This window comes from Halomonas sp. PA16-9, from assembly GCF_009728585.1.
GTDB lineage: Bacteria > Pseudomonadota > Gammaproteobacteria > Pseudomonadales > Halomonadaceae > Vreelandella > Vreelandella titanicae.
Window position 1 is genome coordinate 1,718,704 of the sequence record NZ_CP040451.1, and the last position, 57,671, is coordinate 1,776,374.

General features: G+C 52.2%; 45 protein-coding genes and 7 pseudogenes (2 of these 52 only partly in view). 41 read left to right on the top strand and 11 right to left on the bottom strand.

Annotated elements, in window-relative coordinates; genetic code table 11:
• From lgt to FDY98_RS08045, 21 genes and pseudogenes are all read left to right on the top strand, one after another.
• Positions 1-350: the 3' end of a prolipoprotein diacylglyceryl transferase gene (gene lgt, locus FDY98_RS07945; protein WP_155705751.1), read on the top strand. 445 nt of this gene lie to the left of the window's left edge; only the last 350 of its 795 coding nucleotides appear in the window; the start codon falls outside the window, past its left edge; its stop codon occupies positions 348-350.
• A gap of 434 nt (positions 351-784) precedes the next feature.
• Positions 785-1,557 (top strand): annotated as a pseudogene (locus FDY98_RS07950) (thymidylate synthase).
• Positions 1,554-2,111, top strand: coding sequence for a dihydrofolate reductase (locus FDY98_RS07955; RefSeq protein ID WP_027958918.1), 558 nt, complete (start codon positions 1,554-1,556; stop codon positions 2,109-2,111). The pseudogene FDY98_RS07950 and the gene FDY98_RS07955 overlap by 4 nt, the downstream one beginning before the upstream one ends.
• A gap of 20 nt (positions 2,112-2,131) precedes the next feature.
• A complete protein-coding gene (locus tag FDY98_RS07960; protein WP_101148433.1) occupies positions 2,132-2,968 on the top strand; it encodes a ProQ/FINO family protein in 837 nt (278 codons plus the stop codon).
• A 264-nt stretch (positions 2,969-3,232) separates the two neighbouring features.
• Positions 3,233-4,305 (top strand): annotated as a pseudogene (locus FDY98_RS07965) (porin).
• A gap of 236 nt (positions 4,306-4,541) precedes the next feature.
• Complete coding sequence (locus tag FDY98_RS07970) at positions 4,542-5,567, top strand: porin (RefSeq protein WP_155705752.1); 1,026 nt, start codon at positions 4,542-4,544, stop codon at positions 5,565-5,567.
• Positions 5,568-5,838: 271 nt separating this feature from the next.
• Complete coding sequence (locus FDY98_RS07975; RefSeq protein WP_141441399.1) at positions 5,839-6,246, top strand: DVU3141 family protein; 408 nt, start codon at positions 5,839-5,841, stop codon at positions 6,244-6,246.
• Positions 6,246-7,976 carry a polysaccharide biosynthesis/export family protein gene (locus FDY98_RS07980; protein WP_155705753.1) on the top strand — a complete coding sequence of 577 codons (1,731 nt, stop codon included), beginning with the start codon at positions 6,246-6,248 and terminating at the stop codon, positions 7,974-7,976. Before FDY98_RS07975 ends, FDY98_RS07980 begins: the two co-directional genes overlap by 1 nt.
• A 139-nt stretch (positions 7,977-8,115) precedes the next feature.
• Positions 8,116-8,928, top strand: a complete 813-nt coding sequence (locus FDY98_RS07985; RefSeq protein ID WP_155705754.1) for an ABC transporter permease — start codon at positions 8,116-8,118, stop codon at positions 8,926-8,928.
• A gap of 3 nt (positions 8,929-8,931) precedes the next feature.
• Positions 8,932-10,031: pseudogene (locus FDY98_RS07990) on the top strand (chain-length determining protein).
• A gap of 177 nt (positions 10,032-10,208) precedes the next feature.
• Complete coding sequence (locus FDY98_RS07995; RefSeq protein ID WP_027958926.1) at positions 10,209-10,400, top strand: DUF2283 domain-containing protein; 192 nt, start codon at positions 10,209-10,211, stop codon at positions 10,398-10,400.
• Between the two features lie 387 nt (positions 10,401-10,787).
• Positions 10,788-12,220, top strand: a pseudogene (locus FDY98_RS29390) (MBL fold metallo-hydrolase RNA specificity domain-containing protein).
• 137 nt (positions 12,221-12,357) lie between these two features.
• The gene (locus FDY98_RS08005; RefSeq protein WP_155705755.1) at positions 12,358-13,248 is read left to right on the top strand and encodes an ABC transporter ATP-binding protein; all 891 of its coding nucleotides are present in this window, start codon (positions 12,358-12,360) and stop codon (positions 13,246-13,248) included.
• A gap of 29 nt (positions 13,249-13,277) precedes the next feature.
• Complete coding sequence (locus FDY98_RS08010; protein ID WP_155705756.1) at positions 13,278-14,519, top strand: dTDP-glucose 4,6-dehydratase; 1,242 nt, start codon at positions 13,278-13,280, stop codon at positions 14,517-14,519.
• 43 nt (positions 14,520-14,562) lie between these two features.
• A complete protein-coding gene (locus tag FDY98_RS08015; protein ID WP_022524126.1) occupies positions 14,563-14,916 on the top strand; it encodes a four helix bundle protein in 354 nt (117 codons plus the stop codon).
• Positions 14,913-15,869: a dTDP-4-dehydrorhamnose reductase gene (rfbD, locus tag FDY98_RS08020; RefSeq protein ID WP_155705757.1), complete on the top strand. Its 957-nt coding sequence runs from the start codon at positions 14,913-14,915 to the stop codon at positions 15,867-15,869. The genes FDY98_RS08015 and rfbD overlap by 4 nt, the downstream gene beginning before the upstream one ends.
• A gap of 89 nt (positions 15,870-15,958) precedes the next feature.
• Positions 15,959-16,872 (top strand): annotated as a pseudogene (rfbA, locus tag FDY98_RS08025) (glucose-1-phosphate thymidylyltransferase RfbA).
• A 68-nt stretch (positions 16,873-16,940) separates the two neighbouring features.
• Positions 16,941-17,489, top strand: a complete 549-nt coding sequence (gene rfbC, locus FDY98_RS08030) for a dTDP-4-dehydrorhamnose 3,5-epimerase (RefSeq protein WP_155705758.1) — start codon at positions 16,941-16,943, stop codon at positions 17,487-17,489.
• A 41-nt stretch (positions 17,490-17,530) separates the two neighbouring features.
• Positions 17,531-21,562, top strand: a complete 4,032-nt coding sequence (locus tag FDY98_RS08035) for a glycosyltransferase (protein ID WP_155705759.1) — start codon at positions 17,531-17,533, stop codon at positions 21,560-21,562.
• 1 nt (position 21,563) lies between these two features.
• Complete coding sequence (locus tag FDY98_RS08040) at positions 21,564-24,134, top strand: sulfotransferase family 2 domain-containing protein (RefSeq protein WP_155705760.1); 2,571 nt, start codon at positions 21,564-21,566, stop codon at positions 24,132-24,134.
• The gene (locus FDY98_RS08045) at positions 24,131-24,964 is read left to right on the top strand and encodes an NAD-binding protein (RefSeq protein WP_155705761.1); all 834 of its coding nucleotides are present in this window, start codon (positions 24,131-24,133) and stop codon (positions 24,962-24,964) included. The genes FDY98_RS08040 and FDY98_RS08045 overlap by 4 nt, the downstream gene beginning before the upstream one ends.
• 80 nt (positions 24,965-25,044) lie before the next feature.
• Here FDY98_RS08045 and ltrA read toward each other — a convergent pair whose 3' ends face one another.
• Entirely contained in the window at positions 25,045-26,322 is a 1,278-nt protein-coding gene (ltrA, locus tag FDY98_RS08050) for a group II intron reverse transcriptase/maturase (RefSeq protein WP_196518201.1), read from the bottom strand.
• Positions 26,323-27,158: 836 nt separating this feature from the next.
• Between ltrA and FDY98_RS08055 the strand changes: the two genes are divergently transcribed.
• The 12 genes from FDY98_RS08055 to pgm all read left to right on the top strand — a co-directional run bounded on the left by FDY98_RS08055 (position 27,159) and on the right by pgm (position 36,870).
• Positions 27,159-27,545, top strand: a complete 387-nt coding sequence (locus tag FDY98_RS08055) for an NAD-dependent epimerase/dehydratase family protein (RefSeq protein ID WP_155705763.1) — start codon at positions 27,159-27,161, stop codon at positions 27,543-27,545.
• Positions 27,497-27,934, top strand: coding sequence for a hypothetical protein (locus tag FDY98_RS08060; RefSeq protein WP_155705764.1), 438 nt, complete (start codon positions 27,497-27,499; stop codon positions 27,932-27,934). The genes FDY98_RS08055 and FDY98_RS08060 overlap by 49 nt, the downstream gene beginning before the upstream one ends.
• Positions 27,927-28,730 carry a sugar phosphate isomerase/epimerase family protein gene (locus tag FDY98_RS08065; protein ID WP_155705765.1) on the top strand — a complete coding sequence of 268 codons (804 nt, stop codon included), beginning with the start codon at positions 27,927-27,929 and terminating at the stop codon, positions 28,728-28,730. The genes FDY98_RS08060 and FDY98_RS08065 overlap by 8 nt, the downstream gene beginning before the upstream one ends.
• Positions 28,731-29,097: 367 nt before the next feature.
• Positions 29,098-30,042, top strand: coding sequence for a sulfotransferase family 2 domain-containing protein (locus tag FDY98_RS08070; RefSeq protein ID WP_155705766.1), 945 nt, complete (start codon positions 29,098-29,100; stop codon positions 30,040-30,042).
• A gap of 70 nt (positions 30,043-30,112) precedes the next feature.
• Positions 30,113-30,487, top strand: a complete 375-nt coding sequence (locus tag FDY98_RS08075) for a hypothetical protein (protein ID WP_155705767.1) — start codon at positions 30,113-30,115, stop codon at positions 30,485-30,487.
• A complete protein-coding gene (locus FDY98_RS08080; RefSeq protein WP_155705768.1) occupies positions 30,484-31,446 on the top strand; it encodes a glycosyltransferase family 2 protein in 963 nt (320 codons plus the stop codon). The genes FDY98_RS08075 and FDY98_RS08080 overlap by 4 nt, the downstream gene beginning before the upstream one ends.
• A complete protein-coding gene (locus FDY98_RS08085) occupies positions 31,431-32,360 on the top strand; it encodes a glycosyltransferase family 2 protein (protein WP_340146834.1) in 930 nt (309 codons plus the stop codon). Before FDY98_RS08080 ends, FDY98_RS08085 begins: the two co-directional genes overlap by 16 nt.
• Before the next feature lie 566 nt (positions 32,361-32,926).
• Positions 32,927-33,298 (top strand): hypothetical protein, encoded by a 372-nt coding sequence (locus FDY98_RS08090; protein WP_155705770.1) that lies wholly within the window; start codon positions 32,927-32,929, stop codon positions 33,296-33,298.
• A gap of 29 nt (positions 33,299-33,327) precedes the next feature.
• Positions 33,328-33,648, top strand: coding sequence for a phosphotransferase (locus tag FDY98_RS08095; RefSeq protein ID WP_196518203.1), 321 nt, complete (start codon positions 33,328-33,330; stop codon positions 33,646-33,648).
• 652 nt (positions 33,649-34,300) lie between these two features.
• On the top strand, positions 34,301-34,957 hold the full coding sequence (locus FDY98_RS27430; protein WP_340146835.1) for a hypothetical protein: 657 nt from the start codon (positions 34,301-34,303) through the stop codon (positions 34,955-34,957).
• A 38-nt stretch (positions 34,958-34,995) separates the two neighbouring features.
• Positions 34,996-35,253, top strand: coding sequence for a glycosyltransferase (locus FDY98_RS27435; protein ID WP_340146836.1), 258 nt, complete (start codon positions 34,996-34,998; stop codon positions 35,251-35,253).
• Positions 35,254-35,274: 21 nt separating this feature from the next.
• Positions 35,275-36,870, top strand: coding sequence for a phosphoglucomutase (alpha-D-glucose-1,6-bisphosphate-dependent) (pgm, locus tag FDY98_RS08105; protein WP_027958945.1), 1,596 nt, complete (start codon positions 35,275-35,277; stop codon positions 36,868-36,870).
• Between the two features lie 451 nt (positions 36,871-37,321).
• On the opposite strand, the gene FDY98_RS08110 is transcribed toward pgm, so the two are convergent.
• Entirely contained in the window at positions 37,322-39,049 is a 1,728-nt protein-coding gene (locus FDY98_RS08110; RefSeq protein WP_027958946.1) for an SLC13 family permease, read from the bottom strand.
• 184 nt (positions 39,050-39,233) lie between these two features.
• Here FDY98_RS08110 and FDY98_RS08115 point away from each other — a divergent pair, with 184 nt between their 5' ends.
• From FDY98_RS08115 to FDY98_RS08150, 8 genes are all read left to right on the top strand, one after another.
• Positions 39,234-39,662 (top strand): helix-turn-helix domain-containing protein, encoded by a 429-nt coding sequence (locus FDY98_RS08115; protein ID WP_155705772.1) that lies wholly within the window; start codon positions 39,234-39,236, stop codon positions 39,660-39,662.
• Between the two features lie 125 nt (positions 39,663-39,787).
• Positions 39,788-39,973, top strand: coding sequence for a hypothetical protein (locus FDY98_RS08120; RefSeq protein WP_155705773.1), 186 nt, complete (start codon positions 39,788-39,790; stop codon positions 39,971-39,973).
• Positions 39,974-40,173: 200 nt separating this feature from the next.
• On the top strand, positions 40,174-41,076 hold the full coding sequence (gene cysD / locus FDY98_RS08125; RefSeq protein WP_027958948.1) for a sulfate adenylyltransferase subunit CysD: 903 nt from the start codon (positions 40,174-40,176) through the stop codon (positions 41,074-41,076).
• Complete coding sequence (gene cysN / locus FDY98_RS08130) at positions 41,076-42,980, top strand: sulfate adenylyltransferase subunit CysN (RefSeq protein ID WP_027958949.1); 1,905 nt, start codon at positions 41,076-41,078, stop codon at positions 42,978-42,980. Before cysD ends, cysN begins: the two co-directional genes overlap by 1 nt.
• Before the next feature lie 136 nt (positions 42,981-43,116).
• Positions 43,117-43,890, top strand: a complete 774-nt coding sequence (cysQ, locus tag FDY98_RS08135; RefSeq protein WP_027958950.1) for a 3'(2'),5'-bisphosphate nucleotidase CysQ — start codon at positions 43,117-43,119, stop codon at positions 43,888-43,890.
• Between the two features lie 164 nt (positions 43,891-44,054).
• Positions 44,055-44,351 carry a hypothetical protein gene (locus FDY98_RS08140; protein WP_155705774.1) on the top strand — a complete coding sequence of 99 codons (297 nt, stop codon included), beginning with the start codon at positions 44,055-44,057 and terminating at the stop codon, positions 44,349-44,351.
• Between the two features lie 182 nt (positions 44,352-44,533).
• The gene (locus FDY98_RS29395; protein WP_350340067.1) at positions 44,534-44,686 is read left to right on the top strand and encodes a DUF4160 domain-containing protein; all 153 of its coding nucleotides are present in this window, start codon (positions 44,534-44,536) and stop codon (positions 44,684-44,686) included.
• Positions 44,667-44,906 (top strand): DUF2442 domain-containing protein, encoded by a 240-nt coding sequence (locus FDY98_RS08150; protein ID WP_022524100.1) that lies wholly within the window; start codon positions 44,667-44,669, stop codon positions 44,904-44,906. Before FDY98_RS29395 ends, FDY98_RS08150 begins: the two co-directional genes overlap by 20 nt.
• Positions 44,907-45,002: 96 nt before the next feature.
• Here FDY98_RS08150 and FDY98_RS08155 read toward each other — a convergent pair whose 3' ends face one another.
• From FDY98_RS08155 to FDY98_RS27460, 9 genes and pseudogenes are all read right to left on the bottom strand, one after another.
• Positions 45,003-45,641 (bottom strand): REP-associated tyrosine transposase, encoded by a 639-nt coding sequence (locus FDY98_RS08155; protein WP_340146400.1) that lies wholly within the window; start codon positions 45,639-45,641, stop codon positions 45,003-45,005.
• Positions 45,642-45,712: 71 nt separating this feature from the next.
• Positions 45,713-46,233, bottom strand: a pseudogene (gene rfaH / locus FDY98_RS08160) (transcription/translation regulatory transformer protein RfaH).
• 35 nt (positions 46,234-46,268) lie between these two features.
• Entirely contained in the window at positions 46,269-47,591 is a 1,323-nt protein-coding gene (locus tag FDY98_RS08165; protein ID WP_101148394.1) for an aminotransferase class I/II-fold pyridoxal phosphate-dependent enzyme, read from the bottom strand.
• Positions 47,588-55,044 (bottom strand): annotated as a pseudogene (locus FDY98_RS08170) (type I polyketide synthase). The gene FDY98_RS08165 and the pseudogene FDY98_RS08170 overlap by 4 nt, the downstream one beginning before the upstream one ends.
• Positions 55,041-55,829, bottom strand: coding sequence for an LTA synthase family protein (locus tag FDY98_RS27445; protein WP_340146403.1), 789 nt, complete (start codon positions 55,827-55,829; stop codon positions 55,041-55,043). Before FDY98_RS27445 ends, FDY98_RS08170 begins: the two are co-directional and overlap by 4 nt.
• A complete protein-coding gene (locus tag FDY98_RS27450) occupies positions 55,805-56,650 on the bottom strand; it encodes a hypothetical protein (protein WP_340146404.1) in 846 nt (281 codons plus the stop codon). Before FDY98_RS27450 ends, FDY98_RS27445 begins: the two co-directional genes overlap by 25 nt.
• On the bottom strand, positions 56,643-56,849 hold the full coding sequence (locus FDY98_RS27455; RefSeq protein WP_340146405.1) for a hypothetical protein: 207 nt from the start codon (positions 56,847-56,849) through the stop codon (positions 56,643-56,645). Before FDY98_RS27455 ends, FDY98_RS27450 begins: the two co-directional genes overlap by 8 nt.
• Positions 56,794-57,435, bottom strand: a complete 642-nt coding sequence (locus FDY98_RS08180) for an SDR family NAD(P)-dependent oxidoreductase (protein ID WP_340146406.1) — start codon at positions 57,433-57,435, stop codon at positions 56,794-56,796. The genes FDY98_RS27455 and FDY98_RS08180 overlap by 56 nt, the downstream gene beginning before the upstream one ends.
• A 32-nt stretch (positions 57,436-57,467) precedes the next feature.
• Positions 57,468-57,671: the end of a capsular polysaccharide export protein, LipB/KpsS family gene (locus FDY98_RS27460; protein ID WP_340146868.1), read on the bottom strand. It continues 453 nt past the right edge of the window; only the last 204 of its 657 coding nucleotides appear in the window; its start codon lies beyond the right edge, outside the window; it ends in the stop codon at positions 57,468-57,470.

Sequence of the window (57,671 nt, forward strand, 5' to 3'; positions counted from 1 at the left end):
GCATGACCTCGCTTCCTTGGGGCATGCCGTTTCCCGGCATGGGGCCTGAGCCGCGTCATCCATCAGCGCTCTACGAGGCGCTGTTAGAAGGCGTCGTGCTGTTCGCCATTCTGTGGTGGGTCTCCGCCAAGCCGACTTCACGAGGCTTTTTATCCGGGCTGTTTTTAGTCTGCTACGGCGTGTTCCGCTTTATGGTCGAATTTGTCCGCATGCCCGACGCCCACATCGGCTTTATCGCCTTCGGCTGGGTCACCATGGGCATGCTGCTCTCGCTTCCCATGATCGCGCTGGGCCTCGTCATCATCGCCTGGTCACGCTCCCAGCCTGTGGACGTAAAACTTTCAAACTAAAGCACCGCGGTGCTGTTAATTGGGCGCCAAGCGCTACAGGAGTTTGCTTCCACACAGTCGTGTGCATGCGTGATTTAGTAGCGCGTGGTAAGCCCCAGGCGCACCCGCGAAAGCATCGCGAAGCGGTGCCGGGGTTTGGTTATATGCCACTGGGCGTCGTCCCGACGCCTCCCGCGGGTGCCTCGTTTGCTCGTTCCTCGCAGACTCGTTACCACGCGCTACGGTATGTGCACGCACCTGACTTTGGTGGTTTTCGTTGCGCGTCCGCGGAAGCAGCGCGAAGCGGTGCCGGGGTTGGGCGAATAACGTTAACGGGGCGGCACCGCTAGACCGGGCAGCTATGGGCGCCTAGAATAAACCGCTACATCGCCTGTTAATTTGGAAATTCTGTGACTGCACCAACGCCCGCGCTTGAGCAACCCTATTTAGACTTGATGCAAACCGTTTTGGAGCATGGCGTTGACCGCCATGACCGTACAGGCGTCGGCACGCGCTCCGTGTTTGGCCATCAAATGCGCTTTGATTTATCGCGTGGTTTTCCACTACTGACCACCAAAAAACTCCATCTGCGCTCGATTATTCACGAACTCCTGTGGTTCCTGAAAGGCGACACCAACATCGCCTACCTAAAAGAGAACGGCGTGCGGATTTGGGACGAGTGGGCGGATGAAAACGGCGATTTAGGCCCCGTTTACGGCTACCAGTGGCGCAGCTGGCCCGACCCAAAAGGTGGCAGCGTTGACCAAATTGCCAAGGTGCTCGGTCAAATTCGCACGACACCCCAATCCCGCCGCCTGATTGTTTCTGCATGGAACCCAGCCCAGGTCGATGAAATGCAGCTACCTCCGTGCCACTGCCTGTTCCAGTTCTATGTGGCCAATGGCAAGCTGTCGTGCCAGCTCTATCAGCGCAGCGCCGACATTTTCCTCGGCGTGCCGTTTAATATCGCCAGCTACGCTTTACTACTGACCATGGTCGCCCAGGTGACCGGCCTGCAGCCGGTGAATTTATCCACACCCTAGGCGATGCGCACCTGTACAGTAACCACCTTGAACAGGCCAAAGAGCAGCTATCGCGTACGCCTAAAGCGGCGCCTAAGCTGGTGCTCAATCCAGAGGTAGACGACTTGTTCGCATTCCGTTTTGAAGATATTCACATTGACGCTTACGAGGCGCACCCGCACATCAAGGCCGAGGTAGCGGTATGAGCCAGCGAAACGATACGAGTAATCAAAACGGCGCTTTCGACTCTCTGGTGCCGGTGGCAATGATCGTTGCCATGGCTAAAAATCGTGTGATCGGCGTAGACGGCAAGTTGCCCTGGTACCTGCCCGAAGATTTAAAGTTCTTCAAACGCATTACCCAGGCAAAACCGCTGGTCATGGGGCGTAAAACCTACGCTTCCATTGGCAAGCCGCTGCCTAATCGGCTTAATGTCGTTGTCACCCGCAACGCCGAGTTTTCCCACGAAGGCGTACGCGTGTGCCACGACTTGCCCGCAGCGCTAGAGTTAGCCGACCAGCACGCCACCATAGAAGCGGCGGAAGAGATCATGGTAATGGGGGGCGGAGAAATTTACCGCCAAGCGCTTCCCTTTGCACAGCGGCTTTACATAACGGAAGTGGACATAGAGGTAGAAGGCGATGCAACGTTTCCTGACTTCGACCCCAGCGAGTGGCAAGAAGTACAGCGCGTAGCAGGGCAGCCAGCAGAAGGGCAGCCAAGTTATGATTTCGTCGTTTACGAGCGCATCGCCGACTAAAAAGGGCAAAGGAGAAGGCTATGGCCGCCAGCTTAATGAATATATTAGATGATTTAGAAGCGCGTCTTGAACGCACACAAGCTGAGCTACATGCCCTGCGTGAAGAAAACCAGCGGCTAAAACAGCAATTGGCGTTGAAAGAAACCCAATCGCAAAGCGTGCCAAGCTCCGAAGCCACGACTAAAATAGATAATGAAAGACATAGCGAAGAAGCTGTCGATGCAAAAGTTCTCGACCCAAAAGCGCCTAAAACGCCACCATCCAGCGAAGTAGTGCCAGATGAGGTCAAGCCAGAAGAAGCCGAGCCAGTCGAGGCTAAGCCAAAAGAAACAGGGCCAGAACAAAAAGCTGAATCATCAGCTACCGCTGAAACGGCCAAAGCACCTTCACCGCATGCCTTGCTGAATCAATGGTACGAGCGCTACCCCAAGGCGTTTTTTAAAGGCCACACAAAACCCTTAAAAGTTGGTATTCATCAACAGCTTGCAGAGCGCGAAGAGTGGCCTAATAAGCTAATTCGTCGAGCCTTAGCCAACTACGTGAACCTCCCGCGCTATATAAAAGCAGTGCGCGAGGGTGCCGAACGGGTAGATTTGGATGGCCAACCCGCAGGTAAGGTCGATAAAGAAGCGGCGCGACACGCAGCAGAAAAACGCGGTGAGAAGAAAGAAGGAGGGCAGCCCAAAAAAGCGCAACCTAAACCATCGCCTGCCGCTAAAAACACCCGTCAAGAAAAACCGAAACAGCCTGATTTAGCGCAGGATGCAGAACCGAAGGCAGAAAAAGGCGAGCCGCGTAAGTCGCTTAGCTTGGAAGACAAATTGTTAGATTTACAGCAGAAATTCAAAGGCCGCTGAGACCGGGCCCAGCAGCAGGGGTTCCATAAAAAAGCACAAATAGTAAGAAAACACTGTTTTTTTCTATTGCGTTCCCTGGAGTCCCGGTATAGAGTTTGTTCTGCGAGCATTGGACTATAACAAGGCTTAGTTGAGGACATGCCGCATACCACCGGGAAAAAACCGGCGGATGGCAAAAGAGCATGGCCCGCAAAGCCAACTGCCAACTTATTAAGAGTTGAGCAGCAACGATCGAAACAGTATACGAGTTAAGGAACTTACATCATGAAAAAGACACTTTTAGCGACTGCTATCGTTGGCGCCCTGGGTGCCTCTGCTGCAGCACAAGCAGCTACCGTTTATGACCAGGATGGCACCCGACTGGACGTCTATGGCCGTATCGCCATGGGTGTTGCTGGTGGCGGCCCTGAGTACAACGGTGACGGCGAAAAAATCAACAACGACGCTGAGTTCGTAGATGTTTACTCACGTCTTGGTCTGCGCATGAGCCACGAAGTTTCACGTGACCTGACTGCTTTCGGTCGTGTTGAGTGGCGTTTCGACGGTGACGAGCGTACCGGCCCTAGCGGTAATGGCAACAGCGGTTTCAAAGAAGTTCGTCAGAGCTACATCGGCTTGCAAAGCGACCAGTTCGGTACTTTCCAAGCAGGTAATTTCGACAGCTTCTACAATCAGTTCGTTTCTCTGCCGTTCGATTGGGAAATTGATCGCGGTTTAGAGTTTGCTGGTCACCCGAAGCAGTCGCGTGGCGACTCTATCGGTTACTACACGCCTGACCTGAGCGGCTTCACTGCATTCTTGCAACTGAAACACTATAGCGAGCGCGGCCTGACTGAAGCGGAAGAAACTTCTGAAGGTGACGTAATCGCGCCGCAAGGTGGTGTTCGTTACGCACAAGGCCCTGTAACTGTTGGTCTGGGTTTTGTTGATGACGTTGCACGTGGCGGCGGTAACGCTGAAATGTTGTACGGTCTGATCGGTTCTTACGATATCACTGACCAGTTCTCTGCTCTCGCTTGGGTTACGAAACTCGCGACGATAACAACCTTCGTGGTGGTGGTTACGACACAGTTGGCCTAGGTGGTACTTTCACCACTGGTCCTTGGGCGTTTGCTGCTGACATCTACGATGTAGATCCTGACAACGGCGACAGCCGCACTTCTTGGGCCCTGGGTTCTTACTATAACGTTTCCAGCAACTTTGATGTGTTCCTAGAGCTGCAGCAAGCTGACCAACCGTCTATCGACGTTTCCATCGGCGGTGGCAGTGGCGTCGATGTTGAGCGCGCTGATGGCGACGACATGTACTGGCTAACAGGCGCTCGTTACCACTTCTAAGCCTGGTTTAAACACTACGCTTAAAAGGTAACTGCCTAGCAGAACCAAATAGAACCGGCCTCTTTAGAGGCCGGTTTTTTTTGCATTTTTGCCAATAATATTTATTAATACAAATAAGAACTGTTTTCCTTTAAGGTCGGCTTGATATTGTATAACATTGTTTCGCTGCATATAGCTGAGAATAGCTGAATAGCTAAAGCAGTGAACAAGATTAGCGTATCAAGGGATTATTTCTAATGCAGAAGAAGCAGTTAGCGGTGGTTGTAGCAAGTCTGTTAAGTATCTCCTCGGTTCAAGCCACAACACTTTATGATCAGGACGGCACGAAGCTGGATATTTACGGCCGTATTGCCATGGGTATTGCGGGCGGTGGCCCTGAGTTTAATAGCGCTGGCAATAAAGTGGATGACGGCGCGGAATTTATTGATGTCTACTCCCGCCTAGGGTTTCGAATGAGTCATGCGGTTACTTCAGACCTAACGGCATTAGGACACTTGGAGTGGCGGTTTACTGGCGATGAGCGCAACACGGATCAAGGGTTCAACGAAATACGACAAAGCTACATCGGTTTATCAAGTAAGCAGTATGGCACGTTGCTGGCAGGTAATTTTAATAGCATGTATGCCCAGTTTGTCTCGCTGCCGTTTGATGTTTATCAAGACCGGGGATTACTGTTTAAATCATCGGGTTTGCAGTCTTGGGGTGATTCAATTGCTTACTACACGCCTGAGCTGAACGGCTTCACTTCTTTTCTCCAGGTTAAGCACTACAGCGAGCGAGGGTTAACGGCTTCAGAGCAGAGTAGTGAAGGTGAGGTTGTTGCCGCACAAGGTGGTATTCGCTATCAGCAAGGCCCATTCAAAGTTGGGTTTGGTGCAGTGGAAAACGTAGTGCGTGGTGGTGGCAGTGGAAATGGTGAAACGCTGTATGGCCTTATTGGGGCATACTCGCTATCTGATCAGCTATCAATGCGCTTAGGTGTTGAAACTCAAGACAACAGCGATATCTACGGCAAAGGGTTCGAAACGGTCGGCCTAGGTGGTACCTACTCCACAGGGCCCTGGGCTTTTACCGCAGATTACTACAATGTAGACCGTGACGAAGGCGAGGAGAGTAACGCCTGGGCGGCAGGTGCTTACTATAAAGTCACCAGTGCATTTGACGTGTTCGTAGAGCTAGCCGATGGTGATGCGCCAAGCATGCGCAAAGAAAACACGGCAGACAGGACATATTGGCTGACAGGCGCACGTTATCACTTCTAACGGCGTTTCAAGAGCTTGTTTATATCAAAACGGTCACAAAATGTGGCCGTTTTATTTGGGTTTTCAACGACCGCAATTTTTACACGAAGAATGAATAAGCTGTACAGGCATTGTCCATGTAGAGCCGCTGGCGGTATTCCCCTACAATGGGGCGCTGGCAAAAACGCTTTGCGCTTATGCCACCCACTTTCATCCACCCAGAGAAGTAGGGCAAGGGAATACGCCCGTTATAATCCCTGGGCGGTAGCGTGCCTTTTATTTGGAAATAATGATGTCGACACCTCAACGTTTACCCGTGATGCGAACTCGTATGCTGTTGGCGGTGCTTAGTGCTGCCATTTTAAGCGGCTGCGCTTCTTATCCGGCGAGCAACACGCAGCAAGAAGCGCAATATGTATTGAATAACGACCCGGCCACCTTGCTGCAAGACGACAACCTCAATGGCTTTTTAACACAGGCGCCCGCAGGTGCCGTGATTAATGCTCCAGACAGCCCATGGGGTAATAATGTCGAGATTGTGGCTGACGCCGCCTACCTTGCCGCCAGTGGGCGCGAGTGTCGCAAGCTAAGAGTAGTAGCCGTCGACTCCAATAACGCGCGTTCTGCACTCGTCTGCAAAACATCCAATGGTTGGGTTAATCAACGCGTTGTGGCACAAACAACACAGGGGCGCAATTAATGAAAGTGACCACACTGCTTGACCGCGCTACGCTAAATCGCTCGCTAGCCGTCGCTTCCATAGCGCTTGCCAGCGTTTTTGTAGTGCCCAACACATGGGCGCAGGCGCTAAGCCTTTCCGACAGCATTGTACCTGAGCAGGCTAACCAACAAGGCAGCCTGCAGCAGCAAGAAGTCAACGATACACCCCGAGCCAATTGGAATAGCGGCACATATGGCCCGGTGTCGGCCACTCCACAAGATCCAGACGCGCTACCGCCGTTTGGCGCCAACTTATTCAGCGGCGGGTTTCGCGGTGCGATGGGCGATGGCCTCAACCCTGACTACCGCATCAAACCGGGCGACCAAGTCACCGTTCGTGCCTGGGGCGCGGTTGAGTTTGACCGAGTGTTACCTGTAGACGCACAAGGCAATATCTTCATTCCCGGTTCTGGTCCGCTTAACGTAGAAGGACAAAGCAGTCAGGAAGTGGATGGCAGCGTGCGCCAAGCCATTACCTCGGTATACCCAGATAACGTCCAGGTCTATACCAACCTGCAAGGTGTACAGCCCGTAGCCGTCTACGTCACAGGCTATGTTGAAAACCCCGGCCGTTACGCGGGCACACCCAACGACTCTCTGCTCTATTTTCTAGATCAGTCCGGCGGCATAGATCAAGACCTGGGCAGTTATCGCCAAATTCGTGTAATGCGCGACGGTCGCAATGTCGCCACCGTCGACCTCTATGACTTCTTGATCAACGGCAATATACCCCGCCCGCAATTTCAAGATGGCGACACCATCGTAGTCGAAGAGCGTGGCCCCGCAATTGCGGTAGGTGGAGATGTTCACCGTGAATACCGTTATGAAATGACAGGCACAAGTTTGAGTGGCGCTGAGCTGGTAAATCTAGCGCGGTTAAGAAGCGGTGTTTCACACGTTTTGCTACGTGGTGACCGTGAAGAAGGACCTATTGCTCAATACTTCCCCATTGATATGTTTGCCGGTCAAACGATCCGCAGCGGCGACGAAGTGCTGTTCAGCTCAGATAAGCGCAGTGAAACCATCGTTGTGGAAGTAGAAGGCAGCTATTACGGCCCTTCACGGTACGCTTTGCGGGATGCTCGCTTAAGTGAATTATTAGACGCCATCGCCGTGCCAGAAAACATGACCGCCGTGGAAAGCATCTCAATACAGCGTGAAAGTGTTAAAAAGCAGCAAGCGCAGTCCCTTGAAGAGAGCCTACGCCGCCTAGAGACCACCTACCTAGGCGCACCCTCCAGCACCAATGAAGAAGCACAGATTCGTGTACAAGAAGCGGAGCTGATTCAAGACTTCATCGCCCGTGCCAGCGAGTTAGAGCCCAGCGGCCGTTTAGTCGTCGCTTACGATGGGCGCATTTCCGATATTCGCCTGCAGGATGGCGACGTGGTCACTATTCCAGAAGTGAGTGACTCCATGCTAATCAGCGGTGAAGTACTTGTGCCCCAAGCCGCTGTTTATCGCCCAGGCATGAGCGTGATCGATTACATTGAAGGCGCTGGCGGCTTCACCGACCGCGCAGATGAAGATCATATTCTTGTGGTTCGTCAGAATGGTGCTGTCGAGAACGCCCGTAACGTGAATCTGCGTCCCGGCGACGAAATCCTCGTTATGCCCGCGGCACCCACGCACAACCTTCAGCTAGCCTCCACGATAACGCAGATCCTCTACCAGATTGCCGTAGCAACCAGAGTAGCGGTTGATCTGTAATAGGAGAAGGGTGAGGAGTTAGGGGTTTGGAGTGAAGAGTAAGGAGTGAGGGTGAAGAAAGTCCCTCTCACACCTCACAATTTACACCTCACCCCTTACACCTCACCCCTTACACCTCACTTATTCAAGAAGTAGCCCTATGGATAACGTAAACAGTGGCCCACGGCGGAGCACACGTACACCATGGCAAGTCACGCGCAGCGTGTGGTACGCCATGTTCATGCGCGAAGCCATTTCGCGCACCATGTCAGACCGCATGGGCTGGTTTTGGATGATCTTCGAACCAGTCGCTCTTATCTCTATTATGGTAGGGATTCGTAGTTTTATTAGCGGAGATCAACTGATATCTAATGCTCCTTTTATTCCATGGATGATTACCGGGATGATGGGTTTTTTTTTAGTACGTGAAGGCATGATGCGTGGAATGGGGGCAGTGGAAGGTAACAAAGCTCTGTTTGCCTATCGCCAAGTTCATCCTATCGACCCGGTGTTAGTACGTATTTTTCTTGAAGGCATGCTTCGCAGTTTTATCTTCCTGATTTTTATTGTTGGCGGTTTAATGCTTGGACTGGACCTGTATCCAGATAACGCCATCCGAGCGATGTTAGGGTGGCTATCTTTATGGTGTTTGGGTATTGGGTTGGGGTTAGTAACCTCTGTAGTTTCTTCACTAGTACCGGAAGCAGGAAAAGTAATTAGTATGCTCTCTTTGCCACTAATGATTATTTCAGGTGTTTTTTTTCCACTTAATGCTATGCCGCATTGGCTTCTTGAATACTTAATGCTTAACCCTATACCTAATGGTCTTGAAACGTTGCGCTTGGGATTCTTTGACAAGTACCAAGTCGTAACGGGCACCAGCATGCTCTATTTCTGGCTATTTACACTCACCTTAATCGCCCTGGGGCTGTTGATGCACCTGCGCTTTATTGATCGTTTGAAGGCACAATAAACTATGCAACGTTCTTTTCGTCATTTTGTAAAAACATCGCCACACTGGGCCGTGGCGATAATCGCGATTGCTTTAGTCTCGTTTTATTGGTTTGTATGGGCGGAGGAACGCTATGTATCCGCGCAACCGTAGTGTTAGAAAGCCCCCAGGTCGCTACGCCGGAATTTAGCCTATCGTCAATTATGGGCAGCGGTGGAGGTGGTAATACTCACGATTTATTACTGCTGCGTGAGCACTTACTCTCAGTCGATATGCTGCGCTTGATAGATGAGCAACTCAATTTTCGTGAACACTATGCCGAGCATGGAGATATCTTCGCCAAGCTGCATAACCGCGATGCCCCCATTGAAGATCTGCACCAATATTACCTGCGCCGGGTAGAGGTAGAGCTGGATGAGTACGCAGGTGTATTGAATATTCGTGTACAAGCATATACGCCTGAGTTTGCTCATGACGTGGCCACGCTGCTACTTGAAGCAGGTGAAGACCATATGAATGAAATGGGGCACCGTCTAGCAGATGAGCAGGTGAAATTTTTAGAACAGCAAATGGTTCGACTTGAAGAGCGCTTCGAAGAGACCCGGGCCAAGCTGCTTGAATTCCAAAACGAATATGGTTTGGTTTCACCAACCGCAACGGTGGAAAATATTAACCAAGTGGTGGCAACACTTGAGGCTGATCTAGCCCGCCTGCAAGCGCAGCGCAGTGCACTAGCCAGCTTCCAAAGCTCCCAGTCTTCTGAACTGCGCCAAGTCGAGCGTAATATCACCGCATTACGCGACCAAATTATTGAGCAGCGTGATCGAATCGCCCAAGCTTCAGGCGACTCGCTCAACAGTGTTTCAGCGCAATATGAAACACTAGAACTGCAGGCACAGTTCGCCCAGGAAACCTACTCAAGTGCACTGGCGGCGTTAGAAAACACCCGCTTGGAAGCTGCCCGCCAGCTCAAGCAGGTAAGCATACTGCAAAGCCCGCTATTCCCGGAGTACCCCACAGAACCCAACCGGCTCTACAACAGCAGCGTATTCGCCATCATCACCATCTTCCTCGCCTTTATCTTCAGCATGCTGATGATGATCATCAAAGATCACCGCGATTAAGGTTGGGTGAGGGGTGAGGGGTGAGGGGTGAATCGTGAGGGTGAGGCACCCGTGAATCGCGTCGGAACGACGCCCAGTGGCACGTAACTCAAACCCCGGCAACGCCCCGCGCTGTTCCCGTAGCTATCTTAGAAAACAAACTCGTTGTCAAAACTGTCATGCGTGGGAGGATAAGTAATGCGTACAACCTACGATGAAGCGGATGACATTCTAGTTCTGCACCTTTCAGATAAACGTACGGTTAAAGAAGTTTCTCAAGACTGGAATACGCATATTAGTTACGCGGAAGATGGCACAATTACTGAAATTGTCATCCTTGACGCTTCTAAGCAGGGGGCATGGCCGCTCTTAAAGAGCCAAGCAGCGTAACCCAACCCCCGGCACCGCTCCGCGCTGCTCTCGCGGGTGCGCCTTAGGCTTACCACGCGCTACTAAATCACGCATGCATAGAACATGGTGGAAGCACGCCCAACGGCACATAACCAACCCCGGCACCGCTCCGCGCTGCTCCCGCGGGTGCGCCTGAGGCTTACCACGCGCTACTAAATCACGCATGCACAGAACATGGTGGAAGCACATACCGTAGCGCGTGGTAACGAGAAAGCGAGTTCAGCGAGCGTTCGTGGGCACCCGCGAAAGGCGTCGGAACGACGCCCAAGGGCACATAACCAACCCCAGCACCGCCCCACACTGCGACCGCGGGTTCGCTGAAGCCAAACGCCTCACACCTCACAATTCACCACTAACGGTTTACCAATGCTCGACATCATTCACCACGGCGGGGCCACTGGGGTAACGGGCAGCTGTCACCAACTGCTACTCAATCGTCACGAATCGCTACTGGTGGATTGTGGACTCTTCCAAGGGGAAGACGCCGCGGAAGACAGCTTCGAGCAGCTACAAATTGAATTCGATATCAGCACCGTTAAGGCGCTCATAATTACCCACGTACATATTGACCACGTGGGTAGGCTGCCTTACCTACTGGCGGCGGGCTTTACCGGCCCGATTATCTGCTCGATCCCCACGGCCAAGCTGCTACCCCTGGTGATTGAAGACGCGCTAAAAATTGGCTTCACCCGCAATGCCCAACTGATCGAGCGCTTTCAAGCGCAGCTCGAAAAGCAAATCGTGAGCGTGCCCTACGGCAAATGGCACAACATAGGCAGGGTAAGCGAAGTAAGCGGCCACACCGGCGCTAGCGCAAGCACGACTGAAAACGCAGGGATAGGTGAAGGCACAGGCACCACACGGTAAAACTAAAACGGGCAGGGCACATTCTAGGTTCCAGCTACGTTGAAGTGAGCTACCAGGATGCTGAGACCGGTGAAAAGAGCGCATCGTATTCTCCGGCGATTTAGGCGCCCCATACGCACCGCTACTACCTGCACCTAAATCCCCCTACGGCTGCGACCAACTGGTACTCGAAAGCACCTATGCAACCGCCAACACCCAGACCGCCGCCAGCGCCGCGCCACCCTAAAAGCCGCCGTAGAGCAAGCACTCGCTAACGGTGGCACGGTGATGGTGCCTGCGTTCAGTATTGGCCGCACCCAAGAGCTGCTCTACGAGCTAGAAACCATTATTCATCAAGCACGCTCACCCCAGTGGCAGTCACTGGAAATCATAGTCGACTCACCGCTAGCCGCCCGTTTTACAAAGGTTTATCGCGAGCTAAAACCCTACTGGGATAAAGAAGCTCAAGGGCGCCTGCGCAGTGGCCGCCATCCACTCAACTTCGCCAATATCTACACCGTGGATAGCCACACAGAGCACGAGCAAACCGTTGAATATCTGGCCAAAACAGGCCGCCCAGCGCTAGTGATTGCCGCCAGCGGTATGTGTGCAGGCGGGCGAATCATGAACTACCTAAAAGCCATGCTCGGCGATGAACGCCACCAAGTGTTGTTTGTGGCTATCAAGGTGCAGGCACCCCCGGGCGGGATATACAGCAATACGGCCCCCAGGGCGGCTGGGTATCTATCGACGGTGAACGCTTTGATATAAAGGCAGGCGTAACCTCCATCAGCGGCTATTCAGCCCACGCCGACCAAAAAGACCTGCTCAACTTCGTAAAACGCATGCGCCGCTGGCCCCACACCATCCGCCTGGTACATGGCGAACAAACCGCCCGCGCAGCGCTCAAAGTTGAACTCGAAAGCCTCTATAAACGCAAGGCAGAAGTGTAACGATAAGGAGTTAGTTGATAGCAGTGAGGTGTTCCCCCTCACAAGCGAAGCGCTAACCCCTTACCCTTCACAAAAAAACCAATGATCGAAATCAAAATCTCTACAAACGCTACCACAACCACCACGGCAGCGATTGGGTGCTTAAAGACATCAATCTGACGATCCCCAAAGGAGTGAGCGTCGGGTTGATTGGTGCCAACGGTGCGGGTAAATCCACGCTGCTGCGTTTAATTGCCGGTATGGATAGTCCTGAGCGCGGCGAAGTGATTCGCCACAGCCGGGTTTCATGGCCCGTAGGGTTAGCGGGGGGCATGCAAAATAATATGACAGGGCGGCAAAACGTTAAATTTGTCGCTAGGGTGCAAGGCTCCTCACCCCAGGAAGTACAGCGTGTAATTCAATTTGTAGAAGAGTTCGCTGAGATTGGGGAAGCGTTTGATGAACCGGTGCGCACATACTCTTCCGGTATGCGTTCGCGTATATCTTTTGGACTATCCCTCGCCTTTGATTTTGATATTTATATCTCCGACGAAGCGACGGCGGTGGGTGACAGAGCTTTCAAAGAAAAAGCTAAAGCTTTATTCCAGTCTAAAGTAGGTGAAGCCTCGCTGATTATGGTTTCCCACTCGGAAGGTATCTTAAAAGATTTATGTTCCGCTGGCCTGTACCTGAATGAAGGCACCGCGCATTGGTACGATAATATCAAGGATGCAATTAAGGCCTACCACGACGATATAGATAAACATAAAACTGTTTCAACGGTGGAGGAAGTTAAGCAACCGGAGCCAGTGTCGAAGATTGACCCCAACTTGCCTCAAGACATAGCTGGTGCTGAAAAACATCTTCAGCAATGCCGCGTTAAATTAAAAGAAGCAAAACGATCTCTCGATGTCGCCAAAACAGAAAAACTGTTACCGCTATATCTAGACCAAATAGCGAAAGATATACCGAAAAGAGAACGCCAAGTCGCACATGCGATCCAGCATTTAGAGGCACTAAAGCAAGCCTCCCCGCATGTGGAAATGTAAAAAATGATGAAACGAAAGGCTTAACAGTGATGAAGCAGAAAACATTTTTAATTACCGGTGGAGCCGGGTTTATCGGTTCAGCGGTAGTACGTGAGCTTATTCAAAACTCAGCTCACCATGTGGTGAACGTAGACAAGCTGACCTACGCAGGCAATTTAGAATCCCTGGCAAATGTTGAAACAAGCGAGCGCTACACTTTTGCTCAGGCCGATATTTGCGATGCAACTGCCATGCAGCATCTGTTCGAACAGCACCAGCCTGATGTAGTAATGCACCTAGCAGCAGAGAGCCATGTTGACCGTTCTATTGACGGCCCGGCAGAGTTTATCCAAACCAATGTAGTTGGTACCGCTGTACTCCTAGAAGCCGCCCGTAGTTACTGGAAAGAGCTGCAGCAGAAAGATACCGCCAAAGCCGAAGCGTTTCGTTTTCACCATATCTCCACCGATGAAGTGTATGGCGACTTGGCTGAATGTGAGGAGTCAGGAGTAAGGAGTGAGGAGGAAAACTCACCCCTCACAAGCGCGCAGCGCGCTCACGCCTCACTTTTTACAGAAACTACACCTTACGCGCCCAGCTCGCCTTATTCGGCGAGTAAAGCCAGTTCTGATCACTTAGTGCGCGCCTGGCAGCGTACTTATGGCATGCCTACGCTGGTGACCAACTGCTCGAATAACTATGGCCCGTTTCACTTTCCTGAAAAACTCATCCCGTTGATGATTCTCAACGCGCTAGCCGGTAAGCCGCTTCCCGTGTACGGCAATGGGCAGCAGATCCGCGACTGGCTGTATGTAGAAGACCACGCCCGCGCATTGATCAAAGTAGCCACAGAAGGGCAGGTAGGCGAGACCTACAACATCGGCGGCCACAATGAGCAAACGAACCTGCACGTGGTGGAAACCATCTGTGAGATTCTGGATGAATTAGCGCCGAGTGAGGCGTTAGGCGTGAGGAGTGAGGGGGCAGAAGTGAGGAGTGAGGAGTTAGGAGTGAGGGAACCCTCCTCACCCCTCACAAGCCCGCAGGGCGCTCACCCTTTTCAAGCGAAGCGCTCTCACAAAGATTTAATTACCTTCGTCACCGATCGCCCCGGTCATGACGTCCGCTATGCCATCGACGCCAGCAAAATCGAACGCGAGCTAGGCTGGGTACCAGAAGAAACCTTTGAAACCGGCCTGCGCAAAACCGTGCAGTGGTACCTCGCCAACGAAACCTGGTGGAAACGCGTACAAGACGGCAGCTACCAAGGCCAACGCCTAGGGAATGTATAGTAAGGGGTAAGCGCTTCGCTGGTGAGGAGTGAGGTAAATAGACATGAGGAAGCATCAGCAACTGCGGGTATGGCAAGAAGCGATGGATCTCGTTGTCGCTATTTACTCAATGACCTCATCCTTTCCCTCAGTTGAGCGATATGGGTTAGCTAGCCAAATGCAACGTGCTGCTGTATCTGTGCCAAGCAATATAGCCGAAGGAGCGGCGCGTGGTAGTAAACCCGACTTTTTAAGATTTTTGCACATTGCACGTGGTTCGCTCAGTGAACTTGAAACTCAGTGCCAAATTGCCCAACGCTTAGGGTATATGGATGATATTTCAGCACTGGAACTAGCGATCAACTCTGTATTTTCACAGCTAGGCGGACTGATCAAGCATTTAAAGGCTTCACTATGACATCTGAACACGCACACCTCACACCTCACGCTTCACCCCTCACTATTTTCATCACTGGATCAAACGGCCAAGTCGGCTTTGAACTCCAGCGCCAATTTGCCCTGTTCGGCAATATCCTGGCACCAACACGCCAAGAGCTCGACCTAACCAACGCTCAAGCGGTGGATGACTATCTGGCAGAGCACAAGCCAAGCCTCATCCTCAACGCCGCCGCTTACACAGCGGTCGATAAAGCCGAAAGCGAACCAGAGCAAGCCAAACGCCTCAATGCCGAGCTGCCAGCACAGTTAGCTGAGTATGCTGCCAAGCACACCATTGCGCTGGTGCACTACTCCACCGACTACGTCTACCCAGGTGATGGTGAAACACCCTGGCAGGAAGATAGCCCCACAGAGCCGCACAGTGTATACGGCCAGACCAAGCTGGAAGGCGACCAGGCGGTTACCCAAAGTGGCTGCCAGCACCTGATTTTCCGTACCAGTTGGGTATACGCTGCACGCGGCAACAACTTTATGAAAACCATGCTACGCCTGGGCCGTGAGCGCGACGCACTTAGCATCGTCAACGACCAAATAGGCGCGCCCACACCAGCCCGCCTAATCGCCCAAGCCACCGCACTAGCGTTCACGCCTCACCCCTCACGCTTCGCCCCTAACGCTTCACCCCTCACCCCTCACATAACATCAGGCATCTACCACCTGGCGCCAAGAGGGGAAACTAGCTGGCACGGGTTCGCATGCGAAATTTTTGAGCAGGCACGCAAAGCAGGAGAAACGCTTGCTATTAAGCCGCAAGGCGCAGCGGGCATTCCCACCGCTGAGTATCCAACGCCTGCACAACGCCCTTTAAACTCACGAATGAACCTGAGTAAACTTGAAGCTGCCCTTGGTGTCACACTACCGACTTGGCAAAACCAGCTAGCGCTAACGTTGAAAGAGTTCTGTGAGGAGTGAGGAGTAAATGGCGTTCAGTTCTGACTTGTTAAACCGGTTTACACCTCACACCTCTCATCTTCCAATTATATATTCACGGATGACTGACTATGAACACCTCACATCTCACACCTAACTCTTCACAAAGAAAGGGCATTATTCTTGCCGGAGGATCTGGCACCCGTTTACACCCCATCACGCGTGGTGTCTCAAAACAGCTACTGCCTGTCTATGACAAGCCGATGATCTATTACCCGGTTTCTGTCTTAATGCTGGCCGGTATTCGAGAGATCCTAATCATCTCGACGCCTGAAGACCTGCCGCAGTATAAAAGCTTGCTAGGTAATGGCGACGACTTTGGTGTTCAGTTTGAATACGCCGAACAGCCAAGCCCTGACGGCCTGGCACAAGCCTTTATTATTGGCGAAGAGTTCATTGGTGACAGCCCCGTTTGCCTTGTGTTGGGCGACAATATTTACCATGGTCAGCACTTTTCCGAGCAGTTGAAACGTGCCAGTGCACACACCACAGGGGCCAGTGTATTTGGCTACCTTGTTAAAGACCCAGAGCGTTTTGGAGTTGTAGAGTTTGATGAGAGTGGCAAAGCCATCTCTATCGAAGAGAAGCCTAAGAAGCCAAAATCGGCTTATGCGGTCACAGGGCTCTATTTTTACGACAATGACGTTGTCGAAATTGCTAAACAGGTCGAGCCTTCCGAGCGTGGCGAGCTGGAAATCACCAGTGTGAATAATGCTTACCTGGAGCGCGGCGATTTGCGCGTAGAGCGTTTAGGCCGTGGTTTTGCCTGGCTTGATACCGGCACTCACGACAGCCTTCTAGAAGCCAGTCAATACGTACAAACCATAGAGCACCGCCAAGGCTGAAGATCGCCTGCTTGGAAGAGATTGCCTGGCAGCACGGTTGGATCAGCGATGAGCGCCTGAGTGAGCTAGCCAAGCCGCTAGCCAAGACTCAATACGGTCAGTACCTTCAACGCCTTTTAAATATGAAGAGTAAAACGTGAAGCGGAAGGTGACTTGCTCTTCGCTTTTAATGTCTTACACCTAACTCTTCACCTTTCACGAGCTACCTATGCAATACGAAAAACTCGCCATTCCCGATGTAGTTCTGCTCACCCCAAAAGTCTTTGGCGATGAGCGTGGCTTCTTTATGGAAACCTTTCGTCAAAGCGAATTTGAGCAGCACTGTGGTAACTACCAATTCGTTCAGGACAACCACAGCAAGTCAGCCCACGGTATTTTGCGCGGGCTGCACTACCAATATAAGCAGCCCCAGGGCAAGCTAGTGCGCGTAACACAAGGTGAGGTATTTGATGTTGCGGTCGATATGCGCGTCAGCTCACCGACCTACGGCCAGTGGGTAGGTGCCCGATTGAGTGCTGAAAATAAACAAATGCTATGGGTACCGCCCGGTTTTGCTCATGGTTTTTATGTCATAAGTAATGAAGCTGAATTCCAGTATAAATGCACCGATTACTATGCGCCTGGCGATGAAATATCCATTCTCTGGAGTGATGACACGCTAGCGATAGAGTGGCCCCTGGTAGAGGAAAAAGCGCCGCTGCTTTCAGAGAAAGACGCCGAAGGAATGGCATTTGAACAGGCACCGACTTTCTCTTAATGCAGAGTGTTGCCACGGTTTTCAATAAGTAATATTTATCAGTGCTGCTTAATATTGTGCTGACAAGGATACTAGGTATGAATAAAACCTCATTGTTTCCTAGCCAAAGTGAACAAGGGGAAGGAGAGGATCGCCAGCACGATAGTTCCTCTGCGACCAGAACAGTGCCTAAAGAGATACTGCTAAGAGAAGAATATTATAGAAACGCCTACCCGGATTTAGCCTCTCTAAGTGATGAAAGGCTTCTAAGCCACTGGTTAAAAAATGGCTATTCCGAAGGCCGCTACGGAAGCGAGGCACATAAAGCGGAATACGTGAATGGTGTAAAGCTGGATATCGACTTTTACCGTCAACAGTACCCTGATGTTGCTGAACTTGATGATGAACATCTTCTCCGCCACTGGTATACCCAAGGCTACCTTGAAGGACGCCACGCGAATCAGGCCCATCAAGCTGAACGCGAACGAGGTCTAATACTGGATATAGCTTTTTACCGGAAGGCTTATCCAGACGTAGCAGAACTACCTGACCAAGAGGCTATTAAACATTGGTACCTACACGGCTACCAAGAGGGCCGCAGTGCCTCGCAAGCACACCATGCCGAACTCCATCAAGGGATTGAGCTCGACATTGATTATTATCGCCATAACTACTCTGATATGGCTGCGCTAGACGCAAGCGAAGCGCGACGCCACTGGTACCGCCACGGCTACCTAGAAGGCCGCTGCGCCTCACCAGCACACGCTGAACTAATAGCGCACGGGTTAGAGGTGGATGTTGATTTCTATCGTGGTACCTACGAAGACGTTGCCTCGTTAAGTGATATCGAAGCTCGCCAACATTGGTTTCGCCAAGGTTTTGCGGAAGGACGCTTTGTTTCAGAAGCGCACCGTTCTCTTACTAACCAGCAAGGGGTAGATGCGAGAGAACCCAAAAAAGTCTACGAAGTTGATTTGGATCTCTATTTATTACTCTACCCAGACTTGGTTAGTAACGGTATTAACACACTTGACCAGGCAGAAGACCACTTTCAAAATCATGGTAAACGTGAAGGTCGGGTCGCTAATCTTCAGCAATGGGCCACCAAACAGAAAATTCCCGCTAGTGCGATCCCAGAAGACTTTTCACTTCAGGCTATTCAACAGCGCAGTGAAAAGAGAGGAGTCGAGTTCGAATACAGCGACATCCTAGAGCTTCTGCTGGGTAATAAAGCTGCGCGTGCCATGCTAGGTGAAACAGAAGAAGATACTTATCGAGCCTACTGTCAGCTTGCTGAGTACTATGTCGGAAGTGACAAGCATGAAGCTGCCAGACAACTTTTGTTTTCAGCTTTAGCGTTTCAGAAGGGGGGTAAAGCCTTTCAGCTATTGGGAGACAACTACCTAAGGGAAGCTCATTACAGTACCGCGCTAGCTTACTACCAACAGGCGGTGCACTACAGCGATGCCAGCCACTGGGTCTACGCCAGCATGGCCACCTGCTTAGCAGCCCTGCAGAGAGATGAAGAGGCTGTAGCGCTAATACATCAAGCGATTACATTAGAGCCTAAACTTACCCAACAGCATGATAAGTTAGACGATATAGCAGAAAGTTATTGGAATGGTATTCAGGGTAAGTTGATGGCCTGTATTGATGCAGGTGAGCGTGAGCGCCTACGCAAGCTAACTAACGAATATGCTCATAAACTATACAATGCTTATTTCAGTGCCTATAGCGATGTTGTAGCCGCCACTGATCTTGCGGAAAGCCCACTAGCGCTATTGCCCGAGCTGGGCAACATTAACCAGCAAAAAATATTAATTGTGGGCGATTTTCATATTCCTCAGTGCGTGCGCTATCGAATTGATCAAAAAGTAGAGCAGTTGGAAAAAGTTGGTAAAACGGTCACCACGCTAGATTGGCAAGACATTGCACAACATTTCAATACCATCGCACTACACGACATCGTTATTTTTTACCGTGTACCAGCGCTACCTCGTGTTATCAAAGCCATTGCTCAGGTGAACGCTGCAGGTAAACTGAGTTTTTACGAAATTGATGACCTGCTGTTTGAGCCTATTTATCCGCCTGCCATTGATTCTTATGGTGGCTATGTCTCACTTGAAACTTATCGTGGGCTCACTCATGGTATGGCGCTGTTCAATAGCGCTGCCCGCTTATGTCGTTATGGTATTGCATCTTCTGAGCCGCTGCGTGAAAAATTAGCAGCGCTGGTCCAATCTAAACAGTGTTTATTGCACCGTAATGGGTTGGATCATCTTAATCAGTTTCGGCAGCAAGCGAGCAGAGATAAAGCCACTATCGATATTTTCTACGGTAGCGGCACACAGGCCCATAATAGCGACTTTATGGAGCTGGCGCTGCCAGCGTTAGAGCGGGTACTCAAAGAGCAGCCCCAGGCCCGGCTAGTGGTTGTAGGGTATTTGCGGTTACCCAAATCATTTCGTGAGCGTTTTGCCAGCCAGCTAGCGCAGTTGCCCCCCGTTAAAAGCGTGCAAGGCTATTGGTCGTTGTTAGAGCAAGCAGACATTAATATTGCGGTGCTGCAAGACGACGTGATCAATGATTGTAAAAGTGAGCTTAAATGGTTTGAAGCGGCCTGTTTTGGTATTCCTTCCATTGTCAGTGGCACCGCTAATTATCTTGATGTAATCAATCATGGCGAAGATGCTTATATCGCAGATACAGAAGAAGAGTGGTATGCCGCACTCAATGAGCTGATTGGTAGTGTTGAACAGCGCCAGCGGGTCGGGCAAGCCGCTATGCAGCGCGTGGAAGAAGAGTACAGTCTAAGCGCTTTGGGCACTCAGCTGGTTACCCAGTTTGAAGCTCTGTTGTCTAACGCTTCACCGGTGAATGGCGAAGCCAAAAACGTGATAACCAGCGTTAAGCGCAAAAAAGTCGCTTTGGTGAACGTCTTTTTCCCACCGCAAGCCGTCGGGGGAGCGACCCGCGTAGTGGCGGACAACTTCTCAGCTCTGCAAGCACATCACAGTGATGATATTGAACTATGCGTGTTTACGGGGGATGCCGATAGTCGATCATCTCATGAACTTTCCGTCTATCAGCACAAGGGAGTAAGGGTTTACAGGGCGACCACTCTATGGAATGTTGATATGGATTGGCACCCGAAAGATGAAGAGATGTATCGGCTATTTAGCGAATTTCTAGCGCTAGAACAGCCTGATATTATCCACTTTCACTGTGTGCAGCGGTTAACGGCTTCTGTGCTAGAAGCCGCCAAAGACGCCGATATACCGTATATTGTTACGGCACACGATGCCTGGTGGATCTCTGACTTCCAGTTCCTAGTTGACCATAATGATAGAGTCTACCCCGAAGGGCACCCGGACCCCTTCGCGCCGATTGCGCTACCGCCCACTATATCCCTGGCGGACTCAGTAACTCGGCGCAGAGACCTAAAAGACTTGCTCCACCATGCCAAAAAAGTGCTGACCGTCTCGAATGCTTTTGCCGAGATTTACCGCAAAAATGGTGTGCCCCAAATAGAAGTTATCCCCAACGGGATTTCGGATGATATGCCCTGGGCGCCCAAAGACACCTCATATACCCCTAATGTGGTTTGTGGCCATGTGGGTGGCATGGCCGCACACAAAGGGTACTATTTGCTTAAGCAGGCAGTTATGGAGACTCAACCCGAAAACCTCGAATTCATCGTGGTCGATCACTCCAAAGAGGAAGGCTACTGTGTAAAACGGAAATGGGGTAGAGTGCCGGTCACCTTTATTGGCAGAGTTAGCCAAGATCAGGTAGTGGAGCTATACCGTAAAATGGATGTGTTATTCGCACCTTCCCTATGGCCAGAAAGTTTTGGCTTAGTAACCCGTGAAGCAGCAGCGTGTGGTTGCTGGATAGTGGCAAGTAACCTGGGTGGTATAGGTGAAGGTGCTTTAGATAGCCTTCACAACTTTGTAACTCCGCCTACTATCGAAAATATCAGCTTAATATTGAAGAAGCTATGCAAACAAAGAGATATTTATAAAGAACTAAATAATACTACATTTTTAGAAAAGTCAACAGCTACTGTTGGAAGGATTAAGGAGTTATATTAATATGAATGTTAAGCCATCTTTTAAGAAATATAATAAAAATTACGAAAACTATGAAAGTGATATAATATCGCATATTGATAAAAATCCGAGTGATACTAATGCTAAAGCTGATTTGCTCAGATATTATGCACGAACTCGAAATCATGCAGATTTTGAAAGCTATTCTGCAAAAATAAAAGAATTAGATAATTACCATATTCAATCCCAAATCGCTCGTTATGAAATATTTTCTAAGCGTGACGTCCAATCTGCAAAGTCATATTTAGAAAGTTGTATAAGGCTAAACCCCAACTCACCAATGTGGATTTATTATTTTTTAGACAAGCGTTTTAATTACTACGAAAAACTTTGCGAAGGCCTGCTGTATACTGCAATACCCAAAAACGGATCGACTTCTTTAAAGAATTTTATATTAGATAAAGTATACTCTAAACCAGATGAAAATCCCCATTCCCAGTTCGGAAACCCTTTTTTTGAAAGCCATCACTTTTCTATTGAAGAGAAAAAGAGATCTCAAAAGGTTATAGTTATACGAGATCCAATTTCCAGAATTAAGTCTTATTATAATAAAAATATAGTAGAAGAAAGGAGCCTTAATTTTGAGCTTGGTCTGGATGATGATGTTGAAGAGTTTTTTGATTTGCCCTTGATCCCTAGCTTTGAAATTTTTCTTAATAAGCTGTGGGATTACTGTCTAGTCTTTAATGATGTCCTACATCATATATTACCTCAGTCTGCCTACGTTAAAGATTTGAAGGAATATGATGTTATTGTCGATGTCAGATCATTAAATATAATGGTTCAAAAGGTTTCAGATTTTTTAGACTTGGATTTTAAAGGATCTGCACCTCATAAAATGGTTCTTTCTAATAAAAATAAAGAGGAAGTCAGTGTTGGTGAAGACTTTTTGTTCAGTATTTATATGAATGATTATAGTTTATTGCGAAATTACTATTCTTCAGTAAAAAATAATTTCAGTGATAATGATGTGCTCTCATTTAACCCCAAAAAGGAAATGATAAATTTTGGTATTCCTAAACTTCCGGCCTCACAGATAAAAGATGTCGTTCAAGATTTTTTTTCATTAAAAAATTCTTCTTTAATAGAGATTGATAATATTAAAAAAATGGGAAAGTCTCATTGTGAAAAATTAATTAGCGAATTTGATGAGTCGGTTGAAAAAATAAATTGCCATATAAATATAAACGATTTAAATGAGGTTGTTAGTGTCGATGATTTTTCATTAGCTGTTATTAATAAAATTAAAAAAGGAATTGTTAATGTTCAAGATGAAATGCTTAAGACTAATAAATTAACTGTCGATATGCCGAGTGTTTCATTGGAGTCAAGTAAGTCAATAATATTAACTCCTCATATTTTTGCTTTGCCTTTTATTTACGAAAATGACATTTATTTTGTTTTTTTTGCAGGTTTTCATTCTCAAATTGTAGCAACTTTTAATTTGAACAGAATGAAATATGTTTCATTTATATACCAGATTGATCAAAAGCCTCCTGTTGACCGGGTTTTACCCTCAAATACGTCGATTAAACACCTTGTAAGCAATATGTTAGAGTTTAATTATGAGCTGTATTCTTATTTAAATAAAGCTACTGTAGGTCGTGGAGTATTGTTGGCAGCTCAGCATATGGGGCATAGCCTCTGGAATGATCTTACGGGTATTCAACGAATTGAAGATAATAAACTTATTAGGCTCATTCGCTCTTTTGTTATTTTAAAAGGTGCAGATCCTTATAATGTATTGGAAAATAAATTTAATATTAGAAAAGATCTGGGGTTAGTTAGATATTCTTATTTGCAGTGGAAAGAACAAATAGCTAACTGTTATTATAATAATCTTTTTTGGATACGTATTACTGATAATTTTGTAACAAATAAGCTTGCAGGTAAGATGTTAGATCAAGAGATAGAGAAAAGTAGCCTAGAGCTAAACGAAGTAACTGTTACTTTTGGCTTAAGAATGGAAAATAGAACGTGGGAGAACCAAAAAGATGGCTGGATTGCCTTAATTAAACATTTAGCTAAAAAATTTGATAAAATAACGGTAATTATAGATGGTCATAATGTATCTAAATATAGTGGGACACTGAGAAGTGCTGGTGAAAAAGAAGAACACTCAATTGTTGATAAAGAGAAGGAATTGGTCAGTTATCTTAGCAATCAAGATTATAGTGCAGATGTTAAAATTATTAGTTGCATTGAGTCGACGCTTACGGAAAATTTAAAAGCTATAAATAAATCTGATTTTTTTATAGCTCCCTGGGGTGCAGGTTTGGCTAAAATGAGATGGGTATGTAACCTGCCCGGCATTGTGCTTACCAGTAACTGGAATTTAAAGTCCCGTCCTGATTTGAGAATTTATGATAGCTTAGAGTATCGTGAAGATGCAGTTGAGTCTGTGTTTTTAGATACTAATTATATATATGACATCGGCAATGAGTCTTCGTTAGTTAAATCTGATTTGGCGCAAAAAAATAACTTTAAAGTTGATATAGATGGCTTACTTTTAGCGGTTGATCAACTGATTGAAAAAATAAGGGGTCCGATGTGAGTTTTAGTTTCGGTGTTATTGGCGCTGGCTATTACGGTTGCCATATAGCTTCAAGTTTTAAGGCTTTGGGTTTTGATGTTACTATTTTTGATAGTGAAAATACTTTGCTATCGAAGGCTAGTGGAAATAATCAGTTTCGCTTACACCAAGGCTTTCACTATGCGAGAAATTACAGAACTCGTGTTCAGTCTCGAGATGGCTACATGCGCTTTATTGAACGCTATCCGACACTAAGTGATCCAATAAAAACTAACTTGTATGCAGTCCCAAATGAAGATTCACTTGTTGATTTTTTAACTTATCGATTAATTATGACTTCATCTGGCATAGAGTTTAGTGAGGTCAAAGCTGAACTATATAACTTGAGTTCTTGTTCAGGCGTAATATTAACTGATGAGCGTGTTTTGCGTACGGACAAAGCCAGAGAGTTGTTTAGTATGCGTTTAAAAAATAATTTAAGGATGGGTGTAACAGTTACCTCTTTGGAAGAAGTAGGGAAAAAGATTTTTATAAATGGCGCACCTTTTGATTACGTAATTGATGCTACATGGGGAGCATTTTCAAAAATAGAATATCCTGTCTTTTATGAGCCTACATTGCTTCTTTATTATCGTTCTAATTTGCGCTCTTATGCTCTAACTATGGTTGATGGGGATCTTTGTTCAATTTACCCAACTGATAAAGAAGATATTTTTACTTTGTCTAGTGTAAGTCACACGCCACTTGGTAAATTTAAAACCATGGTAGAAGCAAGTTCATATTTAGAAGGTGTAACAACAGAAATGGTTGAGAAAAAACGGTCATGTATGGAGAACCAAGTGGTCGGGTAGACCGGGCGATTGCTCGTCCCGGCCCCCTCAGATCCGGACGTGCGCGATTGACGCATCCGGCTCCTCAACCATCAGTTTCGCTACCAGGTAAAACGGTGAATGATCCTGGCGCACGGTAACGGGAGAATCGACAGCAGCTGCGCTGCCTTTTCCCACGAGAACCATCCCTTCTGCGAGCGCCTCCGGAGCCACTTGATCCAGATACGCCGGACCGCGTTGACGAAGCGCTGCAGAGCTTCGATGTTGTTCGTGATCCCGTAGTACGCGTAATGCCCAGTGACCTTCCGACAGAGTTGACGGTGCTGTTCTCGCAGCGGCCGGTGACGGTTGGCTCGGCACCATAGCGAGATTCGCTTGAGGCCGCGCTTGTACCGATCCTTGGCCGTTTTCTGCTTGATGATCAGGCGACCGCGTCTGGACCTGCCCCAGTAGAAGGTGAAGCCCAGGAAGTCGAAGGTCTCGGCACGCCGCTCCCGATGCGGTCGGAACCGCACCAGCCGAGTCTTGGTCGGGTGCAGAGTGAGGCCGAAGCGCGCGAAGCGCTTGGGTAGCACTTCCAGCACCTTGCGGGCATCGGCTTCATTGCTGAATGCCAGGATGGCGTCATCGGCGAACCTCACCGAGAACGCTCGTCCTCGCAGACGCGGCTTGACGTCCTTCTCAAACCACTCGTCCAGCACATAGTGGAGGTAGACATTCGCCAACAAGGGGGAAATCACCCCGCCCTGCGGGCTACCGATCTCTCCCTTCTGCCACTGCCCGGCCTCCAATACCCCGGCCTTGAGCCACTTGCCGATCAGGCGGAGGATCACCCCGTCCTTCACTCGTTGCTGCAGAAACGCTCGCAGGTGCTGATGGTCGATCGTGTCGAAGAAGGCCCTGATGTCCAGGTCGATGACCCAGGCGCCTCCCATCGACATCAGACTGTTCCTCACCGTCTCGACAGCCTGGTGTGCCGAGCGTCCCGGCCGGAAGCCGTACGAGCCGTCCAGAAAGTCATGCTCGTAGAGCGGCTCCAGCAGGGCCACCACGGCACGCTGCAGGACCTTGTCTTCGAAGGTGGGGATACCGATCGGCCGTGTGGTGCGCCCATCTCCCTTGGGGATATGGACACGCCGTACCGGCGGCGCTCGGTAGCGGCCGCTCTTGGCCGCTTCCAGCAGTCGCTGGACGTTGGCCTCGAAGCCGCGCGCGAAGTCGTCCGCCGTCTGGCCATCGATCCCGACGGCGCCATCCCGGCGCGTCATCAGGTAGGCCGTCTTCAGCCACTGGGCGTCAATGTAGTGCGCCAGTGACGTGAAGGCACGCTGCGGGAAGCGCTCTGCCAGCGCTGCTATCCGCACTTGTTTCGTGGACATGACCTCAGGTTCCTGTGCACCTGTCATGTTGCCCTCGTGCAGTTCTGATGATTGGTCGCCCCTTCCCTCCAACGGGTCCCGTCGAGTCGGTTCCCCGCCTTCTTCGGTACTATGAGCAACTCCGACTCCCGCCCTTCCCTCCGGCTGGCTCCTTATGGTCGCCTGGCCGTACCCCCTAAGTGCCTGCTGTTTGCTTCCGCTACCGTCAGGCACCACAGCACCGGACCGGGAGCTTTCGAGACAGGCAGCCCCGCGCCTGATTCATTACCTCTCAGGGGAGAAAGGCGGGCCTCCCAGGTTCCTGGGAAACCCCTGTGTGGACATGCCCTGCTCTTCGACCCCGGCGGCCCTTCCCTGCCAAGCCGTACGGCAGGATCATGTTGCCTTCCATCAATTGAAGGATGTCGGCGACCACAAAGATCAACATTTCGAGGCTCAATCACACGGCCTATCCACTCGCTGTGTACGCTTCGCAGTGGCGGTTACCCGACACCACGCAACACTCGCTACCGGCTGGTGGCTAGCCTTGGCCGGGTGGGACTTGCACCCACTGGGTTTCAATTCATCCTTTCCACCTCCTCGGTTTCCCGGATGACCAGGCTTTGCCTGGCGCACTCAAAGTATATGCCAGATTTCTGTGAAAAATTTGAATACATTGGCCCCCAGTTTTCAGTTAAAACAAAAATCATGGGGGCTACAGACGATCGATCTTGTTATGTTAGTAAACTAGGTAGGAAGTTTGTAGTTATGTCAGGAAAAATTGATACTATTTTTTATGCAGCTGAATCTATTTTATCTATGATTGAGGCTGAAAACGAAATGGAGGTAAATCGAATATGAAGACAGCTCTGATAGGTTATACTGGGTTTGTTGGGTCAAATATTTATAGACAAAAAAGTTTTGATGAGCTTTATAACTCTAAAAATATTGATCAAGTTGTTGACAGGTCTTTTGATTTAGTAGTATGTGCTGGCGTGCCAGCAGTAAAATGGTGGGCGAATCAAAATCCATGTGAAGATTTATCTACAATCAAAAGATTGGCTGAGACATATAAAAGGATTAAAGCTAAAAGATTTGTTCTAATTTCTACTGTCGATGTATATCCAGTTCCACGCAATGTGGATGAGTCAAGTAAGATTGAAGTAGATGAAATTAGCCCATACGGCAAAATCGCTTGTGGCTTGAAAGAGAGCTTGAAGGAGTGTTTGAAAATTATCATGTAGTTCGCTTGCCTGGTCTTTTTGGTGTTGGTCTGAAAAAAAATATACTTTTCGATTTGTTATGTGAAAATATTCTAGAAAAAATAAACTTAAAGTCTTCATTTCAATGGTATCCACTGTCAAGAGTTTGGCAGGATATCGAAACTATTATTTCTAATAATTTACCATTGGTTAATTTAGCAGTTGAGCCCATTTCGAATTTCAAAATCAAAGAGCAATTTTTTAACGATTTAAATGTAGGGTGTGAACCATTGCCAGAAGTTCACTACGACATGCATACAAGTTTTTCAGGCAAGTTTAAAAGCCAACATAATAACTATTTATTAACCGCTGATGAGGTTTTAAATGAGCTGTCTGTCTGGTTAGAAAAGCCGGAGGTGAAATGTGAGTAATTTGGCAGTTTCAAATATCGCTTGGTCAGGTGATCATGCGCAATTTTTCTCATTACTGTCCGAAAATGGCGTAAAAGGTGTAGAAGTTGCTCCTGGTAAAATAGTTGGAGGATGGGAAAATTTGACACTGAAAGAAATGCTTAAATATAGGCACTTGTGTGAGAATTTCGGTTTATTAATACCATCTTTTCAGGCTTTTTTATTTGGTAAGCCTGACTTGCAACTTTTGAGTAGCGAAGCCACCTTTAAATATATGCGTGAGCATATTTCTTTTGTTTCAGAATTAGCCGCAGTAGCTGGGGCTAGAATATTAGTTTATGGCGCTCCGAGAAGTCGTCAATTACTTGGTTATAGCCCAGAGGAAGCTAGATTAGTTGCTTTAGACAGACTTCGCATTCTTGCTGAGATTTGTTGGGAAAATTGTGTCAGCATAGCACTAGAAGCTGTGCCAGAGACTTACGATGGTGAGTTCATAACCACACCCAATGAAAGCTCTTCTATTGTTAGAGAAGTTTCTCATCCAGGTCTTGTTATGCATTTTGATACAGGGTGTACAAGCTTAGCTAATTTGGACGTAAAAACTGAAATTTTAGAAAATAAAGATCTGATTAAGCATTTTCATATTAGTGAGCCGGGGCTAGCTGGCTTTAGCACTCCTCAGAACTACCATCAAGGAGCATCAGAAGCTTTGAAAATGTCTAATTACTGTGGTTGGACATGTATCGAAATGCGTGAGTTAAGTCGGCCGGCTGAAGAGTTGGATATAGCATTAAAGTTTGTTACTAATATTTATTGATGTTTTTATTTGTAGGATCTTGGTTTTAAACCTTAAGCTTTTGGTGTCGACATTTAACATTGTTGGGCTCTGAGTTACAATACAAGCTTGCTTGAAATACATTCTTGACTGGGCAGTCGCGGACTCTGGTTCTTTCATGTATCCAAGCGCCATTATTTTAATCAAAGTTTCTTTGGTTTGAGTGTTTGTAAAAAAATATGAGAGCTCATGGTGAATAAGGTATTATTAGATGGGTGTGTTTGTCATGGAATTTTTAGCTTGGTTTGAGGTCTTGTAATGATAGAAGTACTTGGTTCGTGTAATTAGTTATCTCTAGATCCGCCACCAATGGCAGTTTAAACATTTTTTATCTATTCAAGGTGAGTGAATGTCTCCTCTTTATTTTGTTCATATACCTAAAACTGCAGGCACAAGCTTTCGTAAAGCGTGTGAAGATTATTTTGGAGAAAAAGAGGTTGTTTACGATTACTATCCTGATATCGAGGAAACCTCTTCTTTGATAAAAGAGAGTATTTATCGGAATGATGATTTTTTTGGTTTTGATGTCCGCTTTCATTTGGAGAGGAAAAAGTTTTTAAGTGGGCATGTCGCTGCCAACAAATATGTATGTTTATTCGGTGTGGCTAATACAGTTGCTTTTTTTCGCGATCCCGTTCAGCGCATAGTTTCCGAGTATAATCACTTTGTGCGTCACAATAACTACCAAAAGGATCTGAATACTTTCTACCATCTAAAGCATGCGATTAACCGACAATCGCGTATGATGACACAAGTTCCACTTGAGGCCTTGGGGTTTATTGGCTTAACTGAAACCTATAATCAAAGTTTGTTAGAAATTAATGATCGTTACGGATTGAAAATCAAACAGGTACAGCTTAATCAAGGACGCAGTAGCCAAGATATAGGCTACGATTTAGATGATGAAACGCTATCTGAAATTAGGAATTTAAACGAGGACGATATCCGATTGTACCATCGAGCAGAGGCTCTTGCTCAACAACGTACTCAGCTATTTGAAGAGGGCAAGCCTTATACTCATGCAGCATTGCAAGATAGCAAACCTGGTATGGTGCGTGGTTGGGCCTGGTATGCTGATACGGAAGAACCTGTAGAAGTCGCCATTTATGTGAATGGCCATGAGGAGGCGCGAGTCTTTGCGAAAGATATACGCCCCGGCATGCTCCAGTTATCAATGCCGCGCAAGGGGTATGTGGGCTTTCACCATAAGTTCTCTAAACCATTAGAAGCGAACGACAACGTCGAGTGCAGGGTAGCAAGTACTGGTCAGGTCATCGGCCGCTACACGGTTTAGTCGTGTATGTTGGTGAAGGAAGATTTTTCTGTGCATGGCTTACGTTTAATTACACATGGATAAAGGTCGAGTGAACTTGTTTGTACGAAATTTACGCGTTAGGCCAAAAAGTGGTCTGCGCCCTTTGGTCGGTGAAGAGGGCGGTAGTTTTGAGTGGCTAGCATCTGATATCGACCCTCAGTTTGAGCAAACTGAGGCGTTGCCGCTTCCCGGTTGGCAAATGCTTGAGGCGGATATTACCCATAACCAACCCAGCGCAGCGATTAAGTTATATTTTGATTTAGGCAACGGTTTTGAAGAAGAGTCGAGTGTTTACTTACCTTTAAAACTTGGCCGTATCACAAAGCGCCTTTTTTGGATGCCCCGGGGCGTTAAGGCAATTCGCTTGACCCGCTGGAGTCAGAAGGCCTCTTCACTATCCGTCATCTGCGGTTTGTATGGTTGACCCCTTGGTTTGCCCATGACCGTTTGGCGCAACGCTTGGCGCGCATGCATCACCGTTGGCGGGGGCGGGAGAAAAGCGAGGTAGTTCCCTCTTTAAAGCAGCTTTCGCAAGAGCAGGGTGTCCATTGGCGTACCCTTGCCATGGCTGAATATAACGCCACCTTTGAACGCATGACCACTGGCAAGAGTTACCCAGAATGGTTGAGCAACCAGGTGTTGCCAAGCAGGGAAGAGGTTCAGCAATTTTTATCACAGGCGGAATACCAACCGCTTATTTCGGTTGTTGTTCCTGTTTATAACCCTACTCCCGAGCTATTGAGTGCTTGTATTGATTCAGTCGTAGCGCAGTCGTATCCCCATTGGCAGCTTTGCTTGGCAGATGATGCCTCTACCGACCCGCGGGTGCAGGAGGTTTTAAGCACCTATGCCGAGTCAGACCCTCGCATTGAAGTGGTGATTCGCGAGCGCAACGGCCATATTTGTGCAGCCAGTAACAATGCGCTGGAAATGGCTGAGGGTGAATTTACCGCGCTGCTCGACCACGACGACACTCTCAATGAGGATGCCTTGTATCAAGTGGTCGTTGCGCTGCAGGACAAACCTAATGCGGCGCTGCTATATAGCGATGAAGACAAGCTAAATGAGCGCGGTGAGCGATTTGATCCTCACTTTAAGCCTGCCTGGAATCCTGATTTGTTACTCGGGCAAAACTATATTTCCCATTTGGGTGTATATCGTACTGAATTGGTGCGTCAGGTGGGGGGCTTTCGTGAGGGGTATGAGGGCAGCCAGGATCACGACTTGGTGCTCCGGGTAACGGCGGAAATCTCCGCTGACCGTATTGTTCATATTCCCAAGGTGCTTTATCACTGGCGCGCTACGAAAGGCTCCACGGCGATGAACAGTACCCAAAAGACTATACCGCCGAAGCGGGGCTCAAGGCAGTGGCTAGCCATGTAGAGAAGCATCACCGCGGTGCCGTTGCGGAACATGGTCATTACCATTACCCCAACACGTATCGCGTATGCTGGCCCATTCCTGCCACTCCGCCGTTGGTGAGCTTATTGATTCCTACCCGGGATCGGGTAGAGATTTTAAAGCCTTGCGTTGATGCGATTTTAGACCGTACGGACTACCAAAATTTTGAATTGCTGATTCTGGATAATGGCAGCACGTGTTCTGACACTTTGGCGTATATGGATGCGGTGGCTAAACGTGATGAGAGGGTGCGTGTACTGCCCTGGTCAGAGCCGTTCAATTACTCCGCTATCAATAATTTTGGTGCCCAGCACGCGAAAGGCGAAATTATTGGGTTAGTGAATAACGATATTGAGCCGATCAATCCTGAGTGGTTGACGGAGATGGTTAGCCAGGTATGCCGCCCTGAGATCGGCTGCGTGGGGGCTAAGCTGTATTACCCCAATGATACGATCCAACACGCTGGTGTGATTTTGGGGATTGGTGGCGTTGCTGGCCACGCGCACAAATATTTTACCCGTAACGCGAGTGGCTATTTCACGCGTTTGCATTTGGTTCAGAATATGTCGGCGGTTACCGCTGCCTGTTTGTTGGTGCGTAAATCGGTCTTTGAGCAGGTGAAGGGGCTAAATGAAAACGAGCTGACCGTTGCCTTTAACGATGTCGATTTTTGTTTGAAGGTGCGGGAAGCGGGTTACCGTAACCTATGGACGCCCTATGCTGAGCTTTACCACCATGAGTCTATTTCTCGTGGTGCGGATGATAATTCGAAGAAACGTTCGCGTGCATCCAAAGAAGTGACGTATATGCGTGCTACATGGGGCAAGCGATTAGATTGCGACCCTGCTTACAACCCCAACCTTACGCTCGTCCATGAAGATTTTTCGTTGCGTTAATCGCTTGAATATCTAGATACAAAACTGAAGGTGACCATGCAGCGGGGGTTATCAGAAACCGGGCTACACCCGAGAACAATCTTTACCGGATATTGAATAATACGTTTATGTTGAAAGTAATAAAAACCGACGGTATCTGGTTTTATAGATCGGGTGAGTGAGGGGGTAATTAGTGGTTGGAGCCTAGCGCCTTACGTAACTGTTTTGGTAAATGGCCGAGAGCGCTGCCGACTGTTTTGTGACCGCCAACGAGCGGATGTGAAAAAGGCAGGGCATTCGTTGAGCGACAATGTGGGGTTTCGTGGCCAGTTGGCGCTGGAGCATGGGGATATCGTCAGGATTGTAACGGACAAAGGCGTGTCATTGCGGAATAGCCCATGGCTCTATAAGCACCCCGAGCAAAGCGATTGGTTACCTATGGCTATTCCCATCACCACGCAGAGTACAAAGCACTTGCTAGGCTTCCTGATCAGCTGTCGGTAGAGCGATTTAAACCATTGTTTGGATTGTCTGCTGAGCGACAAATGGCTGGCGCTGTGCTTAACGTTGCTAACCAGGCGCCTGTCATGGCGCGTTTTGATGTGGAGCCGACGGCTCATTCAAACGTGAAGCAGCTTTATGACAAGGTGATAACGCCTAGCCGGATAGCCGCGCCACCTTTATTGGACGCGATCTCTCAAGACAAGCATGTGATACAGATATTTGCTTTTCAGCCAGGCACTACACTGGATAAGATGGGCAGCGGTTGGGAATCTTGGGTGCCCTTAGTCATGGCGCAACTTCTTACGCTTCAGCAAGCTGGTGAAGCTAGGCGCAGCGCTTTAAAGCGCCGTTCCAGTCGTTTTAAAAGCTTATTGCATAGATTATTCCCATCGGTGTTCTTTCAGGCATTACGAGGTGGGGGTAGTAAGCTTGAATTGTCCTTTTTTATCTTTTGATGCGGGTTACCGCACGCTTGCCACGTGTCTTGTCACATGGGGATCTGCATCGTAATAACGTACTCATTGACACTCAGCGTCGGCAGGTAGCGCTTGTCGACTGGGATCGATGGGCGTATTTGCCGTTAGGATTTGATGCTGCGCTTTTGTTGCGGGGGCTACCCTGGGGTGAAGTAGAACCGTTGGCTGTAAAAAGAGTGGATCAACAGTTGGGTACCTTGGTGTTCACCTATTTGTTCCAGTGTTTGGACGTCGCTCACTTTATGCGTTCGGAAGAAGCCGCCTTGCTGCGCGCTCGTATCTACACGTTATATCAACAGGTCAAACTGCGCTCTGATACAAGCCAATAATCCTGCCACTGCGCGCAGCGGTGCCTGGGCTGGTTTGTGCAGGTGGAGTTGGTTGAGTGCCACGGGGCGTCGTTCCGACGCCTCCCGCGGGTGCCTCGAAACGCTCGCTGAGCTCGCTTTCTCGTTACCACGCGCTACGGGTACAATCACTCGATTTCGGTGGTGTGATTACATGCCACGACCATGTGCATAACGTGCACATGGCCTTGGCATTCCGCTTTCATGTGCACGCGAGATTTAGTAGCGCGTGGTAAGCGAAGCGCACCCGCGGAAGCAGCGCGTAGCGGTGCCGGGGTTGGTTCGTGTCAGCGGAGTTGGTTCCGTGCCACGGGCGTTGTTCCGACGCCATTCGCGGGTGCCTCGTTTGCTCGTTCCTCGCAGACTCGTTACCACGCGCTACGGTATGTGCACGCACCTGATTTCGTGGTTTTCGTAGCGCGTGGTGAGCGAAGCGCAACCGCGACCCGGAGTGAAAGCATCGTGCAGCGGCACTGATAAAGCTTTTGAAGCAAGGAGCAGAACCATCGGTAAAAGGGATGTATTGTGAGTAGCCACGTTGGGTGGGTTGTTCTTAGCGATGGGGCGCGGCCTACCGAGGATATTTATTTCTTGGCGTCTGCAGCGCCTGAATTACGCCTGCAGGGAATCGCGGTTGAGCGCGGTAGCTGTTTCACGCTCCTTTGGGGCTAGCCGGTTGCATGGTCGTGCTCTGCTTAAACGCTATGCAGGCGCCAACCTGCTGCTTTGCCGCTCGCTGCCGCTGGGTTGGCTGCGGTGGTTGGAACGCCATCGTAACGCCTTTGGCTATATCGCTTATTTGATTGATGATGATATTACGGCGGCTGCCAATGACTCCGCGTTGCCCGCCTCCTACCGTAAGCGAATGGCGCGTATTGCTACATACCAGCCTCGGCTGCTGGCGCTGGTTGATGAAGTGGTGGCTTCTAGTGAGCAACTGGCCCGCTGCTTTTTTAGCGAGCACGACAATGTTCAAGTGCTTACGCCGCCTCTTATTGCTCCGCTACCTTCACTTGAGCATTTCTCACTACCACCAACTGCCGCCGTTAACTGGAGAATCGGCTTTTACGGCACGCGAGCGCATTTAACAGATCTCGTGCACATTGCTCCTGCCATACAGCAAATTCAGTCTCAGCGTATGGATACCCAGGTGGAGATTATGCTGGGGCCACACACGCCAGAAAGCCTCGTTGCACTGCCTCGCGTAAATGCGCCTTCTCCTTTACCCTGGGAGACGTTTAAGGTTTATCAGCGAGAGCACCACTGCCATATAGGTTTGGCCCCGCTGTAGAAAGCCCGTTCAATCGTGGCAAATCATTGATAAAGTTTTTGGATATTACCGCCATGGGGGGGGTGGGCATTTATTCAAATCGCTACCCCTATACTGAGGTGGTGCATCATGGTGAAAACGGTTTGCTTGTTAATGATACGCCCATCGAATGGCGAAGCGCTTTAGAGCACTTATTAGAAAACCCCGAAGCCGCTGCACGGATGGCTAAACAAGCTGCTATTGATGCAAAAAAGGTAGGTGGCGTAGAGGCCGCCGTGCAGTTCTGGCTACAACGCAGCGATGCTTTGTCGCAGTAATATGAGCAGGGAGAGGGAACCATGGAGTCTATTGTTAACGCTTTTTATCAAGAACAGCCTAATGCCAATGTTGTGGGCGAGCGGGTTTCGTTTGGTACATCTGGCCATCGTGGCAGAGCGACCGAGCGCACTTTCAATGCATCTCATATCTTCGCGATTACCCAGGCGGTTGTCGATTACCGCCTTGAAGCGGGCTATAAAGGCCCGCTGTTTTTAGGTTTTGATACCCATGCGCTTTCTCGCCCTGCCTGGGAGTGTGCACTGCAGGTGTTGGCTGCCAACAAGGTGCCGGTATTTGTCGAGAAAGATCACGGCTTCACCGCTACGCCGCTCATCAGCCACGCTATTTTGCAGCACAATTGCCCTGAAGGTCAGGCTGCGCCTGGTGCGGCACTGGCAGATGGTTTAATCATTACTCCTTCGCATAATCCTCCCGAAGACGGCGGCATTAAATACAACCCGCATCATGGCGGCCCAGCGGATACCGACGCTACCGGTTGGATTGAGTTGCGTGCAAATGCTTACCTGCTGCGGCAATTAGAAGATGTGCCTCTTGTTCCGGTTGAAGAGGCGATTGCCCATGCACAAGAGTACGATTACACGGCGCATTACGTGTCTCAGCTGGGCGACGTGATTGATATTGCCGCTATTCAGAAGGCGAACCTGAGGTTGGGTGCTGATCCAATGGGAGGTACCGCGCTGCCGGTATGGCAGGCGGTCGCGGCGCACTATAGCTTGAACCTGGATGTGGTAAACACCGCAGTTGATCCTGAATTTGCGTTTATGCCACCGGATCACGACGGCAAAATCCGCATGGATTGCTCTAGCGCCGCCGCAATGGCTAATCTGTTGGAAATTAAAGACCGCTTCGATATTGCCTTTGGCAACGACCCAGATGCCGACCGCCACGGCATTGTTGATGCCAACGGCCTAATGAACCCGAACCATTTTTTAGCGGTGTGCATTGATTACCTGATGACCCACCGCCCGGAGTGGGCCGCTTCGCTAAAAGTGGGTAAAACGCTAGTGTCGTCTTCCATGATTGACCGGGTCGTCGCCTCACATCAACGCGAGCTTTATGAAGTGCCGGTGGGCTTTAAGTGGTTTGTCGATGGCCTGCATGAAGGCTGGTTGGCCTTTGGCGGTGAAGAGAGCGCCGGCGCCAGCTTGCTGACCCGCGACGGTAAGGCGTGGTCCACCGATAAAGATGGCATTGTGCTGTGTTTGCTGGCGGCTGAAATTATGGCAGTGACCGGAAAAACACCCAGCGAATATTACCGCACGCTCACCGAGCGCTTCGGCGAGCCTTTCTATAAGCGCGTGGATACCGCTTGTTCACCTGAAGAGAAGGCGGCGTTTAAAAACCTGAGCGCTGAGAGCGTCACCGAGAAAACCCTGGCAGGCGATGAAATCACCGCTGTGCTGGTCGCGGCGCCCGGCAATGCTGCCGCTATCGGAGGCATTAAAGTCACCACCGACAACGGTTGGTTTGCTGCTCGGCCAAGTGGCACTGAATCGCTTTATAAGGTGTATGCCGAGAGTTTCAAAGGCGCCCAGCATCTGGATGAACTGATCGAAAATGCCAAGGCGTTATTGGCAGGGGTGTTGAAGGGGTAGAGACCCGCGGTGGTGGTTGGGCTTTGTGCCGCTGGGCGTCGTTCCGACGCCTCCCGCGGGTGCCTCAAAACGCTCGCTGAACTCGCTTTCTCGTTACCACGCGCTACGGGGGCACTCACTCGATTTCGGTGGCGTGATTACGTGCCACGGCCATGTGCATAACGTGCACGCGCCCTTGGAATCCCGGCCTTCATGTGCCTGCGAGATTTAGTAGCGCGTGGTAAGCGAAGCGCACCCGCGAAAGCATCGCGCAGCGGTGCCGGGGTTTGGCTCGTGCAGGCAATATTTTGGGTGCCACAGGGCGTCGTCTCGACGCCTCCCGCGGGTGCCTTCGAACGCTCGCTACCGCGCGTTACAAGACCTATACTCCTGACGATTCACGATTCACGATTCACGATTCACGATTCACGATTCACGATTCACGATTCACGATTCACGATTCACCCAAATCTCAAAACGGAAACACCCACGGCGTAATCAGCAATACCGCCGCTGAGTAGGTGACGCTAACCGGCAAACCGATCTTCAGGAAGTCCGTGATGCGGTAGCGGCCGGGTGAATACACCATTAGGTGGGTTTGGTAGCCAAACGGGATTAGAAAGCAGGCGCTGGCGCCGTACGCTACGGCCATCACAAACGGCAGTGGGTCGGCACCAAAGGCGTGGGCGGTGCTCCAGGCCACCGGAAAGGCCAGCGCGGCAGCGGCGTTGTTGGTCACGGTTTCTGTGAGTAGCAGCGTTAGTAGATAACAACCCACAAATGCGGCATAGATACCGTAGCCGCTGAACAGCCCCTGCATACCGCTGGCTAACAAGCCCGCCGCGCCTGAGTTTTCCAGCGCTTGGGCAATCGCCAACGCCGACCCAATAATCAGCCATAGCTCAAACGGGAAACGGCGGCGCAGTTCCGCCAGGCTGATCACTTTCATTAGCAGTAGCCCGCCCAGCAGTATCAGCAGCCCGTGGAACAGTGGCAGCAGATTAGCGGTAGCCAAGGCAATTACTGCTGCAAAGCCGCCCACGGTGAATAGGCTCTCTCTGTTACTCAATTGCGGCCTGGTGAAACTGCCGCTGAGTAAGTGAAAGTTGCGGTCTAGGTTGCGGTGTTGCCGGAAATCAGCGCTGACCGCTAACAGCAAGCAGTCCCCCACGCGAAGTGGGATTTTCCCCAACTGCCCCTCCAAACGTTTTTCTCCTCGCCGTATACCCACCACCCCCGCACTGAACATGCTGCGAAAATCCACATCCTGCAGGGTTTTGCCTGAAAGCTCGGATTCGTGGGAAATCACCACCTCTACCAAATTCGTCGCTAATAGATTGTCGGCCTGATGGCCAAATAGCTGCAGCCCTGGAAAACGCTGCAGTGCTTGCACCTTGCCGACTTCTCCCGTGAACACCAGCGTGTCATTGGCCAGGAGTTGTTCGTCCGGTGCCACGGGGCTAATTAGCCGTCCGTGGCGCTCTATTTCCAGTAAGTAGAGCCCCTCCAAGCTACGCAGGCCGTTCTCTTCGATGGTTTTGCCGATCATGGGCGAGTCGGACTCTAGGTCTGCCGCTAAAAAGTAGGAGAGCTTTTCATTGGTGTTTTCCAGTTGGTGGTGTGGCAGGGCATTGGCGCGCCACATTAGAACGCACAGAGTCACCAGCGCCACAGGGATGCCCACCAGGCTGAATTGGAACATGCCCAACTCGCTGCCACTGGCGCTCAAGTTAAACGAGTTCACCACCAGGTTGGTGGAAGTGCCCACTAGCGTAGTAATACCGCCCAAGATGGAGGCGTAAGAGAGCGGGATTAATAACCGGGATGGCGCGATACGCTGCTGACGCGAAATAGCCCCGAGAAAGGCGGCCACCACCGCGGTGTTATTCAAAAAAGCGGAAAGTACCGCCGTACTACCCATTAAGCGTGCGGTAGCAAGCCGCGGGTGACCCTTTAATAAGTGACGCGATAACCAGTCCAGCAGCGGCGAACGTTCAAGCGCCAGTGATACCAGCAGCAAGAGCAGAAGCGTGGCGAGTGCAGGGTTGGTGTATTGAGTAAGCAGGGTCGCGGTATCGACAAACCCGAGTAGCAAAAAAATGGCGGCTAAGGTAACAAACGCAATGGCGGGTTTTACCCGCCCGCTAATTAACAGCGCTAATAAAATAGCGATAGAAAACAGAACGGCCCAGGGGGTCATGGTGGGTCCTTAAAAGCGGTAACTTCATGGTTCACTTGCTGGATTTTACGCAGGCTTTTATGATGGTGTCTAATGATTGCCAATTTTTGATCTGATAATTATTGAAAATTATATTTAATACAGGTGGTTAGCGATAATTTTGAGCATTAAAAATTTATCGCCTGAAGCACTCAATGAGCGCCGCATGCAAGCCGTAAAGCTACGCTTGGATGGGGTCACGGTTGCGTTGGTAAGCCAACAAACCGGGCTTTCTTCCCCGACCGTTTCGGCGGCCTGGAAGGCGTTTCGTGAAGGTGGCTGGGCGGCAGTGCCGGTACGCCCCCGCGGTCGTTTAAAAGGGCAGGCCAATGTGCTTGATGCCGCTATTCAACAACGGTTGTGGGAGGCGCTTTATGCCTCGCCCCCCGCTGAACAGCCAGGCTGGAGCAGCGCTGACCTTGTGGCTTTTTTACGCGATGAGCATGGCGTTGAGTTGACCCAGCGCGGCATTGAACACTGGTGGGAAAGCCAAGGTTTGAAGCATGAACCCTGGCCGTTAAGCGCACTGGCTAAGCAGCGCTCGCAGCGGGGCCGGTGGTATCGGCAGCCGTTGCGCCGCGGTTTGACAGGTTAGAAGAGGCTAGCCAGCGTTGGCAGGGCGGTGTGCGCCGGGTAGCGCATCCACAGCGTCCGGTTTATCAGCTCTATTTTCACGGCCCCCGTGGCCGGTTGTGGATGCGTTGTTTTAAGTGCCCACCCGTGGCAGATGATTATCTGGCCGCGATGCAGGCGCTCATTGGCAAGAGTGAAGAAAGCAACAGGCCAGTCGCCTTGGTATTTCATGGCGCTTGGTTGTCAGCCAGCCCGCAAGTAATGGCTTGGCTGGCGCAACAAACGATGTTTTGGTTAGTGCCGGTGCCTGCCGATATGGGCTTGGCTTCCTAGGCCCTGTCTGAAAACTGGCTGCGCTCGACCATACGGCGTCAAAAATCGGCTCAAAGTACTCATTTACACTACGTAAACTCCGTCTTTTCGCCGATTTTTGCCTTGTCTGGTCTTCGCTAGCCGACTTTTCAGACAGAGCCTAGCACTTGAAAGCAAACTTTTTCACGCTATGTTTTTTCACACAATTGTTGGGACAGATGATGACATCACTCACCCATTTACAGCGACTGGAAGCGGAAAGCATTCAGATCATGCGCGAAGTGGTTGCCGAGACTGAAAACCCGGTAATGCTTTATTCCGTTGGCAAAGACTCGGCGGTCATGCTGCACTTGGCCCGTAAAGCCTTTGCACCTTCGCCGCCGCCGTTCCCGCTGCTGCACGTTGATACTCGCTGGAAGTTCCGGGCCATGTATGAATTCCGCGACAATATGGCGGAAGAGATTGGTATGGATCTGCTGGTGCATATCAACCCGGAAGGTGTCGAGAAGGACATCAATCCGTTTACCCACGGCTCGGCGATTCATACCGACATAATGAAGACCGAAGGCTTGAAGCAGGCGCTGGATAAGTACGGCTTTGATGCGGCTTTCGGCGGTGCCCGGCGCGATGAGGAAAAGTCTCGCGCCAAGGAACGTATTTTTTCGTTCCGTACCGCACAGCACCGCTGGGATCCTAAAAATCAGCGCCCGGAGTTATGGAAGCTCTATAACACCCGTAAGAATGGCAAAGAGTCGATTCGCGTCTTTCCGATCTCCAACTGGACCGAACTGGATATATGGCAGTACATCTATCTGCAGAATATCCCCATTGTGCCGCTGTACTATGCGGCTGAGCGGCCGGTGGTGGAGCGCGATGGCGCGTTGATTATGGTCGATGACGAGCGCATGCCGTTAGAGCCGGGTGAAGTGCCGATGATGCGTAAAGTACGTTTTCGCACATTGGGCTGCTATCCGCTCACCGGTGCGGTTGAGTCAGAAGCGGATACCTTGCCTGCCATTATTCAAGAAATGCTGTTGACCAAAACATCGGAACGCCAGGGCCGGGTGATTGATAGCGATAGCGCGGCATCCATGGAGAAGAAGAAGCAAGAGGGGTATTTTTAATGTCTCACTCATCTGACCTGATTGCTGGCGATATCGAAGGCTACCTGAAAGCCCATGAGCACAAAGGCTTGTTGCGCTTTATTACTTGCGGCAGCGTGGACGACGGCAAAAGTACCCTGATTGGCCGACTGTTGTTTGAGTCCAAGTTGCTGTTTGAAGATCAACTGGCGGCCATTGAAGCGGACTCGAAAAAATACGGCACCCAGGGCGGCGAGATGGATTTTGCGCTGCTGGTGGATGGCCTGGCCGCCGAGCGCGAGCAGGGCATTACCATTGACGTGGCCTACCGTTTCTTCTCTACCGAAAAGCGCAAGTTCATCGTAGCGGATACCCCTGGGCACGAGCAGTACACTCGCAATATGGTCACAGGGGCTTCTACTGCCGACGCGGCTATTCTGATGGTCGACGCACGCCACGGCATTTTGACGCAAACCCGCCGCCATAGCTTTTTGATGTCGTTAATGGGCATGCGCCATGTGGTGGTGGCCATTAACAAGATGGATTTGGTCGACTATTCCAAAGCGCGTTTTGATCAGATCGTTGAAGAGTACCGTGCTTTCGCCAAACAGTTGGGGCTGGAGAACATCACCTTCATTCCCATGTCGGCGCTGAAGGGCGACAACGTCATCGAGCACAGCGCTAAAATGCCGTGGTACCACGGTACGACGCTGCTGGGTTACCTGGAAACCGTCGAGCTGGATGCGGAGCACCTTCAACGCTCTCCTTTCCGCATGCCCGTGCAGTGGGTCAATCGGCCCAACCTGGATTTCCGCGGTTTTACCGGTATGGTGGCTAGCGGTGTGGTTCGCCCAGGTGATCAAATCCGCGTTCAGCCTTCTGGCAAAACCAGCACTGTTTCGCGGATTTATACCCTGGATGGTGATCTGGAAGAGGCGGTTGCCGGGCAATCCATCACGCTGTTGCTGGAAGACGAAATTGATATTTCTCGTGGCGATGTGATTTCCGGCGTAGATGAGCCAGCCCACACTGCCGATCAGTTTGAAACCACCCTGGTGTGGATGCACGAAGCGCCGCTGTTGCCGGGCCGCCCTTACTTGATGAAGCTGGGCACCCAGACGGTGTCCGCGACCGTGACGGATATCAAGTATCAGGTCAATGTGAATACCCTGGAACACACGGCGAGCAAGCAGCTTGATCTGAACGGTATTGGTATTTGTACCCTAAGCCTAAACCGTGCCGTTGCCTTTGATGCCTATAAAGACAACCACGATACCGGCGGCTTTATCCTCATCGACCGTATGACTAACAATACGGTTGGCGCAGGCATGCTGCACTTTGCCTTACGGCGTAGCCAGAATATTCATATGCAGCATGTGGATATTGATAAGCAGGCACGTGCGTTGGCAAAAGCTCAGAAGCCCGCCGTGCTGTGGTTCACCGGGCTTTCCGGGGCGGGTAAATCGACCATTGCTAACCTGGTAGAGAAAAAACTCTTTGCCCATGGACAGCATACTTATCTGCTGGATGGAGATAACGTGCGCCATGGCTTGAATCGTGATTTAGGCTTTACCGATGCCGACCGTGTTGAAAACGTGCGCCGGGTAGCGGAAACCGCCAAGCTGATGGTGGATGCCGGGCTGATTGTGATGTCGGCGTTTATCTCGCCTTTCCGCAGCGAGCGCCAGTTGGCGCGGGATCTGTTGGAAGCGGGTGAGTTCATCGAAATTTTTGTCGATGCTCCGCTGGATGTCGTCGAGGCGCGTGATCCGAAAGGCCTCTACAAGAAGGCTCGCCGTGGAGAGCTGAAAAACTTCACGGGGATTGATTCCGCTTATGAAGCGCCTGAGGCGCCGGATGTTCATCTGAAAACATCCGAAATGGACGCGGAAGCAGCGGCCGACGCCGTGATCGCAGCCTTGCGCGAACGCGGAATGATTAGTTGATTTGAATGCGCTAGCTGTCAGGTGGTGGCGAGGTTGGCCACTGCTTGGCAGCTTTTTTATGCAAAGGCTGTGTCTTAAAGACTAAATCTTTAAGGGCTAAGTCTTTAAGGACAAAGTCTTATAGAGGGATTAGATTATGGCGCTTATTGATCAAGCACTGCTGGATGCCGTTGAAGGCATAGCTCGCGAAGCTGGCGACGCCATTATGAGTGTTTACGCCCGCGAATTCAGCGTGGAAGAGAAGGAAGATAAAAGCCCGTTAACAGAGGCTGATAAAGCGGCGCACAACGTTATTATGCGCGGTTTACAGGCGCTGCCGGTGCAGATCCCGATCCTTTCTGAAGAGGACATCGAGGGCTTTTCCGGTGCTGATGCTGAGGGCCGCTATTGGCTAGTCGACCCGCTGGATGGCACCAAAGAGTTCATCAAGCGTAACGGTGAGTTCACCGTCAATATTGCCCTGATTGAAAACGGTAAGCCGGTGCTTGGCGTAGTGACCGCGCCTGCGCTTGAGGTTGGTTACGTGGCCGCGCGGGGGTTGGGCGCGTTTAAGGTTGAAGCCGATGGTAGTCGTAAGGCCATTTCCGTGGCAGGCAAGCCTAAAGAGGGCGTAACGTGGCGCGTGGTGGGTAGTCGTTCGCACCCCAGCCCTGATTTGGCCGCTTGGTTGGAACAGTTGGGTGAGCACACCATGCTGCCCATGGGGAGTTCGTTAAAGTTGTGCATCATTGCCGAAGGTTTCGCCGATGCCTACCCACGCTTGGGCCCCACCTGTTTATGGGATACCGGCGCCGCTCATGCGGTAGTGCTCGAAGCAGGCGGCCGGGTAGAAACCCTGGAAGGCACTGCACTTAGCTACGCCAACCCCAGCGAAAAGCTCAACCCCTATTTTGTGGTGTGGGGGCATTAAGCCAAGGCGCTACCGATCTAAGTTTTGACATCAAGGTTGGTTGGGTGCCAATGGGCGTCGTTCCGCCGCCATCCGCGGGTGCACTCATTCGATTTCGGTGGTGTGATTACATGCACATGGCCATGGAATCCCCACTTCCATATGCCTGCGAGATTTAGTAGCGCGTGGTAAGCGAAGCGCACCCGCGGAAGCAGCGCGCAGCGGTGCCGGGGTTGGCCTGTGTAGGCGATGATGGTTCGGTGCCATTGGGCGTCGTCCCGACGCCTCCCGCGGGTGCCTCGAAACGCTCGCTGAACTCGCTTTCTCGTTACCACGCGCTACGGGTGCAATCACTCGATTCCGGTGGCATCCCCACTTTCATGTGCACGCGAGATTTAGTAGCGCGTGGTAAGCGAAGCGCACCCGCGGGAGCAGCGCGAAGCGGTGCCGGGGTTGGTGAGATGGTGATGTTGAAGCAATAATGTAGTTGGCTGTGAATGTGTTGGAGAGCCGTATTCGCTTAGGCTTATAAGTGACGATGTGCAAGGGGGTTGGTATGCTTCTAGCATCACTGCAAGAGATAATGAAGTGCCAACTCTACTTAATGAAAAAGGTTTCAAATTTTTTCTATGCAAATGAGCATCCTCCGCCACATGTGCATGTGATGAAGGCAGGAGGCTGGGCTAAAATTGAGACTGAGACGAGTGTGGTAATTTATTCGTCACTAAAGAAGCAAGAGCTCAAGGAGTGTCTTGAGCTAGTAAGTTTGCATAGACAGGAATTTTTGGAGGTGTGGAATGACTGGTTTATCAGGTAAAGAAGTCCATTTTGACGACCATTATCTTCATGTCGAATTGAGTGATGGGCGGCGCATTTCAACGCCTATGAGCTGGTATCCAGAACTTGAGCAGGCCTCTGTGAAGGTCTTGCGGCATTACCTGTTTATTTGTGACGCCACCGGTATTGAATGGCCGGATATTGATTACCACTTGAGCATTGCTGCAATGCTGGAAACTCACTCTCAAAAGGTAGCGTAGAGCGAAGCGGTGCCGGGGTTGGCCCATGTAGGAAGGGGGCGTCGTCCCGCCGCCACCCGCGGGTGCCTCGAAACGCTCGCTGAGCTCGCTTTCTCGTTACCACGCGCTACGACAATCACTCGATTCCGGTGGAATCCTCACCTCAATGTGCATGCGAGATTTAGTAGCGCGTGGTAAGCGAAGCGCACCCGCGGATGCATCGCGGAGCGGTGCCGGGGTTTTCGCCATCATTCCCAATCCATGTCGGCGACGTTGGGGGCTTGTTGGGTGCCCCAGTCGGGGGTGTACCAGCCTTTTTGTACGCATTGTTGAAAGCTTGACCATTCCCAGTCGCGGGTGCTCTAGACCAGCCGTGTTTGACGGGGTTGTAATGGATGTAATCCATATGGCGTTGCCAGTCGTTTTCGTCGCGAATGACGTGTTCCCAGAAGCCGCGCTGCCAGCGTTATGGGTGCCGGGCGGGAAGAAGAATTCCTGTGAGGCGTATTTTTTGATATCCCGCCAGCGTGAGGAGTAGTCCGCGTCGCCTTCAGGCAGTCTCCAGAGGCAGTGGAGGTGGTCGGGGAGAAGTACGAACGCATCCATTACGAAGGGGCGCTCTTCTCGAACTGTGCGGAAGGCACGACCAAGGGCTTCAATATTGAGACGATCCGCCAACAGGGGTTGTCGTGCGTAGGTGACGACTGTAAAAAAGTAGCAGCCGCCAGGAACATGCGCGCGTCGATAGGTTGCCACCCGTGCCTCCATGCAAAATAATTGGCTTATAAAGGCCCATTGTAGCGCATCGTTATTAGCGGTGGGGCAGCCTACGACTTGCTTAGGGTGTCTAGCGGTACTTCCAAATACTGTGGCCGATTGAGCACGTTGAGCAGGACGATGGCGCGCTCTTCGCCTTTAAGGCGGGTGAAGATGGCTTCCAGGTCTTTGAAGGGGCCGTCGGTGATGGTGACTTTCTCGCCAGCGCTGAAGTAGGTGTGAATCCCTTCCTTGCTGTGCGGCTGAGCGCGTAGGGTCTCGACAAGCTGTGAGGGCACGGCGACGGGCCTGTCACCGAAGGTCAGCAGGCGTAGCACCCGCGAGTAGAGCGAATCGGACGCCAGTTGCTGACCAACTGATCCAAACAGATAAACAGGTAGTAGGGGAAGAGCGGCTCGGTCACCGTGGTGAGCTTTCCCTGGCGCTTGCGTTGGCTCTTCAGGACAGGATGAAACACCTCATAACCTTGGTTGGCGAGGTGTTCGGCAGCGCGAAATGATTCGCCCCCTTTGCACTGAATAACGTACCAGGCGGGCGTTGCTGCGCCCTCCTGGTCATTGTAAACATCCATACCATCATCCTTGCGTCTGGAAAAGCGTTACAAAATTATGGCAGTAGCGCGGTGAGTGCATCAAGCGTTTGGTCAATGTGCGCCTGGGTATGCTCACAGGAGAGAAAGAAGCGCAGCCGTGCGCTTTTTTCGGGTACCGCTGGGTGCAGAATCGGCTGTACGTTGATGTGCTGTTCTAACAATGCGTTAGAAAGCCGGGCAGCCGCTGCGGAGCTGCCAATAATCACCGGTACGACTGCGGCACCGATGCTTTTGCCGGTATCCAAGCCGCGGGCAGTGGCCTGTTCAAGAAAGTAGCGCGAAATAGTATGCAGGCGCTGAACCCGTTCGGGTTCTTGCTGCATCAGCTGCAGCGCGGCTAGTGAGGGGGCGGCGACTTGGGCGGGCATGCCCACGCTGTAGAGAAAACCGGGGGCCAGGTAGCGTAGTGTTTCCACCAGCGGCTTGCTGCCTGCGATATAGCCGCCGCAGCCTGCCATGGTTTTGCTCATGGTGCCCATCCAGATATCCACGTCGCGCGGGTCGATATCAAAATACTCGCGCAGCCCCAGGCCGGTGTCGCCCATGACCCCAAAGGAGTGGGCTTCATCGACCATCAGCCAGGCTTGATAGCGTTGCTTCAGTTCGATAAAACGCGGCAGCTCAGGGATGTCGCCATCCATGCTGTAGAGCCCTTCGATCACTACCAGAACGCGTTCGAACTGATGCCGATGCCGGGCCAACAGGGCTTCCAGCGCGGCGGGGTCGTTATGGCTAAACGACATGCGCTTGGCGCCGGAAAGCTGCGTGCCAACCAACGAGCTGTTATGGATGTACTCGTCGTGGAGCACTAAATCTTTAGGGCCCAGCAGGTGGCCCAGTGTGGAGACGTTAGTGGCGTGACCGCTCACAAACACCACCGCATCTTCAACGTTGTAGGCAGTGGCGAGGGCCTGTTCCAGCTCTTGGTGGATAGGCCGTTCGCCGGAGACCACGCGGCTGGCGGAGACCGAAGTGCCGTAGCGCGCCACGGCATCGCAGGCGGCCTGATTGATGCGCGGGTCGCCTGAAAAGCCGAGGTAGTTATAGCTGGCAAAGTTGATGCAGGTCTGCCCATTGATCACGCTGGTCGCCCCGGCGGTGCCTTCGTGGACCTTGAAGAATGGGTCGACCAGGCCCAACTGATCGGCGGCCTGGCGCATCATGGCGATTTGCTGATAGCCGGGCTGGGCATCAAAGCGCGTGAAGCGCTCGGGCACCGTGCGTTGCTCTCCGCCTTGCCCATTGGAAGAGGGCGTGGCGCTGGCAGCACGCGGCGTAGTACGCCGGCGTGCTTGTTCCAACAATTGCTGTTTCAGTTCAGAGCGCTTAGCGGTCATGGAGTCTCAGTCGCGGGTGATGAGGAAGCGGACGCAGGCTCAGTGGTGAGCCCTTCAGGGCCTAAATCTTCAGTGCCATGTTGTGCGGCCAGTGAGGCTATCGCATCTTGCGGAGCGTCTTCAACATCGTCGTGCTGATGCATTTTCTGAATCAGCACGCCCGCCAGTTTGTCGAGTGTCGATGCTTCACTGAGCACCATCACTGACACCTGAACGCCCAAGCGGTTCTCGATAGCGGTCATTAGCTCAACGCCCATCAGAGAGTCGAAGCCCATATCGTAGACCGAGCGGTGAATATCGAGCTTCTCTTCATCAATCAGCAGAATGCTGGCCAGCTCGGCGCGCAGTAGATCGGTGACCGTGCTGTGCAGCTCCTCGGGTGAGAGGTCGGCGAGCAGGGCGCTGATGTCGTCATCTGCATCCGCGCTGCCGTCGTCGTCGCTAGCGCGGGCAATTTCGTTAAAGCGCGGCGCTTCGGCAGTGGGGAGGAAACGAGCAAGCGCGCCCCACTCTAGTTCCAGTACACCAAGGCTTGGCCCAGGGGCCAGCAGCATCTGTTCGAGCACTTTCAGCGCGTCATCCGAGCGTAGCGCGGAACCGCCCAGGCGCTCTTGCAGCGCATCACGGGTGCGGGTGTTACGAGCCAGGAAGCCGACATCTTCAATCGCGCCCCAGCGTACGCAGGTGGCTGGTAAACCCGCGGCACGGCGATTGGCGGCGAACGCCTCCAGCCAGTGGTTGGCGGCCACGTAGTTGGCCTGGCCGGGGTTGCCGAACAGGGTGGTGGCCGATGAGTAGAGCACGAAGAACTCCAGTTCCGCCTCGCGGGTGAGTTCGTCCAGGTGGCGGGCGCCATCGATTTTGGGCGCTAACACTTTCTGAATGCGCTCTGCATCCAGGTTGCGAATCAAACCGTCGTCGATCACCGTGGCGGCGTGCACAATGCCCCGCAGCGGTGCTAGTTCACCTTGGCGCGCTCCAGCACATCGGCCAGCGCAGTGCGGTCGGTAATATCGCAGGCGGCGGCGAGTACCGTAACGCCTTGCTGTTCAAACGACGCAATGGCTGCCTGAGCCTCTTCACTGGTGGGGCCGCTGCGGCTGAGTAGGATCAACTGCCGCGCGCCTTTCTCTACCAGCCACTGAGCAGTTCTTAACCCAAAGCCACCCAGGCCGCCGGTGACCAGGTAGCTGGCATCTGCGGAGAGCTGCATCGCTGCCGTGCCCAACACCTCGTTCTTGGGTGGCGCGATGGGTTGTTCATAGGTCACCACCACTTTGCCGATCTGGCGCGCCTGCTGCATATAGCGGAAGGCGTCGATTACCTGGGTGTGGCTAAACGAGGTAAACGGCAGCGGACTTAAGGTACCGTCGTTGAATAGCGCCATCATCTCGCCAAACAGGCGTTGTGTAAGCGCAGGCTGCACCTTCATTAGCTGGTCGGAGTCGATACCGAAGTAGCTGAGGTTATTGCGGAACGGGCGCAGGCCAATATGAGTGTTTTCGTAGAAATCGCGTTTGCCCAGCTCCAGGAAGCGGCCGAACGGGCGCAGGGCGCGCAGGTTCTGGTTGATCGCTTCCCCGGCCAGAGAGTTGAGCACCACATCCACGCCTTCGCCCTGAGTGTCTTCCAGGATTTCTTCGGCGAAGGTGAGCGAGCGCGAGTCATAGAGTCGCTCGATGCCCATCAGACGCAGGAAGTCGCGCTTCTCTTCGGAGCCCACCGTGGCGTAAATTTCCGCTCCCAGCCACTGGGCGATTTGCAGCGCTGCAATGCCCACGCCGCCCGCGGCGCCGTGAATCAGGATTTTTTCGCCAGGTTCGACTCGCGCCAGATGCTTGAGCGCGTAGTAGACCGTGAAGAAGGTCGTCGGAATCGTCGCCGCGGCGGCAAAGCTAATGCCTTCCGGCAGTGCTGCAACGGCGTGCTGGTTGGCAATGACCTTGTCGCTAAAGCTGGCAGGGCCGAAGCCGACCACGGCTTGCCCAGGCGCCACGTGGGTGACGTTGCTGCCCACGGCCTTGACCACGCCTGAAAACTCAAGGCCGAGGGTGGGGCCGGCGAAGCCGTTCTCTATCGCTTCATCGGAGAGCAAACCCAGGGTGTACATCACATCGCGGAAGTTAAGCCCGGTGGCCTTAACACTGATTTCCACCTCGTCGGCACTGACTTGTGGCAACGGGCGCGGGCGCCAGGTTAATTGGCGCAGCTGGCCGGGCATGGCAAAGCCTAGTGACATCGCCTGATGCGGCTGCTTGGTCTGTTCATTGGTCTGCTCTTCCGCAGCTGGGTGCGGCGCGGGCAGGGTGCGCAGCCTCGTCGCAAAGCGATGGCCCTGGTTATCGATCAGCGCTTCGTTTTCGCTATCTGGTTGAGTCAGTAGGGTGGCCCAGGCGTGTAACGCAGGCTCGCTGACGGCTGCCGGTATATCCAGCAGGTAGACACTATGGCCGACGGCTTCGTTGGCTAGCGAGCGGCCAAAGCCCCACAGCACGGCATCGCCAGGGGCGTCTGTCGCGCTGGCGGGTGACGTTGTCTGCCATAGAGCGCTTACCCCGTTGGTCACCAACCACAAAGAGGCAGCAAGCGAGTGCTGCTCTAAGGCCAGCGTCCACTGCAGAGCGTGATTACAGCGAGCGGTTTGCGCTTCAGTGCTATTCGCGCCCAAACCACGCAGGTCAATCACATTGAGGGTTAGCTCGCCCTGATTATCAGGTGCGGCTTGGGCTATTTCAGGTTGAGCCAATGCAGGTTGAGACAGTGCAGGTTGAGACAGTGCATGAGCCAGCAGCTCAGCAGGCGCGCTCTGACTAACGCTGAGCAGCGCGGAAGCGCCTTGCGATTGCAGTGCCTCGACCAGATTGGCCGCCAGCGCTTCACTGTTGTGGTCGGCGACCACCAAGTGACGCCATTGCGCCGTGTTTGATGTGCTCGCAGCCGTTTCTAAAGGGTAGTGCGCATGGAGCAGGTAAGCGCCACTGTCGCTCTCTTCCAGTGCCATGGGCGCGGAAACCACAAAGCCCTGGTCGTTCAGCCAACTAATGAGCGTATCTTGCTCCAGGGCGGTTTGGTCGATGCCGGGCGTGGCCAGCAGATCATCCAGCCAGCGACTTGGGGCGATACCAATCAGCATGACCTGGGCGCCAGGGGCGAGTTGCTCAGGTAATGCTTCGATTAACTGACGCGTGGCGGCCGGGTGGGTGATATCCACGCTTACAAACGCCAATTGAGCCTTTTCAACACCGATGGGGGCGGTTAGCGCAGCAACCTCGTTTTGGCCAAGGTGCTGCATATCCATCAACGGGAAACGCTCTTGCAGCTGTTCTGCCTGATGGCGCGTGCTGTCGAGGGTGGTGATCACGCGGTAATGGGTAAGGTCGTGATACAGCGCTTGAGCGCTGCGTTCCAGTAGGCGTTCGCCCAACGCTGGCGCGCTGGGGCCTGCTTCGAGCAGTTGCAAACGCTGCCCGGCGGGGAGCTCTGCGATCAGCGCATCTATTAACTCGGCTAACTCGCCTGCCAACGCTTGCCAGCCGCTTTCGCCCACTAACACACGGTTTAATCGCGCCAAGTGGTCGTGGCTAATGCCCAGGGTTTCCAGGTCACTTGTGCCGCTACGCAGCGCCTGTTGGTGAAGCCCTAACCGGCCCACCAGGTGAATGGGCGCAAAGTAGTCAGGGTAGTCTTGCACCAGCAGTTGCCAGATAACGTCCGGCGAGTGCTGTGCTTCTTCGCTATCGACGCCGAGACCCTGCTGAGCAAAGGCTTCGCTAAGGCTATCGAGCAGAGGGGCGACTTCGTTGCCGTAACGCTGGCCGGTGCTTTCGCCGTAAACGCTGGCGATATCTGCAAGACGAGCAAGCGCATCGGCAGGTAGTGCCAGCGGTTCTGCGTGTAGCGGCGCTGGCGTCAGTTCCACATCCAAATAGCTGAAGTGCTGATGATGGGCGCGGTTGAGTCGAATCGCTTTGAAGCGGGTTTTGCTCAGTACTGCAACGGCGTTACCGGCGGCGTCATATAGCTCGAAATCGGCGGTAAAGGAGTGCGGTGCGCGCTTGCCCATCACGGCGCGGGCGAGAACCGGCGCGCCTGCCTGGGTATTCACTTGAATACGTTCCACGCGAACCGGCACAAAGGCGAGCTGGGGGGCAAACTCACTATGTTGCGCGAGCAGTGGGATAAACATCTGGAAGGCGCTATCCAGAATGCCGGGGTGCACGTGCAATGTGCTGAGCTGCGCCTGGACTTCATCCGACAGGGCTATTTCACCAATCACTGCATCGCCGTCAATCCAGCCCCTGGAGATAGCCTGAAAGGCAGGGCCATAGTGAAGGCCAATACGCTCAGCCATCTGCAGGTGATCTTCCAGCGTGTAGTCCGGGGCACGAGTAGGCATCACCGGCGCTGTGCGGTTGAGCAGGAAACCACGGCTTTCACGCATGGTGCGGGCCACGGCATTTAACTGCCACTCTACCCCGGTGGCAGGTTCGCGGGAGTGGATCTCCAGGCGGCCATCTTCCGGTAGGTAGCTAAGCCGCATGGTGCGGCCATAGGGGCCGTCCAGCAGCAGCGGGGCACGGATTTCCAACTCTTCGATATCCAGCAACGGGCTGTCTTTTAGCTGCAGCGCCGCCGCCAGCGTCAGTTCCACAAAACCGGCACCGGGGAACACCGCGCCTTCGCCCACCACATGGTCGGCCAACCAGGGCTGGCGTTGGGTGTCGAGCTGGCTCTCCCAGGTGTGTTCGTGCTGGGCTAACGGGTAGCCCAGCAGCGGGTGCTGGTAATAGCGTGACAGCAGGCCTTGACCGTCATTGGTACCGTGTACCCAATGGTGGCTGCGCTGCCAGGCATAGCGCGGTAGCGGCACACGCTGACCGACCACCGGGAAGTGGCGGCTAGCCAGGCTAAGGCCACTCAGCAGTAGTTGACTTAGGCTGCGTTGCAAGCCTTCAAGGCCGGGCTTGTGGCGCTCAATGGTGCCAAATACCAAACCAGGACGTTCCAGCTGGCGCAGTGACTCATTGAGGTAGCGGCGCAGAATGGGGTGGGCGCCAATCTCTACAAAGACGTTATTACCTTGCTCGATCAGCGCGCTAGCGGCGGCGTCGAACAGCACCGGCTCACGAATGTTTTTCCACCAGTAGGTGGCATCCAGCTCAAGCCCGTCACTCAACGTACCGGTCACGGTGGAGTAGTAGGGGATCTGCGTGGCACGAGGGGTAATATCGGCCAGCGCATCAATGACCCCAGCTTGAATGCTGTCCATCGCGGGGCTGTGGAAGGCGTAGTCCAGGGGCAGGCGTTTGGCAAATACATCCTGCTCGCCCAGGGCGGCTTCCAGAGCGCTGAGCTGTTGACTATCGCCCGCCAGCGTAATGCCTTTCGGGCTGTTAATACCGGCCAGGCATACCTGATTGAACTCGGGCTTTTCTAGCCACGCGGCGATGTCGTCAGCGCTCATGGCCACCGCGGTCATTTCGCCGAGGCCACGGGTTTTACCCTGGTAGTCGCTGCGGTAGTAAATCACTTTGACCGCATCTTCCAGGCTCAACGCACCGCTGGCCCAGGCCGCCGCCACTTCACCCACGCTATGACCGAAGACCGCGGTGGGCGTAATGCCTTGGTCGTGCAGCCACTCGGTTAGTGCCACCTGCAGTGCAAACAGCGCTGGCTGGGCGATTTCAGTTAGCGGGAAACGGTTCTCCCCATTGCGGCCTTCCAGTTCGGCGCGTAGCGAGAAGTCCCCGTGCTGCTGAAAGAGTGCGTCGACGCGATCAATCGCCGCGGCGAAAACTGGCGAATCGCTGAGCAGATCGCGCCCCATGGTTTCCCACTGGCAGCCGTTGCCATCGTAAACAAACACTGGGCCTACCGCATTGGGTAAGCGCTCGAGTGTGGTAACGCCGTTGGTTTCACCCGCGGCAAACTCGCTGAGTTGCGTGGCGGCTTCTTCAGCCGTTTGTGCAAACAGCAGCGCGCCATGACTATGCCGGTCACGGTGGTGGAACAGCGTATAAGCGATGTCGTACAGGCTGATGTCGCTACTTTCGCGTAAGTCGTTCTCGCGCAGGTAGTTGGCGAGCGTTTCGGCGCTTTGGCTGAGCGCGGCTTCGCTGCGGGCGCTAAGGTGGATCGGTAGCGGTGAGTCTGGCGCCTGCGGTTCGGGTTTTGTTCGCTCGGGCGGGCTCTCTAAAATAACGTGGGCGTTGGCCCCGCCAAAACCAAAGGAGTTCACGCCGATAACCAGGCGGCCCTGTTTTTTCAGCGGCTGGCCTTTGGTGACCACCGAGATGTTCCACTCATCAAATTTGATGCGCGGATTGAGTTTGCGGATGCCAATCGTGGCCGGGACTTCGCGGTGCTGAATGCTGTAGAGCGCCTTGGCCAGACCCGCCACGCCGGAAGCGGTTTCCAGGTGACCCAGGTTGCTCTTTACCGAGCCAATCAGCAGCGGCGTTTTACGCTGCTGGCCGAGTGCTTCACCAATCGCGCGGGTTTCAATGGGGTCGCCAACGGCGGTGCCGGTGCCGTGGGCTTCCAGGTAATCGATTTCATCCGGCGAGATGCCCGCCTGTTCATAGGCGCGCTTCATTAGATCAATTTGGGCACTTGGGTTAGGCACCGTTAGGCCAGATTTGTAGCCGTCGGTGTTCACCGCGGAGCCTGCCACCACGGCAATAATATTGTCGCCGTCGGTAACCGCTTGATCGTAATCTTTTAGCAGGAAAATGCCTGCCCCTTCGGAGCGCACATAGCCGTTACCCGCCTCATCGAATACCTGGCAGCGGCCAGTAGGTGAGAGCATGCTGGCTTTAGAGAAGATGATAAAGCCATAGGGATGCAGGTGCAGGCTAATGCCGCCTGCCAGCGCCATATTGGTTTCTCCGCTGCGAATCGATTGGCAGGCCTGGTGAAAGGCCACCATGGAGGACGAGCAGGCAGTATCCAGCGACATGCTGGGGCCGTGCAGGTCAAACACGTAAGACAATCGATTCGAGGCGATGCTGGAGGTGTTGCCAGTGGCGGTGGAGGCATCAATCGCTGCCATATCGTCCGCGATGCGATAAGAGTAGTCGAGGCTGGCCACGCCCAAAAATACCCCGCACTGGCTGCCGCGCAGGGAGCTGGGCAGAATGCTGGCGTCTTCCATGGCTTCCCAGGCGAGCTCTAGAAGCATGCGCTGCTGAGGATCCATATTGGCCGCTTCACGGGGCGAAATACCAAAAAACTCAGCGTCAAACCCGCTGATGTCGCCCAGGCTACCGGCGGCAAAGGTCACGCTGGTACCCGGGTGGCGCTTATCCGGGTGCATAAAAACGTCGTGGCTCCAGCGGTCAGCGGCCACTTCAGTCACTAAATCTTTTTCGGCTTGCAGATCCTGCCAGAACGTTTCAGGGGTGGTGCCGGGGAAACGATGGGCGGCGCCGATGATGGCAACGCGTTTAGTCATTCTTGCTCCTGAGGTTCTGGTTCTACCTTGATCACATCGCTACTTATATCGTGTCCAAACACCTGTTTGAATAACTGGACACCAAGTTCGTTTGCGGCTAGCTCAAATGGCTCGTAAGCGTTTGCTGCCCCTACCCCTGCTGTCACCCAACTCTCTGTTGACCATACCATGTAGGGAGTGCGGCCATCAGGCGGCGTGAAGTGTGCATACGCCTCAGGCAGAATGGGAACATGATCCCCATACCAGCCTAGCAGGCCCGGTCGCTTTGCAGTATTCAGCGAATTTTTAACGCTTACCAACATCTTGTCGGATTCACTTAAATGCTGCAAATAGACCGCTAAGTCACGCAGATGATCGGGTAACGGCCAAGGAGCGCCGGGCAGCGTATCGGCTAACGTTGCTTGGTTCGGTGCTTCTAAATGTAACGGGCCGTGATTTTCCATGGTGATAACAAATACAAATAGCGGTCTATTATCGTCATCTTCAAGCAGCCGTCCAATTTTTCGTGCCACTGCCTGGTCACTAACGTATTGACCGTTTTTGTCGCTGCTCTGGAAGGCATTGATATCTATAAAGTGGTCAAAGCCTAACTGGGGTATCACCTTGTGACGAAAATAGAAGCTCGCCAGGTACGGATGCACACAAACCGTGCGATAGCCTGCTGCTTTTAGCGCGCTCGCTAAACTGGGCATTGGATGGCGGGCAAGCGTGCGGTAAGGGTTGAACTGGCGAACGCCCCAGAGGCCGGGTGCAATGCCCGTTAATACCGCGCACTCGGTGCGCACTGTATTGGCACCCAGGCGGGCACGTTTAATGCGCCATGCAGGGTGGCGTTTGCACGAGTGGTGTCGAAATGGCGAAGCAGATTGGCATCAACCTCTTTACACCAGGGGCGCGGGTCGAAAAACGATTCACTCTGCACCAGCACCACGTTGGGCAGTGGCTGCTTGCCCTGATGCGCGCTCGCCACCGGCGTTAAGGCGTGAAAGGGCGATTGCTTTGGCGTCGGAACGGGAGCGCGCATTAGCGCTACGCCGTAGGCCCATAGGCTAGCGAAAAGTCCTAAACGGTACATGTCGTCTATGGGCTGTAAGGTGATGGCGGGCAGCCTGCGGACACTAACAGCAAGCAGCAGTGTGCCCAAGGCTATTAACCCCAGCGCATTGGTTAGAAAGCGGCTGGTGCCCTCGCTAGTGACCAGCGACCCTTCCCAGTAAAAGAACCCTCCAATCGCCACCGCGGCGGCGCTGCTGGCGGCAATCGCCAAACCTACGCCGAAAAAGGGCACGTAGAGGCGCGGGTGCAGGATAGCGTCCCAAAAGTATTCAAAGTCATGGCAGATAAACGGCTCGTTGAGCGTATGCGATTTGGCGTTGCTCGACTGCACCACCACCAGTTGCAGCGAGAGAAAAACCATCACCGCAAACCAGGGGCGCTGGAGTAACAACACCAACAGCCCGAAAATTAGAAGCCATGAGCCAAGGTGGACACTATTGGCCGCTGCTCCACGCTGCCAGAATGGGCGCGGCCGAGGGCTAAGCAGGGCTTCAAACAGGCCGCTGATCAATAGCCCCACGAGTAGCGGCCATATCAGCGCGCTAATCATGGGGTGTGTCTCCTGAGTGGTTGAAGCCCAGTCGCTCGATCAACCATTGCGAAACCCCTGCGGGCAGTACCGCCAGCCACCAGGTGCCAAAATTAAGTGGGAAGGGGAAGCTGATGCGCGCACGGTTTGCGGCGATACCGCGTTTAATGACCTTGGCCGCGCGCTCGGGCGGCCACTCCCAGGGTTTGGGGCCGGGCATGGCCTCGCACATCGGTGAGGTAACATAGCCGGGCATGACCACAGTGACGCCGATACCGTGAGGCGCGAGTAGCCCGCGCAGCCCTTCGCCATAGGCTGCCTGCTTTGCTGGCGCTATAGCTGGGGGTGGTCGGTAAACCGTGCCATGCGGCAAGCGAGCTGATCAGCACCAATTGACCGCTGCCGCGGGTCTGCATGGCTGGCACTAGGTGTTGCACCATGGCGATGGGGGTTTTCAGGTTGATATCCAACAGCGCCTGCACGTCTGCCCAGGGCTCTAAGATATCAGGCCCTTGGGGGTGGGTGTTTTTGCCCGCATTGGCAATCAAGATGTTCGGTACCTGTTGGGCGCAGACTTCGGCTAGCCAGCTTTTCAGGGCGTGGTCATCGGTTAGATTGATGGTTGAGAGAGTGACTTGGGCACCTTTTTGGCGGCAAGTGGTGGCAAGCGCCTCTAGCTTCTCCTGCTGGCGTCCGTGCAATACCAGGTGGGTGCTGGGATCGGCATAGGCGTTTGCCAAGGCGCCCCCAATCGCGCGGTGGGCGCCAGTGATCAGCACGCAGCGTGAGTGTAGAGATGGGCTCACAGCCTCTTTTGCAGCTTCTTTCACAACAACGTTCACAGAAGCTTCTCCAACGGCGATGGGCAGGCTTCTAGTATGCGGGCGGCGTTATCCACGGCTAAATCGATACCGGGCTGGCAGTAGTAGCCACCGTTAACTTGAACGGCATGCATCACGGTCTTTTGAAAATAACCAAATAGCTCGCTGTTAGGCGGCTGCGGCTGCTGCCAAAAATCCGCTAAGTCACCTTGATAGGTTAG

Coding starts and splice junctions, on each gene's coding strand:
- FDY98_RS29395 (WP_350340067.1), top strand. CDS start 44,534: ATGAAGGCAGGAGGCTGGGCTAAAATTGAGACTGAGACGAGTGTGGTA.
- FDY98_RS07975 (WP_141441399.1), top strand. CDS start 5,839: ATGTCGACACCTCAACGTTTACCCGTGATGCGAACTCGTATGCTGTTG.
- rfbD (WP_155705757.1), top strand. CDS start 14,913: ATGACATCTGAACACGCACACCTCACACCTCACGCTTCACCCCTCACT.
- FDY98_RS08165 (WP_101148394.1), bottom strand. CDS start 47,591: ATGACCGCTAAGCGCTCTGAACTGAAACAGCAATTGTTGGAACAAGCA.
- FDY98_RS07980 (WP_155705753.1), top strand. CDS start 6,246: ATGAAAGTGACCACACTGCTTGACCGCGCTACGCTAAATCGCTCGCTA.
- pgm (WP_027958945.1), top strand. CDS start 35,275: ATGGAGTCTATTGTTAACGCTTTTTATCAAGAACAGCCTAATGCCAAT.
- FDY98_RS08115 (WP_155705772.1), top strand. CDS start 39,234: ATGCAAGCCGTAAAGCTACGCTTGGATGGGGTCACGGTTGCGTTGGTA.
- FDY98_RS07970 (WP_155705752.1), top strand. CDS start 4,542: ATGCAGAAGAAGCAGTTAGCGGTGGTTGTAGCAAGTCTGTTAAGTATC.
- FDY98_RS27450 (WP_340146404.1), bottom strand. CDS start 56,650: ATGATTAGCGCGCTGATATGGCCGCTACTCGTGGGGCTATTGATCAGC.
- cysQ (WP_027958950.1), top strand. CDS start 43,117: ATGGCGCTTATTGATCAAGCACTGCTGGATGCCGTTGAAGGCATAGCT.
- FDY98_RS08010 (WP_155705756.1), top strand. CDS start 13,278: ATGAAGCAGAAAACATTTTTAATTACCGGTGGAGCCGGGTTTATCGGT.
- FDY98_RS08110 (WP_027958946.1), bottom strand. CDS start 39,049: ATGACCCCCTGGGCCGTTCTGTTTTCTATCGCTATTTTATTAGCGCTG.
- FDY98_RS08040 (WP_155705760.1), top strand. CDS start 21,564: ATGAATGTTAAGCCATCTTTTAAGAAATATAATAAAAATTACGAAAAC.
- FDY98_RS07960 (WP_101148433.1), top strand. CDS start 2,132: ATGGCCGCCAGCTTAATGAATATATTAGATGATTTAGAAGCGCGTCTT.
- FDY98_RS08015 (WP_022524126.1), top strand. CDS start 14,563: ATGAGGAAGCATCAGCAACTGCGGGTATGGCAAGAAGCGATGGATCTC.
- cysD (WP_027958948.1), top strand. CDS start 40,174: ATGACATCACTCACCCATTTACAGCGACTGGAAGCGGAAAGCATTCAG.
- FDY98_RS08070 (WP_155705766.1), top strand. CDS start 29,098: ATGTCTCCTCTTTATTTTGTTCATATACCTAAAACTGCAGGCACAAGC.
- FDY98_RS27455 (WP_340146405.1), bottom strand. CDS start 56,849: ATGCCCGGCCCCAAACCCTGGGAGTGGCCGCCCGAGCGCGCGGCCAAG.
- FDY98_RS08090 (WP_155705770.1), top strand. CDS start 32,927: ATGGCGCGTTTTGATGTGGAGCCGACGGCTCATTCAAACGTGAAGCAG.
- FDY98_RS07995 (WP_027958926.1), top strand. CDS start 10,209: ATGCGTACAACCTACGATGAAGCGGATGACATTCTAGTTCTGCACCTT.
- ltrA (WP_196518201.1), bottom strand. CDS start 26,322: ATGTCCACGAAACAAGTGCGGATAGCAGCGCTGGCAGAGCGCTTCCCG.
- rfbC (WP_155705758.1), top strand. CDS start 16,941: ATGCAATACGAAAAACTCGCCATTCCCGATGTAGTTCTGCTCACCCCA.
- FDY98_RS07985 (WP_155705754.1), top strand. CDS start 8,116: ATGGATAACGTAAACAGTGGCCCACGGCGGAGCACACGTACACCATGG.
- FDY98_RS07955 (WP_027958918.1), top strand. CDS start 1,554: ATGAGCCAGCGAAACGATACGAGTAATCAAAACGGCGCTTTCGACTCT.
- FDY98_RS08150 (WP_022524100.1), top strand. CDS start 44,667: ATGACTGGTTTATCAGGTAAAGAAGTCCATTTTGACGACCATTATCTT.
- FDY98_RS08055 (WP_155705763.1), top strand. CDS start 27,159: ATGAAGACAGCTCTGATAGGTTATACTGGGTTTGTTGGGTCAAATATT.
- cysN (WP_027958949.1), top strand. CDS start 41,076: ATGTCTCACTCATCTGACCTGATTGCTGGCGATATCGAAGGCTACCTG.